This window comes from Pseudomonas lactis (assembly GCF_001439845.1).
Classification (GTDB): Bacteria; Pseudomonadota; Gammaproteobacteria; order Pseudomonadales; family Pseudomonadaceae; genus Aquipseudomonas; species Aquipseudomonas lactis.
Genome location: NZ_JYLO01000001.1, coordinates 57,672 through 115,342 on the forward strand (window position 1 = coordinate 57,672; position 57,671 = coordinate 115,342).

The following is a 57,671-nucleotide window of genomic DNA, read 5'->3' on the forward strand; positions in this document are numbered from 1 at the left end:
GGCCGAAGCCCAGGTGACAGTGGACTCCGCCCAACTCAACCTCGACCGCTCGGTGATCCGCAGCCCCGTGGACGGCTACGTCAACGACCGCGCACCGCGTACCCAGGAATTCGTCACCGCCGGGCGCCCGGTGCTGTCGGTGGTGGACAGCAATTCCTTCCACATCGACGGTTACTTCGAAGAGACCAAGCTCGACGGCATCCATGTCGGCATGGGCGTGGACATCCGTGTGATCGGCGACAATGCGCGCCTGCATGGCCACGTGCAAAGCATCGTCGCCGGTATCGAAGACCGCGACCGCAGCAGCGGCTCCAACCTGTTGCCCAACGTCAACCCGGCGTTCAGTTGGGTGCGCCTGGCCCAGCGGATCCCGGTGCGTATCGCCTTTGATGACGTGCCGGCGGACTTTCGCATGATCGCCGGGCGCACCGCGACGGTGTCGATCATCGACGACAAGGTCAAAGACGGGGACAAACCATGAAGCGGCTTCTGGCAACCGCTTCCCTGGGGTTGTTGCTGTCGGCCTGCCAAGTGGTGGGGCCCGATTACAAACTGCCGGAACAGGCCGCCGTCAACCGTGGCGACCTGCAAGGGCCGATCATGGGCGAGGGCAGCAACGTCGTCTCGGCACCGGTGCCGGCCGATTGGTGGAAGCTGTACAAAGACCCGCGCCTGGACGAACTGGTGCGCCAGGCCATGGCCTCCAACACCGACCTGCGCGTGGCCGCCGCCAACCTGCAGCGCTCGCGTTACCAGGTGCAGCAGGCTGAATCCGCTGGCGGCTGGAGTGCCGGCGTCAAGGCCGAGGCCCAGCGCTTGCAGGAGTCTGGCGAGGCCTTCTTGCTGCCGGACAAAGTCCCGGTCGGCAATATCGGTAGCGTCGGGATTACCACGTCTTATCAATTCGACCTGTTCGGCACCTTGCAGCGTGGCATCGAAAGCGCCCAGGCCAGCGCCGACGCGACCCAGGCCGCGGCGGATATCGCCCGCATCACCCTGGTGGCCGATGTGGTGCGCTCCTATACCCAGGTGTGTGCGGCCAACGAAGAACTGGCGATTGCCAACGAGTCCCTCGACCTGCAAGCCCAGAGCACCAAACTGACCCAGCGCCTGCGCGATGCCGGGCGGGGCGATGAGACTCAGGTGACTCGCTCGCAAACCCAATACAAATCCTTGCGCGCCGACATACCGCGCTATGAAGCCTCGCGTCAGGCGGCGCTGTTCCGGCTGTCGATGTTGCTGGCCAAACCGGTCGACCAACTGCCAGCCGGCACGGGCACCTGCGCTGAGCTGCCGCATATCGCTCAATTGCTGCCAGTAGGCGACGGCGCCACGCTGCTCAAGCGCCGCCCTGATGTGCGCCAGGCCGAACGCCAATTGGCCGCCGCCACGGCACGCATCGGCGTGGCGACCGGCGCGTTGTACCCGGATATCAGCATCGGCGCCACGGTCGGCACCGTCGGCTTGCTGGAAAACCTCGGCACGCCTGCTACCAACCGCTGGGGCTTTGGCCCAATGATCAGCTGGACTGTACCGACCAACGGTGCCCGCGCCCGCGTGCATGAAGCTGAAGCCGCGACCCAGGGCGCCTTGGCCCACTTCGACGGCGTGGTGCTCAACGCCATCCGCGAAACCCAGACCGGCCTGGCCCAATACACCGCCGTGTTGCAACGCCGCGACGCCCTGGCCGACGCCGAACAGTCGGCGCGAGAAGCCGCCGGCCAGACCCATCGCTTCTTCCAGGCCGGCCGCGAATCCTTCCTGGCCGACCTGCAAGCCACGCGCACCTACACCGATATGCGTGCGCAACTGGCGGCGGCCAACACCCAGGTTGCCATGAGCCAGATCGATCTGTTCCTGGCCCTGGGCGGCGGTTGGGAAAGCGGACGAACGCAAGGGGTAAAACCCGGCAAACCGTGAGGTGATTGCTATGCTTTGTCAGGTGAGGCGTCGTGACGCTTCACCCGACAAAGCTCGCGTTTGCTCATGGGGATTCCAAGAATGAAAAACCCTTATGCTCCCGCTTTCTGGTGCGTGCTCTTCGCACTGGTTTTGTTATCGGCCGCGTATTTTTACGGCGTCATGCTCGCCCATCAACTCGACAAGGCCATGGTGTTCCTCGACAGCGCCTGCCTGGTGATCGGCACCTTATCCATCGGCGTGGTGGCCTGGGCGTCGTATCAAAACCAGCGGGTGAAGAAAAAACTCCTCGAACAGGGCAAGACCCGCGTGGCGATCTGGGACACCAAGGTCGCCCTGCGCCGCGTCGAAACCGTGTTCGACCGCTATTTCTGGGGCAGTTACTGGCAGCCGGGGCGCACGTTCCAGGAAGTCATGGGCGACCTCACCGGCACGCCGCTGGAAAAAAGCCTCGAAGTCCTGAAAAAACAATGCGTGCTGCTGGACCGACAGGTTGCTGACGGTAGGCACTGGCTGGATAACGCGCGGGAATTGTCCGACGTGGCCACGCAAATGGCCCGCGAGCGCTACCAGCTGGACTTTTGCGACCCCAAGGCCGACACCCCCGGCAATGCCGTGATACACCGCGAGTTCGAGGTGCTGGTGTACACCTGGACCGCGCGCTTGAAGAGTTTTGATCACCAACTGGATGAAGTCGAACAAGAGTACTCCTGAACTCCTGCTGAACTGATCCCTCTGAAAGGCTGGGCCGTTTACGCCCGCCAGTGCTAATCTTCCCCCGTTTTCGGCGGGCTTGAGCCAATCCCCTCAGGGGTTCAAGGAAGACAGCCCACTTCTCACAGGATTTGATCAGGTCACTTCATGAATAAGCCAGCCGTTGTTTTCTTGGGTTTTGTTGTCGCCGTCGGCGCCGTCAGTGCGGGCGGTGCCTGGTACACCGGTAAACAACTGGAGCCGGTCCTGCAAACCGCTATCCAGAGCGCCAATAAAGAACTGCAGACCTCCATGGCCGGCGTCGATGGCAGCGTGACCCTGGAGCTGGTGTCCCTGGACCGTGGCGTGTTCAGCAGCACCGCGCATTATCGCCTCAAGGGCCAAGGCAGCGTGTTCGGCGAAGACAACCCGAACCCTGAATTGCTGTTCGTCGACCATATCGAACACGGCCCGCTGCCGTTCTCGCGCCTGGTGACCCTCAAGTGGTTGCCGGTCATGGCCACCAGTCACTACGAACTGGAAAAGAACCCCACCACCGAAAAATGGTTCGCCGCCAGCAAAGACGTGTCGCCGCTCAAAGGCGTGGCGAATATCGGCTATAGCCGTTCGGTCAGCGGCAACATCGAATTGCTGCCTCTGGAATTCAAGGATGCCACCTCGTCGGTGAGCTTCTCCGGCGCCAACCTCAACTTCGACAGCAGCGCCGAAGGCCAGAAGGTCAAGGCCGAAGGCTTCATGAACAGCCTCAAAGTTGCCGCAGTGGACGCCGAAGGCGCACCGTTCGAAGCGGAACTGGCCGGCCTGACCGTGGCCAGCAACCTGGAAAAAACCACCTTCGGTTTCTACACCGGCCAGAACACCGTGGAGCTGACCGACACCAAGGTCACCTTCGGCCCGCAGAAAGCCGTGTTGACCCTCAAAGGCTTCGAGCAGAAAGACTCCAGCGAGACCAAGGACAACAACCTGGCTGGCCGCGTCGACTACAAGATCGACGAGATCGGCTACCAGGGCAAAGCAGTCGGTTCGGCCGCCATGGCCGTGAGCATGAAGAACGTCGACATCCCGGCGATGCTGGTGCTGACCAAGCTCTACCAGGACAAAATGCAACCGGTGCAAGCCGCCGCCGCTGCCGGTCAACCGGTGCCGGAGCTGCAAATGACCGAAGCCGAGCAAGCCCTGGCCGAAGCCAACGTCAACCAGGTGCTGGCCGCCAAGCCGCAACTGGCCGTGGAAAACCTGTCGCTCAAAACCACCCGTGGCGAAAGCAAGTTCAACCTGGTGGTGGACCTGACCAAGCCAACGTCCATGGAACTGCCACCGGTTGAGCTGGGCAAGCAAATGGTCTCGCTGCTGGATGCCAACCTCACCCTGTCCAAGCCGATGATCAGCGACGTGGCGGCCCTGCAAGCCCAGGTGGGCGGCGTGACCGACCCGCAAGCCATCGAGCAGCAATCGCAGATGGCGGCCGAGATGGTCAGCAGCATGGCGGTCGGCACTCAACTGGCGACCCTGGTGGGTACCGATGTGGTCTCCAAGCTGCACTACGCCAATAACGAAGTGACCTTCAACGGCCAGAAGATGACCGTTGAGCAGTTCCTCAGCTTTGTGATGTCCAAAGCCGGTGCGGTCAGCGGCGCCCAATAAACCTGAAATGCAGTAAAAAATGTGGGAGCGGGCTTGTGTGGGAGCTGGCTTGCCTGCGATAGCATCGCCTCGGTCTGGCTGAATAACCGAGGTGCCTGCATCGCGGGCAAGCCCGGCTCCCACCCGAATCCGGCTCCCACGTTTGTTTTTTGTGAGGGGCAAAAAATATTAATCGTACAATTCTGAACAATTGTTCGAAATTGTGCTTCCCCCTACTTCGCTAAGAGATAGTTCCTACAGGAAAGCTAGGTCGGGTCCCGAGACGCCGACACCCTGATGCGTTTCGCTCAGGACCATCTATCGTTAGGGCTTTCCGTGTGTAAGGAAGCTCACGATATGCTGCGAAACCACCCCTACAGTGCCTCAGGCCGGTTGCGTCTGCTTATCGGGGCCGCCCTGTGCAGCCAATTGCTGGTTCCAGGCCTTGCGTTTGCCGACCCAGCCTACGACGCCCTGATCATCCAGGCCCGCAACGGCCACTTCACGCCGGCGCTGACCCAACTGCGCCAACTCTCCGCCGAACGCCAGACCCCAGGCCAGGTCAGTGACCACCTGGTGATTGCCGGCTGGGCCGGGCAAGACGCCGAAGTGCTCAAGGTGTACGAAGCGCAGGGCAAGCATCGCAACCTCACCACCCAGGCACTCGCCACCGTGGCGCGCACTTATCGCAATCAAAAGCAGTGGGCTCAGGCCGAAGCGGTCTATCGCCAGGCGTTGCTGCGTGAACCCAATAACATCGACCTGCAACTGGGCCAGGCCCTCACCCAGGCCGATGGCGGTAAAGCCAACGAAGCGGTGCAACGCCTGCGTACGCTGGTGGCGGCCCAACCCAATGACCCCAACCGCCGCATGGCCCTGGGCTATGCGCTGACACGTGCCGGTTTGAACTACGACGCGCTGTTCGAGTTCGACCAAGCCTTTATCCGCGCCGGTGACAAGCCCGAAGTGGCCCGCGAATACATCGTCGCCCTGCAAAAGGCGCGGCTGCCGGAGCCGGCACTGCGCCTCTCAGCCAAGCGCCCGGGGCTGGTGGACGCCGTCACCCAGCGCCGCCTCGAAGGCGACCTTGCCGCCGAGCGTGTGCGTATGGCCGAGTTCGCCACGCGCAGCGAAAAGGAACGCTACGTCATCGCTGACCGTGCCCTGCAGGACTACGACAAACTGATCAGCCGCTGGGCCCCCGACGCCACAGCCAAGGACGATGTCATCCGCTGGCGCATCGACCGTCTGGGCGCGCTCAAAGCGCGAGCACGGCATGCCGAGGTGATCCGCGATTACCAGACCCTCACTGGCGAAGGCGTGCAACTGCCCACCTACGCCTTGCGTTGGGTCGCCGGCTCTTACCTGGAACAGCGCCAGCCGGAAAAGGCCGAGCCGTTGTACCGCCAGGTACTCACCGCGCCCGACACCGACGCCAGCTATCGGGTCGATGACAGCACGGCGCTGTTCTATGCCTTGTTGGAAAGCGACAAGGTCGAAGAGGCCCGCCAGGTCGCCAACAACCTGGCCAAGGAGCAAAACCCCCGCGTTGAACTCAAGGGCTTGCCCATTGGTAACCCCAATGACAACTGGATGGACGCCCAACAATTATCCGCCCAGGCCGGTACCTATGGCGGTGACCTGCCCGGCAGCGAAGCCAGCCTGGAAGCGCTGGTGGCCAAGGCGCCCGGCAACGTGGGTCTGCGCCTGGCCCAGGCCGACATGTACCGGGCCCGCGACTGGCCGCGCCGCGCCGAAGGCACGCTCAAGGAAACCGAAACCCAGGCCCCCCGCGACATCGGCCTGGAAGTCTCCCAAGCCTATACCGCCATGGACTTGCAAGAGTGGCGGCAGATGGACACGCTCACCGACGACGTGCTCGCCCGCAACCCGGACAACCGTCAGGTGCAGCGCCTGAGCCGCCTGCGCGATGTGCACGACATGGCCGAGCTGCGTGTCGAGGCCTACACCGGCAAAAGCTACGGTGGCGGGAATAACAACGACGCCGGTGCCGTCTCCGGCAGCCGAGACTGGGGCATCGAAAGCGTGATCTACACGCCGCCCATCGACGAAGACTGGCGCCTGTTCGCCGGTGCCGGCTATGCCACCGCCGACTTCGAGGAAGGCACTGGCCAACATCGCTGGCAGCGCGTGGGCGTGGAGCGTCGTACCCGTGACATGACCATCGAAGCCGAAGTGTCCAACCACTCCTATGGCGACGGTTCCAAGCAAGGCGCCAGCGTGTCGATTGCCCGCGACATCAACGACCACTGGCAATACGGCGGCAGCCTTGGCTATTTGCTCAGCACCACACCGTTGCGGGCCCTGAATGACGGCGTCACAGCCAACGGCGGCAGCGGTTTTATCCGCTGGCGCGCCAACGAAAGCCGCGAATGGAAGCTGACCCTCAGCCCGTCCCATTTCAGCGATGGCAACGACCGCTTCGAAGCCTTGCTCACCGGCCGCGAAGGCCTCTACAGCTCGCCCCATGTGCAAGTGGACCTGGGCCTGGAAGTGGGCGCCAGCCGCAACAGCAAGGAAGACACCGTGTACTTCAACCCGAAGTCGGACTTCACAGTGTTGCCCATGATCAACGTCAATCACGTGCTCTATCACCGCTACGAAACCCAGTGGAGTCAGCAGTTCCAAATCGGCGCGGGTACCTACAGTCAGCGTGACTATTCCACCGGCGGTATCGGCTTGATTGGCTACGGCCAACGCTATCGCTGGAACGACGTACTGGAAATGGGCGCCAACCTCAGCCTGATCAGCCGACCTTATGACGGTGATCGCGAACGCGATCTGCGCCTGCTCGTCGACCTCACTTACCGTTTCTAAAAGAGCCTGACCATGAACGTCCTCAGCCGTTGCTTGTTGGTCCTGGGTGTAATGCTGGCCGCCGCCTGCGCCCAACAACCCGCGCCCTACACCCCACCCGCCGAACGGCCGATAGCGCCCAACGAAGCGCCGTGGCCGAAGAACCACTTTTTGGGCATTGCCTATCACGACGTGGAAGATCGCGACCCCGATCAAGCCGTGGTGGCGGTGCGCACAGAGCGATTGATCGAGCAGCTGGCCTGGCTGCGCGAAAACGGCTACCAGGCGGTCAGCGTCGACCAGATCCTGGCAGCCCGGCGCGGCGGCCCGGCATTGCCGCCCAAGGCGGTGATGCTCAGCTTCGATGACGGTTATTCCAGCTTCTACACCCGCGTGATGCCGATTCTGCGCGCCTACCACTGGCCTGCATTGCTGGCGCCGGTGGGGTCCTGGATCGACACGCCGTTGAATCAACCGGTGGATTTTGCCGGTACGCCACGACCACGGGGAGAATTCCTGACGTGGCAGCAGATTCGCGAAGTGTCCCAGTCGGGCCTGGTGGAAATTGCCGCCCACACCGATGCCAACCACAAGGGCATCCTGGCCAACCCCCAGGGCAACCTGGAACCGGCCGCCACCACGCGAAGCTTTGACCCCAAGACCAACGGCTACGAAAGCGAAGCGCAGTTCCAGGCGCGCATGCGGGCTGACGTCGCCGCGATTTCGAACAAAATTCGAACCGTCACCGGCAAGGCGCCGCGTGTGTGGGTGTGGCCGTACGGGGCCGCCGATGGCACCTCGTTGGCGGTGGTCGGCGAGCACGGCTATGAAATGGCGTTGACCCTGGAGGATGGACTCGACGACCTCGGCAACCTGATGAACAGCCCACGCTTTCTGGTGGCCTCCGACCCGGACGGCGAGCATTTTGCCAACAGCATGGTGGCTGTGCAGGCCAAGGCGCCGATGCGCGTGCTGCACGTAGACTTGGACAACGTGTACGACCCCGACCCGGCCCAACAGGCGCGCAACCTCGACGTGTTGGTTCAGCGCGTGGTGGACATGGGCGCCGGCACCGTCTTCCTGCAAGCCTTTGCCGACCCCAAGGGCGACGGCCTGGTGCATTCGCTGTACTTCCCTAACCGTCACCTGCCGATGCGGGCCGATCTGTTCAACCGGGTCGCCTGGCAGTTGCACACCCGTGCCCATGCCAGTGTGTACGCCTGGATGCCGGTGCTGAGTTTTGCCCTGGACCCCAAGCTGCCGCGTGTCACCCGCTGGGACCCGAAAACGGGACAGGTCGGCCCCGACCCGGATCAATACAAGCGCCTGTCGCCGTTTGATCCCAAGGTGCGGCAGATCATCGGTGAGATCTACCAAGACCTGGCGCGTGTAGGGCCGATCGACGGCATCCTTTACCACGATGACGCGGTGTTCAACGACTTCGAAGACGCCAGCCCCGCAGCGCTCAAGGCCTACGCCGCCCAAGGCTTGCCGAACACCATCGCCGCCCTGCGTGCCGACCCGGCCGTGATGCAGCGTTGGACCCGCTTCAAAAGCCGCTACCTGATCGACTTTACCCATGAGCTCACCGCCAAGGTCCGCGCCATCCGTGGCCCGCAGGTGCTGACGGCGCGCAATATTTTCGCCGAGCCCATGCTCAACCCTGGCAGCGAAACCTGGTTCGCGCAGAACCTCGATGACTTCCTCCAGGCCTACGACTGGACAGCGCCGATGGCCATGCCGTTGATGGAAGGCCAGGAAGTGAAAACCTCCAACGCCTGGCTGGAAAAACTCATCGCCACGGTCAAGACGCGCCCCGGCGCGATGGAAAAAACCATCTTCGAATTGCAAGCCAAAGACTGGCGCACCCAAGCCGCGCCGGATATCAGCGCTGAGCAATTGGCAGAGTGGATGGGTGTACTCAAACGCCAGGGCGTCACCAGTTTCGGCTACTACCCGGACAACTTCCTGGAAAACTCCCCGGACTTGAAGACCATACGTCCGGCCCTTTCCAACCAGTGGAACCCTTGATCATGGTTGACAGAATCCTGGCTATATTCGTGCTGGCACTGGTACTGGGCTTGCCCCTGGGCCTGATCTTCCTGGTGACCGGGCAGTTCCTGATGGACTTCGTGTTCTTCTACCCGTTGTTCATGTCGGCACTATGGATCGCCGGTGGCCTGTACTTCTGGCTGCATTGGGAACGCCACTGGCCGTGGAAAGAAGACACGCCGGCGCCGTCCCTGGCCGGCGAGCCGCTGATCTCGATCATCATCCCTTGCTACAACGAGGGCGATAACGTCGCTGACACCATTGGCGCGGCCCTCGGCCAGGTGTACCCGAACATCGAAGTGATCGCCGTCAACGACGGCTCCAGCGACAACACCGCCGCAGTACTCGATGCCCTGGCGCTGCAACACCCGCGCTTGCGCGTGCTGCATCTGGCACAGAACCAGGGCAAGGCTGTGGCCCTGCGCATGGGCGCCGTGGCTGCCCGCAGCGAATACCTGGTGTGCATCGACGGCGATGCCTTGCTCGACAAAAACGCGGCCGCCTACATGGTCGCGCCGATGCTCGACAACCCGCGCCTGGGTGCCGTCACCGGCAACCCACGCATTCGTACCCGCTCCACCCTGATCGGCCGGGTGCAGGTGGGCGAGTTCTCCTCGATCATCGGTTTGATCAAGCGTACCCAGCGGGTATTCGGTCGGATCTTCACGGTCTCCGGTGTGGTGGTGGCGTTTCGCAAGAAAGCCCTGGACCGCATCGACTACTGGAGCACCGACATGATCACCGAGGACATCGATGTCAGTTGGAAGCTGCAACTCGATCACTGGGCGATCTTCTACGAGCCGCGCGCGCTGTGCTGGATCCTCATGCCCGAAACCGTCGGCGGCCTGTGGAAGCAGCGCTTGCGCTGGGCCCAGGGCGGCGCCGAAGTGCTGTTCAAGAACATCCGCGGCATCTGGCAATGGCGCCACCGCTACCTGTGGCCGCTGCTGTTCGAATACTGCCTGTCCACCGGTTGGGCCTTTACCTTCCTGCTGTCGGTGATCTTCTGGGCCGTGGGTAAATTCGTCACGTTGCCGGCGGCGATTACCGTGGACTCGTTGGTGCCACCTGCGTTTACCGGCCTGGTACTGGCGATGGTGTGCCTGCTGCAGTTTGCGGTGAGCATCCTGATCGACCGGCGCTACGAAAAAGACCTGTGGAAAACCCTGTTCTGGACCGTGTGGTACCCGATGGTGTTCTGGCTGGTCAGCCTGCTCACCACCCTGGTCAGCTTTCCCAAGGTGTTGTTCAACCAGCATCAGAAACGCGCACGCTGGGTCAGCCCGGACCGCGGTATCAAACCTGCACAAGAGGAGGCGTGATCATGAAACTGGTCAGAACTCGCCAAAACACACTGATGTGGATCGTCGATGTGCTGCTGACCCTGCTGGCCTGGGGTGGGTTGATCTGGCTGCTGGCGCGAGGCATCAGCGCCATGCTTGAAACCCACGGCGGCCCACGCATCTAGGCGCCTATCTTTGCTGCGCTCAACACTTTGCAGGTCTACCTGTGGATCGCGCTGTTCAATGCGGTGATCCTGATCAGCTGGGCACGCTATCAGCAGCATCGCGGGCGCAAATTCGCCCAGCGCCGCGCCGAGGCGAATGCACTGAGCGACCAGCACCTGAGTGAAAGTTTCAACCTGGGCGATGGCGACCTCGAACAACTGCGCCGCCCTGGCGTGCTGGTGATCCACAACGACGAAGAAGGCGGCGTCGAAGAAGTGAAATCCCACGTCTCCCGCGACGTCGAACGCCCCGGCCTGACCCTGGTGCCCGACAAAGACAAGGGCATTGGCTAGCGTTAAGCGAACGCAATGCTCAAAGCAATGAAGATCCAATGTGGGAGCTGGCTTGCCTGCGAAAGCGGTAGTGCAGTAAGAGTTTTATTAACTGACACACCGCCTTCGCGGGCAAGCCCGCTCCCACAGGTAGTATTTCCACCCATCGCTGCAGTGGTTCACTCCTCTTGTTGGAATTCCGATAAATGGGATCCAATTCACAAAACCCCCGCGAACTTTTCCCCCTTCTCCGGTACTAACCTAACTCGACGAACACCTGATGGCTAAGTAATGGCAGTCAGAAAGTCATTCGTCGAATCGCCATCAAAACAGTTGCCGCTTGTCGGAATAATCACCGCAAGTGCCCGACTTAAACTCTTTTGGTGAAAAATTATTATTAATAATCAACAGGTTAGAAAACTAATCAGTCGAACGGCCCCACTTCGCCCGTTTCTAGGCGAGCTGGAAGTTCGATGTTAGTTTCGCGGCCCTTGATTTTCGATGGATCGAACATGTCTTCGTTATTGCCATGGACCCGGTTATTGCTCTGCACCTTCCTGCTCACCTGCGTGGGCCTGAACAGTGCATCCGCCGCCCCCACGCCTGGCGATCAGGATTTGATCCGCGACCGGCAGAACCGCTTGCTTGAAGAGCAACAGCGGCGCCTCCAGGAACTCCAGGACCTGCCCGGCAAAGCGGACAAGCCCCAAGCCCCGGCAACCCCGGCCGACACCCGTTGCTTCCCCATCAAAACCATCGAACTCAAAGGCGCCGACAGCCTGCCGGCGGCCGACCGCGAGCGCCTGCTAAAGCCCTATATCGGCCAATGCCTGGGCGTGTCCCAGCTCAACGAGCTGCTCAAGGTCATCACCGACTACTACTTGGGCAAAGGCCGCGTTACCAGCCGTGCCTACCTGCCACAGCAAGACCTCTCCACCGGCCATCTGCAAGTGCTGGTGGTGGAGGGCAAGCTCGAAGCCCTGCGCAGCGCCGATGGCAGCACAGTGACCGACCGCGAACTGGCCATGGCCTTTCCCGGCAAAGTCGGCGAAGCGCTGAACCTGCGTGAAATCGAGCAACTGGTAGACCAGCTCAACCGCCTGCCGTCCAAACAAGCGCAGATGGAACTCACCCCCGGCAAGCAAATCGGCGGCAGCGATGTGGTGGTCAAGAACACTGCGCAACAGCCCTGGCGCGCCAGCCTGTCGCGCAACAACGACGGGCAGAAAAGCACCGGCGAACAGCAATGGGGCGCTGGCCTGGAGTGGGACAGCCCACTGGGCCTGGGCGACCAACTGATGCTGCGCGGCGGCCACGACGCCATCAGCGACCACCAGAAAACCTCGAAAAACACCATGCTCTACTACAACGTGCCCTGGGGCTGGTGGAACTTCAGCTATACCTACAGCGAAAGTGACTACCGCACCTACGGCGTGACCGACGGCTTCAAATACAAGCAGGACGGCGACAACCAGAACCACCAACTGCGCGCCGAGCGGGTGATCCACCGCGATGACGTCAGCAAGACCTCGGTCAACGTCGGCCTGGCGCACCTGCGTACCAACAACTACATCCTCGACGTGCGCACCGCGCCCAGCAGCAACCGCCTCAGCGAACTGCAATTGGGCGTCAACCACGGTCGGCGCATCGGCAGTGCCTTCGTCAACCTGGACCTGGGCATGCAAAGCGGCATCGGCCTGCTCGACGCCCAGGCCCAAGACGAGCGTGACCCAGCAGGCCGTCGCCAGCCGAATGCGCGCTACCGCAAATACACCGCCACCGTCAGCTACCTGCAGCCTTTCAGCCTGTGGGGCGAGTCGTTCAGCTTCAGCAGTTTGGCCACCGGGCAACGCAGCGAAGACCCACTGTTTTCGCCGCAGCGCATGAGCCTTGGCGGCTCGGCCTCGGTGCGTGGCTTCAAGGACCAATTGCTGACCGGCGACAGCGGCGGCTACTGGCGCAACGAAGTGCGCTGGGCGCGCCCGGTGACCCTCGACTGGATGCGCCCGGCCTTCGCCGAGTACGGCGCCAGTGTCGGCTACGACCAAGGCGTGATCCGCAACGACCGCTACAACGACAACGTTCATGGCCGGGTGTCCAGCAACTCCCTGGAGCTGTTCGCCCGAGGCAAACACGTCAGCACCAGCGTGACCTTTGCTCATTCGTTAGAAAGACCCGGTGTAGTCACCGAGCGCGAAGCGCCGATCTACTTTCGCATGGATTTCTTCCTGTAATTCAACGCCCCGCTGCATGAGAGCCTGACAATGGATGTTCGCCAATTCGCCTTCCTGGCCCGCCAACCTTCTGCCGCCCTGAAGCGCCGGGACGCGTTCTTCGGCCTGCCCAAGCGCGGGCTGGCGTTGATCCTTGCCAACGCACTGTTCTGGCAGCCGCTGCTGGCCCAGGCCGAGGGCATTGTGGTCAGTGCGCCGGGCACCACCGTAGGCGCGGCGGGCAATGGCGTGCCGGTGGTAAACATCGCCACCCCCAATGGCGCGGGCTTGTCCCATAACCAGTTCAAGGACTACAACGTCGGCCCCAACGGCGTGATTCTCAACAATGGCAACGGCGCCATGGTCAACACCCAACTGGGCGGGATCATTGTCGGCAACCCCAACCTCAAGGGCGGCGCGGCGAACGTCATCCTCAACGAAGTCAACGGCGGCAGCCCCAGCCAGTTGCGCGGCTATACCGAAGTGGCGGGGCAGTCGGCCAAGGTCATCGTGGCCAACCCGTACGGCGTGACGTGCAGCGGTTGCGGCTTTATCAACACCCCCAACGTCACCCTCACCACCGGCAAACCGGTGCTCGACGCCAGCGGTCAATTGCAGCGCTATGAAGTGGATGGCGGCGCCGTGACCATCGACGGCCAGGGCTTGAACGCCAGCAACGTCGAACGCTTCGACATCATCACCCGCTCGGCCAAGATCAACGCACAAATCAACGCCCGCGAACTCAACGTGATCGCCGGGCGCAACGACGTCGATGCGCAAAGCCTGAAAACCACCGCCCGTGCCGATGACGGCAGCGCCAAGCCCGAGTTGGCAATCGACTCCTCAGCCCTGGGCGGCATGTATGCCGGCGCGATCAAACTGGTGGGCACCGAGGCCGGTGTGGGCGTGAAGCTCGACGGCACCCTGGCCGCCAGTGGCGGCGATATTCAGCTCGACGCCAACGGGCGCCTGAGCATGGCGCAAACGGTGGCCACCGGTAACGTCAAAGTCACCGCGCAAAACGTCGACCTCACCGACAAGGTCTACGCCAACGGCAACGTGCAGGTCACCAGCGCCCAGGCCCTGGTCAACCGCAAGAGCATCGCCGCCGGCCAGCGCATCGAGATCAACGCGGCCAGCGTGAACAACCCCGGCATCATCGAAGCCGGCGTCGCCGCCGATAACAGCCGCAACACCACGGGCGACCTGGTGGTAAACGCGCAAACCGTCACCACCAGCGGCAACCTGTTGGCCAGCCGCGCCCTGGCGATCACCGCCGCACAAGCGCTGACCAACCAGGGCGCGATCATCCAGGCCAAGACCGTCGAGGTCAGCAGCGCCAAACTCACTAACCAGGGCGCCACTGCGCGCCTGTTCGGTGAGCAGAGCCTGGCGATCAACTCGCCGGCCATCGTCAACCTCGGCGGCTTGATCCGCTTCGGCGAAGGCCAGGCCGCCACGCTCAACAGCGCATCGCTGGACAACCGCCAGGGCCGTATCGAAATGGCCGGTGGCAGCCTGGTGCTCACCAGTGCCGAGCTGAACAACAGCGGCGGGCAAGTCATCGCCAACGACCTGACCGTCAACGCCGGCACCCTGAACAACCAGAACGGTGTATTGGTGGCCAAAACCGCGACCGTCACTGCCAGCAACCTCGACAACATCCTCAAGGGCCTGATCCAGGCCGACGGCGGCGCGCTCAACCTCGCCGTTTCCAACACCTTCAACAACAATCAGGGTTTCGCCCAGGCCAGCACCGATCTGAACGTTACGGCCGGCACCCTCAGCAGCAACGCAGGCGGCGTACTGAGCGCCGACACCGGCAAGCTCACCCTCACCGCCGCGCAACAGCTCAACAACGCCCAGGGCCGCTTGCAGGCCGGGCAGGGCGATATCGAACTGCACGCCGCCCACCTGGATAACCAGAGCGGCACAATCGTCGGCAAGCAACTGCTGCTCGACGTGGCTGGCGGCGATATCGACAACCGCGCCGGGCGCGTGTTGGGCGACCACCTCGACGTGCGCGCTTCCGGCCTCGACAACCGCAACGCCGGCCTGCTGGCCGGTGGCGCCCAGGGCGTAAGCCTGCTGCTCAAAGGCCCGGGCCAGTTGCTCAACGCCCAGGGCCGCATCCAGAGCGAGGGCCTGCTGCAACTGCAAGGCGAGCGCTTGGACAACAGCGCCGGCATCCTGCTGGGCCAGACCGTCGACGTCACCGCGCAGACCTTCACCAACAGCAACAAAGGCGTGCTGGTCAGCGATGGCGGCGACGTGGTGCTCAAGGTCAGCGATCTGCTGACCAACGTCGGCGGCCAGATCGACGCGGACGAACGCAGCGTGCTGGTCAAGCAGCTCACCACCCTCAACAACGACGGCGGCACCCTGCGCGGCAAGCGCCTGGACATCGCCGCCCAGCACCTGAACAACGACAACGGCCAACTGCTGGCCGGCGCCGAAGGCCTGAGCTCCAGCGGCCAGGATGTGAGCAACCGCAAGGGCCTGATTCTCAGCGGCGGCGCCCTCACCGAACTGAACACCACCCGCCTGGATAACCAAGGCGGCACCGTGCAGGGCGACAGCCTGAGCGTCACCGCCAACAGCGTCGACAACGCCAGCGGCGGCCTGATGGCCAGCCTGGTCGGCAACCTGCAACTGACCGTAGAAGCCCTGGCCAACCGTGGCGGCAAGCTGTTCGGCAAAGAACAAGTGACCGTCAGCGGCGCCAGCCTCGACAACAGCGCGGGCGGCCAGATCAGCGGCAACCAGCTCAACCTGACCTCACGCGGTACCCTCAGCAACCAGGGCGGCCTGATCGAAGCCAACCAGGGCCTGACCCTCACTGGCGGCAACCTCGATAACAGCGCCAACGGGCAACTGCGTGCCTTGGGCGGCGCCAGCAGCAAACTCAACCTCAGCGGTGCGTTGAACAACCAGAACGGCACCCTCGAATTCGGCAGCCAGGCCTTCAGCCTTGACGCGGCCAGCTTCAACAACCAGAACGGCATGTTGCAACACGCCGGCACCGGCCTGTTCCACCTCAACACCGCCAGCCTCGAAGGCAGCCAGGGCAATATCCAGGGCATGGGCAGCGCCGACTGGGCCTTCGGCAACGTCGATGGCCTGGGCCGTGTGCAACTCAACGACGTGCTCACCTACAAGAGCGACCAGGGGCTGGCCCTCAAGGCCGGCGACCGCATGGCCAGCGCCAAGGGCTTGATCCTCAACGTGGCCAGCCTGGACAACGGCGGCGAACTGCTCAGCGACGGTGACATCAGCATCACCACCGGCGATATCACCAACAGCGGCCGCGTCTCGGCCCTGCAAACACTCACCGTCGTCGCCAACAACCTCAGCCAGAACGGCGGCCGCCTGGCAGCCACCAATGCGCGCCTGACCCTGGGCGGCACCCTGGACAACCTCGGCTTCCTCACCGCCCGCCAGCAACTGGACATCGCCGCCGCGCAAATCAACAACCGTGGCACCCTCGGTGCCCAGGGCGCAGTGAACCTCACCGCAGTCAACGGCATCACCAATGCCGCCAACACGCTGCTGTTCAGCGGCGGCGACATGACCTTGCGCAGCAATGGCTTCAGCAACAGCTATGGCGATGTCTACAGCAAAGGCAACCTGAGCTTCGCCGCCCGCGATGGCGGGCGTGCCGTGCTGTTCAGCAACCGCTCCGGCACCGTGGAAAGCGAAGGCTCGATCGGCATCAATGCGGGCTTTATCGAAAACGCCAAAGATGAATTCGAACTCGGGCAAACACTGACCACCGGCAGCTTGAGTTGGATCTGTGGCCAGCACTGCGGCGAAAGCGACAACTGGGAACGTGGCGAGATCACCATCTACGAGACGTACCTTGAGGCGGCCACCAAGGACTCGGTAGCGGCGCGCCTGGTGGCGGGCAAAAACATGCTGCTGCAAGGCGACACTGTGCAGAACCGCTACAGCCTGATGGCCGCCAATGGCGACCTGAGCATCACTGCCGGTGACCTGCTCAACCAGGGCGCCGCCACGCGCACGGGCCAGCGCAAGCTTGTCATCGGCACGCCAGGTCACGTCTCCGACGATTTGTTTGAACGCATGCAATATGTCGACGTGCCCGCGTTCAATGCGGCCACGGCGGCCGGGAATTTCGACAAGGCGCGCTTCGAAGAACTCAAAAGCCGCTCACCCAATAGCCTGCCGTTCGCCTACGCAAGTGACGTCACCACCTGGACCAACAACAGCGGCCCCGGCTACGACGCCACCCTGCAAGCGGGCGGCACGGTCAACCTCAACGTCGCCCGCACCCTGCAAAACGGCACGCTGCACAACAACACCCTGGCCCAGTTGACCGGCACCCTCGGCGACGATCAGACCGGCATCCCCGTCGGCGGCATCAACATCAACCTGAGCAAACACGCCAACGACCCGAGCGCCCAGGCGCCTGGCAGCGTATTGCCCGTGGTAGGCGTGGCCCCTGGTGGCGGCTTCGTGCCCGTGGACTACACCGGCACCGCGTTTGCCCCGGTCGACCCCACCACCTCGCCCACCTTCCAACTGCCCAAGGGCGAGTACGGCCTGTTCGTCAAAAACGCCGACCCTACCAGCCACTACCTGATCGAGACCAACCCCGAATTCACCTCGGTGTCGGGCTTCTTCAGCTCCGACTACATGCTCGGCAAACTCGGTTTCACCGCCGACAACGCCTGGCGCCGCCTCGGTGACGGCCAGTACGAAACCCGCCTGATCCGCGACGCCGTCCTCGCGCAAACCGGCCAGCGCTTCCTCGCCGGCGGCCTGTACAGCGACGCCGACCAGTTCCGCTACCTGATGGACAACGGCCTTGCCAGCAAAGACGCCCTGCGCCTGAGCCTGGGTGTGGCCCTCACCGACCAGCAAGTCGGCGCCCTGACCCACGACATCGTGTGGATGGAAAAACGCGTCATTGACGGCCAGACCGTCCTCGTGCCGGTGCTGTACCTGGCCCAGGCCGACTCGCGCAACGTGCGCGGCAACAGCCTCATCCAGGGCCGCGACCTCAACCTGGTCACCGGCGGCGACCTGATCAACGTCGGCACCCTGCGCGCCAGCAACAACCTCTCCGCCATCAGTAGCGGCAGCATTTATACCGGCGGCCTGGTCGAAGCCGGCAACAATCTCAGCCTGCTGGCCCAGGACAGCATCCGCAACGCCATGGCCGGCGAAATCCGCGGCAAGCAAGTCAGCCTCACGGCGCTCAAAGGCGATATCACCAACGAAACCACCGCCATCCAGGTGCGTGACGGCGCCGGTATGCGCACCCTCACCGACACCAGCGCCGGCACCATCGTCGCCCGCGAAAACCTCGCCATCGACGCTGGCCGCGACCTCACCAACCGAGGCGCGCTGGTAGCGGGCAACGACGCCAACCTCACCGCCGGCCGCGACCTCAACCTCATCGCCGCCAGCGACACCCGCGTCAAACACGAGACCCGCGACGGCGGCGAGAAATCCAGCATCACCACCGACGTCAAAAACCTCGCTGCCAGCGTCACGGCGGGCGGCAACCTCAACATGCAGGCCGGGCAAGACGTCAACATCATCGGCAGCAATGCCACGGCCGGCAAAGACCTCAACATCGCCGCCGGCCGCGACCTCAACGTCGCCTCGGTCAGCGACATGCACAACGTCGAGGGCAAGGAAAAGGACGGCAAAAAACGCATCAAGACCTCGGACGACCAGACCACTCAAGTGGCGAGCGTGCTGACGGCGGGTGGGGATTTTGTCAGCCAGGCAGGGCGTGATACCACGATTGTGGCGAGCAGGATCAGTGCGGGGAATGAGGCTTATCTGTATAGCGGGGATAAGTTGAGTTTGTTGGCGGCTGAGAACAGTACGCATACGTTGTATGACATGAAGGAGAAGGGAAGCTGGGGCGCTAAAAAGGCGCAGATGGATGAAGTGACCCGCACCACCCAGGTAGGGACCGAGATCAAGACAGGTGGCAACCTAGTCCTTAAAAGCGACGGCGACCAGCTGTATCAAGTTGCGAAGCTTAATAGCGGCAAGGACATCATCCTTGATAGCGGTGGTGCAATTGTCTTTGAAGGCGTCAAGGACCTGCACGATGAGAGCCACACTAAGAGCAAAAGCGACCTCTCGTGGTTCAGCGCTAAGGGCAAAGGTAATACAGACGAAACCTTGCGTCAGAGCGAGTTGGTTGCCCAAGGACAGCTTGTCATCAAGGCCGCCGAAGGCATTCGTATCGACGTCAAACAGGTCGATCAGCAGACTGTAAGCCAGACCGTTGATGCGATGGTCAAGGCTGATCCTAATTTGGCCTGGCTCAAGCAAGCTGAGGCACGTGGCGACATTGATTGGCGCCAGGTAAAGGAGATTCACGAGAGCTTCAAGTACGACAACTCAGGGTTGGGCGCCGGTGCCAAGATTGCGATTGCGATCATGATGGCGGCGATCATGGGGCCGGTAGGATTCGGGTTGCAGGGAGCCACCCTTGCGGTGAGCACCAGCCTGAGTACGACGGCAGTCACTAGCACCATCAACAACAAAGGCAATTTGGGTGCAGCGCTTAAGGAAACGGTCAGCGCCAATAGCCTGAAAAGCGCAGCAGTTGCCGGGTTCACGGCGGGGGCTCTTGAGTATGCCGACACCAATTGGTTCGCTGGTGCTGACGGTGCAGGTGCAGGTGCAGGCACAAGTACAAGCACAGTCCAAGGTGTTACCCCGAGTACGGGTTCAACCTTGGCGGTTACGAACTCCTCCAAAGATATTTTCACCTGGACGTCAGCAGGCGATATCGCGCTGCGTACCGGTGGCCGGGCGGTAATCTCTAGCGGAATATCGACGGCCATTCAAGGGGGAAGCTTCGGCGACAACTTCAATGCGGCCCTGTTGGGAGAGGCTGGCAACGTTGCAATGGCTACCGGTTTTAATTGGGTGGGTGACTACGTCACGTTCCCCAATGGCAGCCCTCAAAAGATTATTGCGCACGCTTTGATGGGGGGATTGCTGGCTGAAGCCACAGGTAGCGATTTCAAAACCGGGGCTGCCGCTGCCGGGCTGAATGAGGCACTCATCAATCAGTTGGTGTGGGCTGCTCAAGGCAATGACGACATCACGCTGATGCTTTCACAGCTGACAGGCTTGTTAGCAGCTGCGGCGGTCGATGGAGATTTGGAAAAAGGCTCTCAGATTGCTCAGAAGGCGACGACGTTCAACTATCTTTACCACGAAGAAGTCGAGGAAATGCTTCGGGAGGTAGATAGCAAGACTACGGAGCAAGAGAAGCGTGAGGTCAGGCAGCGCTATGCGGAACTTGATCAGCAGAGAAATGACGAGTTGGATGCGCTTTGCGCACGCGATCCGCAACGCTGCCGAGGTATTGCCACTTCCTTGGCGAACGATGATCAGAAACTCGTTGATCTGGTAGGTAGGTTGAGATCCCAAGGGCAGGGCGGTGCTGCTTCTGCGGTTGGTTTTGTGATAGGGAACAACCTAGACGCGTCCAGCCAAATTGCAGCAGATATCAGCTCTGCGGGCGGTGGGCCATTAGTTAAGCTCGGTGCGGAGGCAATTAAGGCCGGAGTTGGGATCACACTGCCTTCACGTTCAAGCTCTGGTAAGGGGAAAGGAAGCCAAGTCGGCGCGGGTTCCCTTGAAGAGGCGGCGGGTCCAAAGGCGACAGGCGAAGTAGTGCCTCCCGCGCCTATTGTGACTTCTGGTGCGACTAGGACAGGTGTTGTTCGTACAAATGCCGCAGATTGGAGAGCACTGCGTAATAATTGGGATGACCTTGGGTATGGTCAAATCTTAAGTACTGAAAATCGGGCCGCGATTGCTAAAGGACGGACTCCAAAAGTCGACGATGCATGGGTTAAGGTTTTTCCTGAAGATGCAGGGCTAAAGGGCGAGAGAATTCCTATGCACCATGTTCAGGGTTCGCCACTTACTGTGCCACTGCCTGATACACGGCATTTGGATGCGCATATGCCAGGAGGGTTTAGATATAATCCAGGCGGTCCAGGGTCGGCTCTCCTGGCATACCCTCCAAAAAAAGGAGCTGAATAATGCATTCCGTACCGCTAGAACATGAGAAGCAAAAGTTGATTTTCTACGTGGCTCAAGACTTAGATCAGTCTATTAGATCTAATGTGCAGCAGCTCGTGAATGAGCTCGCTGCGTCAAGAATATGGAGCATTGCCCCGCCAACCTTTATTGACGCGATAGACGAAGGGGGCGCGGAAGTGGTGGGTGGAATGTTGGAGATTTATTCAGCACTGCAACCGAATATACTGTCTGTTGATATGGATTCAAAAAATCTAGATGAAGTGGAAGAAATAGTCTGTGCCGTAAAAAAGTTATCGGAAAAGGAAAATATTTCCTTTGAGTTTCAGTTGGATACAACTTTTGTCGGCGCCATTGATGATGGTGTTGTTGATCGAGTCTTGTTGGAGGGACTGCTCGTGCCGTGGCGAAATCATATAAATGGAAAAAGTTGAGTCGGTGCCAGAGCGGAGATGAATAAAAAAGTGAGAAAAGGGAAAGGCTTATTTAGAATTAGAGTTGAAAAACGTATTAAATAAATATGTCCCATTTTTCACATTTTCACGGAGAGAAAACGTGAAAAAAATTAGCGTAATAATGGTAGTTGTATTTCTGATTGTGGGTTGCGCGCCGTCACGGTCTGCGTGGGTATCCAGTAAAGATGGATGGGTAGGTACCACCTTTTAATCTCACGAGAAAAGGGGACAGATTTATTTAAATTAGAGTTTAAAGGCGCATTAAATAAATCTGTCCCCTTTTGCAGTGATCCTCATGGTAAGCAGTACTTTAGCCTCGCGACTACTTTTGAAAAGAATTTTTCAGGTTATGTTGTTGTTCCAAAGGATGCTCTGAAATGAAATTAAGCATTAAGTTTCCCGAGAATTTGTTAACCCACAGCCTGCTCGAGCAAAGGCGGATTCCTTGCATTTGCAAAATTGCAACGGAGTTTGAAATTGAATTTTTGGACCCTTTGCCAGAAGCTGCAGGAACCGTTCTGGAGTGGGATCGTGCAGAACTTGAAAAAAGAGCGATAGGTGGGGTAGGTGGGCAATACTCTCACTATGCACACGGTCGGGTGACGTTAAAAAAAGTTGATATTGATATCTACCAAATATTGGATCTTGAAATGTTTTATAGGCTTTTTGGATGGTGCAGCATCTTGGAAGATGGCAACTATGCGCCGCCGGGGCAGTTTTGGGATGATGAATAAGTTGAAAAGGAAAGGGGGCAGATTTATTTAAATTAAAATTTGAAGGTGTACTAAATATATCGCCCTCCTTTTGTTAATAGATATACTTAATGAGCCAAATATCAGAAATATTTCTGTAAGGGTGGCACGGTGATTACCACATATAAACTCGAATTTCGACATAGGCCTAGTGTTTCAGAGTCTATCGAAGAGAGGCATAAAGATTTTTTGAGAGCTATAGGCGATTTGGGCGTTCCGTGGAATTTGAACGATGCCTTTGAAGTCCCCCCTATTGGAAGCGAGTTGGTGACCTCGGTGTCATTGGATAAGCTACTTCCAGTCGGCGTTAAAGGTCGAATTTCATATGCTCTGCGAGATCAGAAGTATCTCCAGGATGATGCGCAGTTTGATGATACGCTATTTATTGAATTCACAGCCTCCAAAGTCGACTATTCATATTTGTTGAAGATTGTTTTTCCTGTTTATATAAAGGCGTTTGGCTCCTATCGCTCAGCTTTACATGATTGGAATGTTACGAGGAGCGATTGGCCTTTAGTGTTGGAAGCTTGTGATGCTACAAAAAAAGACGTTAACGGTAGGGATGGCGTTTTCCGTATAAATGCGGCGAATTATTTCGATAAGGAATTGTGTTTTCGCGCCTTCGGAAAAGGGCCGCTTGAACTTGTTGATTTGTTGAATGGTTATGTAGAAGAAGTGTGTGAGTTTGAAGAGGGGGTTTTGATTGTAATTAGTTATACTCCGCTTTCTGCCGACGAACTACTCAGTGCGGGTGAGCGACTAAAGAGCTTAGTGGTTTGATTTTTTTGTCTGGTCAAATTGGTTGATATACTACAGTTTTGATTGGGCTTGGTTGAGTTGGTGTAAAGGTTCTGTTTTGGTGGTTCTTTAACAAAATGGTTTCTTGTAAGTCGGTCGGGCAGTTATGAGTTAACTGCCCAGATTCTGCTTTAGATCTTCGCGTTTAATTTTCGTCCAGTAATATCCAGCAGATCACACCCGTCCCTCAGCGGGATAGCCAGAAATAGCGCAAGAACATGCAACATAATAGCACAATTGCTGATCTTCTCCCTAAATGCCAGTTATTAAATAGAACTGTCCCCTTTTGTCTTGTGCCGCAGATCGTAAATTTGTTACAGATTTGATTAACGATATTGGGAATAACGCCACAAAGGTTATCCCTGGGACCTTCGCGGGGCAGGGAGCTAATGGTGCGCGAGGCAATGTCTATTTTAGAATTAAAGGCAATGATGTCGTGGTGACCAAGCCGAATGGTACGTTTGTGACGATTTTGAAAGATGGCGTCAACCAAAATCCATCAGTAAAAAGTGCGCTGGAAGGGAAGGTTAGATGATGAAAGATTCTTCGTTGAAAGCGTGGCTTATACTTGCCATTGGCAAAAGGCTTTTGTCGGTGGACGCACTCATTCATAATTTAGGCTCGGTGGCGCATGGCTTTCCACAAGAGATTAGTTTCCATTTTGAAGGAAACATTCCTGGCCGTTTATTTTGCGATAGTGATGGGGCTTCGATAGGACTATCCGTGGAGCCATTAACCGAATGCGATATGCAAGAGTATGGCGCGCAAGTAATTGCGTCGATGTCCGACGATGCATGCTTTAGTAATGTTATAAACAAAACGCTGTCCTCAGCTGTTCTGGTGAAATCCTCAGTGGAGGATAGGGTTGTGGGTGTTGGTTTTTCATTTGATTGTGAAGAACGTCTTTTTATTTTGAATTTGGGAGATGAGATTTTTGTTTACAGGTCTATCCCCTCGGATGTTGTTGAAAGTGAATTTCTTGTTTTTATAGCCGTGGAGGGGGAGGACTGAAAGGTCTGGCTAATAAATATGAAAAATTTAATAATTTATTATTTTGGTTTGTTTGTGTTAAGTGGCTGTGTAACCAAAGATCTGAGCGTTGAAAACCGCCAGCAAATCAAAACTGTCAGTGTGTTGCTTGCCTCATTCCCGGAGCAGCAGTTCAAGTACACCAGCATGGATCAAGCCTGGGGGGCCGGCTTAGGTGCCGGTGCCGGGGCGGCTGTGGGAATGGCATCGGATTCGTCCAAAGTCGCTACCAGTGCTATGGCTGGCGTGGGTGTGGTAGCGGGCGCGAAAGTGGCTGATGGTGGAGCTTCAAGTCCACGGCAGGCAATTTTGTTGAACTTGCAGCGTAACGAAATAGATCCAGGGCAGTTGTTCAAACAACTGTTGGAGGCACGGATCAGTGCTGAGCATTTATTCAAAGTTGAACCGGAGGGCGGCCGGGCCGATGCGCATATAGAATTCGTCGTGTCCGAATGGGGCTTTGCCTTGAAAAACTACAGTGCAGAGCTTTATCCAACAGTGGGCATTGTAGCGACCATGAAGCTCGGCGACGCAGTAGTTTGGAGGAATTTCGAAACTGTCACAGCGTTCAGTGATGGAAATGTCCAGGCGTATACACCTCAAGAGTACTCAACAAACCCTGAAGCTCTCCGTAGCGCTTTGCAGAATGCTTTCGAGTTAGTGATAGCTAAACTAATAGCTGATTTGAAACAATAGGCGCTATAAGGCGTAGGGAGAAAAGGGTACAGATTTATTTGAATGAGGCTTGAAAAGCATATTAAATAAATATGTCCCCTTTGTTCTGCTGTTTGTCACGGTACTCCAGTCAGCAATATATTAAACCAAATTCCAGGGTTTAATGGGTTTGCTACATTGCACGATGGTTGGATGATTAACTTGAAAGCTCACAAACAAGCTGATATGTCGTTTTTTGAAAATTTGGGCAGCATGCCGCCTGCTCTGCTTGTAAATTATGGAGCACTGTACGATAAGTACCGCCCAGCAATTGAGTCGCAGAAAAAGCGTGAAAATTAATAAATGGCTTTTGGTAGTATTATTGTCGGCCTTGGCTGGCTGCGCACCTTCCCATTCCAATTGGGAAAATGGAATGAATCTATGGGTAGGTACTCATTTCGATTCCCACCTTTACAAAGACTGCACTCGAGGATGTGGCGACTCATATTGGTCGCCTGTAAATAAAAATAAGACCTTTGATAAGGTTGTTGATGAAAACGGAGGCAGGCGGTATTACATAACTTGGATTAGAGATTGCCGATATTCGGTTTTTGTCGCTGCGGATCGGCTAATAAAGTCATGGAGATACGAAACTTCTAACGTAAAAGGATGTTATGTCTTTTAACTGTTGTTTTAAGGGAAAAGAAAAGAGAGAAAAGGGGGCGAGAGAAAAGGAAGAGAAAAGGGGGCGGATTTATTTAAATGGCTAAGTAAAAAATAAATCTGTTTCGAATGGAGCTGCGATCGAAGGGGACAGATCTATTTGCATGGAGCCGTTTCGGTGAAGAGTCGAATATAGGATATATTTTTTTTAGAGCAGAAAAGGGGGCAGATTTATTTAAATTAGAGTTGAAGAGCATATTAAATAAATCTGTCCCCTTTTGTTCCTTTTGTTCTTTTGTTCGCAACGGCCCGTGAGAACTCTTATCCAGGACGAATCAGGCCGGTATTGGTTGCAAGGGCAAGGTGGGGGAGAATTACCCCTTCAGGTTCTTACGATTTTGTCACATTGCCGGATGGGACTATCAAGGTAAGCCGCCCAAATGTGAATGAGCAATTTTCAACCCATCTGGGGTAGCGTGGGGGGGAAGTTAAATATGCCGGCTCTATACGCTTTGGTAATAATGACGGTCCAGAGCGAGGAAAAATAACAAGATGGGATAATAGTTCCGGTCATTATCAGCCACCTGCTACTCTAAAGGCTAACTCTGGGTTACCGGAAAACTCATTTAATCCAAGGAAATAGTTTGGTATGGATTCAAGATTGATATCACTCTGTAAAGAGTTGGCGAAAATGACTTCTGATCAGGCGGCAGCTTGGATATTGAGCCGGTACCCGCTTACTTCAGATAATTGGGGTGAAGCTTTATTACTCCTTCCTCATAGATCTTGGAAAAAACCAGAGCAGAAACGTTTAGCGGATTATTATTTTAAGAAAATTCCGTTCTCTAGCGCTAGAGGATATGAAACCTTCGCGTCAATTATGCCAGTTAAGTTAATGGTTGCATGCATTAACGATGCATTGCCCAAAGATCCTAGCAGGCTCGAGTTATTGTTTTATCATCTTGTCCCAGTGCTTAAGCGTTTTGCGAAGAATGATGCAGATCGAAAAATTATTGAGACTTTACTTTCGGCTTTTTCGATAAATTTTCCAAAAGATAATTGAGAACAAAAGGAGGCGGTTTGTTTGATCTTGCTAGAGAAGTGAAAAAAGGGAGCGGAAAAAAAGGGAGCAGATTTATTTGAATTAGGGTTGAAAAATCTATTAAAAAAATCTGTCCCCTTTTTCTGATTTCCGGATCAGCATCAGGGTGGAATACATCGTGCTGGAGGTGTGCCCAGAGAGATTTTTTCAGATAAAAAGTAGGGGGTGAAGGTGGATATTAAAACTTTTTTGAAGAGTAAGAAAGAAGAGCATTTGCTTGATGGCTTGGCTGCTGTAGATGATGTCAGTCTTAATGCAATAAAGGTAGGGCAGAAAAATGCTCCTGATGATTACTTGGAGTTTTTGCAGGAGTTCGGAAGTGGGGAAATTGAAACAGCCGGATTTATGCTTTATAACGGCCTCCTAGAGGCAAGTGATATTTTTGATGATGAGACTGCGGCGCAATTCGAAAGTGTTATGATTTTTGGTGATGATATGCAGGGGCGATGCGTCGGTTTTGATAAAAATGATAAATGGGCTGTAGTGAAAATAGACTCTGCAGATATGAGTGTTAAGAAGTTATGTGAAACATTTTCTTTGTTTGTTTATAGTTTGTTGAGGTGACTCTGGGAGAAAAGGGAAGGAAATGGGAAGGGAAAGTGATTAAGCCTAGATCAAGGTGGCAGGCGTTTTTGTTATTGTTGATTTATCTGTTTTTATTGTTTTTGTTGGTGGGGGGTTATCGCAAAGCTCATGGGGGCGCTGGTTAATTATTCAAAGATTGGTGTATGGGACTTTAGTTGGGCTGAAATCGTAGATATGTTACCCGGTGTTTTTGCCTATGCAATACCTACTGGGGTAGGCGTTTGGATACAGTCCTGGTTGAAAAATCGTAAAGAGAGTGGCCAAGGGAATTGAGCGCAAAGCGGGCGACACAAAGGCCGCCCGATTTTCACTCAGGACGGATCGGCATTAAGCCTGCGACTGATGACATCCAGCAAATCACACCCATCGCGCAGCGGAATGGCCAGCAAATGGGCGAAGTCTGAAAGTACTACGGCATCGCTGCTGAGTTGTTCGCGGAAGGCCAGGTTTTCCAGCAGTTGGGTGACGGCCCGAATGCGGTGCACGGCGGCGTCGTGAAGGACGTCGAGAGGTGCCTGGGTGTCGATGATCAGGGCTGGGACGGTGCAGTCGTGGCCGGTTAGGGGAATGTATCGATTCATCATTAAGCTCTCTGGATTATTGAGGGCTCGTTCTTCGGGTCGCCAAACCCGGTCGCTTTTTGAGTGACGGCCGGACTATAAGCCGCACCACCAAGCCCGCGCAAGGCATCAAAATGCCGCCGCTTCGGAGCGTGTACGCAGCTACTAACGTCTTGCCACCCATTGCCGACATACTGCTCACGAACAAACGCACTACGACTATGCAAATCTGAAAGCCTCACCCCAAACATTAAAGGACCAATGTGAAAAACCTCCTCCTCATTCTCCTCACCACCCTCATCCTCGGCGGCTGCGTCAGCCACCCCCTCACTCCCGAAAACCGCGCGCAGATCAAGACCGTCAAAGTCCTGCCCGTGAAGTGGGAAAAGAACATGGTGTACTTCGGCCGTGAACAGGCCTGGGGCGCGGCCCTGGGGGCCGGGGTTGGCGCGGGTGTTGGCATGGCCAGCGGGGCGTCCAAGCTGGGTACTGCGGCGTTGAGTGGCGCCGGGTTTGCCGGCGGCATGAAGCTCGGGCAGTTGGCCGAGATGCCGACGCCGGTGGCTATTCTGACGGTGATGGAGGCGGAAAAACTCGATGTTGGCGTGTTGCTCAAGCAGGGCTTTGTCGATGAGTTGGGCAAGACTTCGACGCTCAAGGTGGTCGGCGATGATGAGCCGGCTGATGCGCAGAGTCAGCTGACCGTGTCTGAGTGGGGTTTTCGCCTGACCCAGGGTTTCAGCAGTGTGATTTATCCGACCCTTAACGTGTTAGCGCAGATGGATCGCGGCGATGAGATGATCTGGCGCACCTTTGAAGCGGTCACGCCGTTTAATGGTCAGAACGTTTATGGCTATACACCGTTAACCTACCGCACGGACCCTGAAGCTTTGCGCCGGGCGCTGACCGGGATTACGCAGATTTCTGCGCAGTACCTGGTGAAGGAGCTCAAGTAGGGCTGTGCGAAGGCTGGGGGTTGTTGGTGGGCGGGCTTGGGCTAATGCCAGTCAGGGTTAAGCGCAGTTCCCCTGTGGGAGCGGGCTTGCCCGCGAAGGCGGTGTGTCAGTCGCTGCATCTGTTGCTGCATTACCGCTTTCGCAGGCAAGCCAGCTCCCACATTTGATCTTCGTTGCTTTGAGTATTGCGGTCGGCAGGAGGGTAAGCCCCCCACCTATGGCCGAAACAACTTGAGAACGGCTCTCAACCCCGTAAAATGCCGCAGCCGTTGCATCACCGTCTTTCAGGGAAGAATTCAGGTCAGTGCGTTTTCAGGCTGCCTTTCTCCTTGGAAAACCCAGCAACGCTGATTTCCTCACCCAAGGAGCACCCTGTGAAGACACTGTCCAAAATCCTGCTGTCGGGCCTTACCGCCGCGGCGCTGTTGACCGTGGCCGGTTGCGCCACCGAGAGCAACCGCGCGATGCCGGTGGAGCAAGTCGCCAGCGCCCACGTGGCCTATTCCGGCGTGCGTGTGCCGATTGCCGTGGGTAAGTTCGATAACCGCTCCAGCTACATGCGCGGCATCTTCTCCGATGGCGTTGACCGTCTCGGCGGCCAGGCCAAGACCATCCTGATCACCCACTTGCAGCAGACCAACCGCTTCAGCGTGCTGGACCGCGACAACATGGGCGAGATCTCCCAGGAAGCCAAAATCAAAGGCACCGTGCAGAAGCTCAAGGGCGCTGACTATGTGGTAACTGGCGATGTGACCGAATTCGGCCGCAAAGAAACCGGCGACCGCCAGTTGTTCGGCATTCTCGGCCGTGGCAAGACCCAAGTGGCCTACGCCAAAGTCGCGTTGAATATCGTCAACATCAATACCTCCGAAGTGGTGTATTCCACCCAGGGTGCCGGTGAGTACGCGCTGTCCAACCGTGAAGTGATCGGCTTCGGCGGCACCGCTAGCTATGACTCCACCCTCAATGGCAAGGTGCTGGACCTGGCCATGCGCGAAGCGATCAACCGCCTGGTCGACGGCATCAACGCCGGCGCCTGGAACCCGCGTAACTGATCAGCCACACCACAAGGAGCAGTACACGGATGAGCAAGGCAGTGAAGTTAGCGCTGACGCTGGCAGCAGTCGCAACGGTAACCGGGTGCCAGACGGCGCCCCAGCCCCTGTATCAATGGGAGAGCTACCAGCCGCAGGTTTACGAGTACTTCAAAGGCGAGCCCAAGGAAGCACAGGTGGAAGCACTGGAGCGCGACCTGCAGAAGATCAACGCCAGTGGCCGCAAGGCGCCGCCGGGTTACCACGCGCACCTGGGCATGCTGTACATGAACATGGGCAAGGATGACCAGATGGTGCAGGAGTTTCGCACCGAGAAGGCGCTGTTCCCTGAGTCTGCTGCGTACATGGACTTTCTGTTGAAAAACGCCAAAGCCGGAGTCGCCACCAAATGAGCCTGTTAAAACTCACCGGCGCCTTGCTGGCCCTGGCGTTGCTCGGCGGTTGCGCCGCGCCCAAGACGGTTGATTATTCGGCGTACAAACAGGCGCGGCCCAAGTCGATCCTGGTACTGCCGCCGATCAATGAATCGCCGGAAGTGCAGGCGTCTTACAGCCTGGTGTCGCAAGTCACCTACCCGCTGGCCGAAGCCGGCTACTACGTGTTGCCGATTGCCCTGGTGGACGAAACCTTCCGCCAGAACGGCCTGACCACCGCCAACGATATCCAGGCCGTACAACCGGCCAAGCTGCATGACATCTTTGGTGCGGACGCGGCGCTGTACATCACCATCAGCGAGTACGGCACCCAGTACATGCTGATCTCCAGCGACACCTCGGTGACGGCCTCGGCCAAACTGGTGGACCTGCGCACCGGCACCACCCTGTGGACCGGTTCTGCGCGGGCGTCGAGCGAGGAGGGCAACAACAACGGTGGCGGCCTGGTGGGCATGTTGATCACGGCGGCGGTCAAGCAGGTGATCAACAGCTCCACCGATGCGGCACACCCGATTGCCGGTATCACCAGTGCGCGGCTGCTGTCGGCAGGGCAACGCACCGGCATCTTGTACGGCCCGCGTAACCCCAAATACGGCACGGACTAAGAGAACACCGCCATTCAACTGTGGGAGCTGGCTTGCCTGCGATAGCGGTGTGTCAGGCAGCCTTTCCAGCACTGGCCCACCGCTATCGCAGGCAAGCCAGCTCCCACATTGATCGGGGTGAATTTCGAGGGTTTAACCCGAACCCAACCTATCTCGCGTCTGACCTTGTGAACGGCTCATTCATTCACGAGGCTCAGCCCCATGTCCCGCCCTCTGCTTTACCTGCGTCCCGCTGCTGAAGGCTTTACCGTTACCCTGCTGGTAGCGCTGGCCGGGTGTGGGCTGTCTTCCTCACCCGAGGTGGCCAAACCGACACCGCCCGTCGCCGAGCTGCACAGCGCGCCAGTTGAGGGCGCGATGGCCAAACGTATGGCCATGCCGGCACCGATGGCGGTGCGTGAAATGGCGATGATGAATGACCGCACCGAACCCCGCGAGCAATACGCCAACCTGCCCGACAACCCTGTGCACCGCGTCGCCGAAACCCCGGTCTCCACCTTCAGCGTGGATGTCGACACGGGCAGCTATGCCAACGTACGGCGCTTCCTCAACCAGGGCCGCCTGCCGCCCGAAGGCGCGGTGCGGTTGGAGGAAATGGTCAACTACTTCCCCTATCACTACGCCCTGCCCACCGACGGCTCGCCCTTTGGCGTCACCACCGAAGTGGCCGCAACGCCGTGGAACCCGCGCACCAAACTGCTGCGCATTGGCATCAAGGCCTCCGATAAAACCGTGGCCGAACTGGCGCCCGCCAACCTGGTGTTCCTGGTGGATGTGTCCGGCTCCATGGACCGCCGCGAAGGCTTGCCGCTGGTCAAAAGCACGCTGAAATTACTGGTCGATCAACTGCGCGATCAGGACCGTGTGTCACTGGTGGTCTACGCCGGTGAATCCCGCGTGGTGCTCAAGCCCACCTCGGGCAGTGAAAAAGCCAAGATCCGCAACGCTATCGAGCAACTCACCGCCGGCGGCTCCACCGCAGGCGCATCCGGCATCGAACTGGCCTACCAGATGGCCCGCGAAGGCTTTGTTGATCAAGGCATCAACCGCATCCTGCTGGCCACCGACGGCGACTTCAACGTGGGTATCAGCGACTTCGACAGCCTCAAGCAAATGGCCGTGGCCCAACGCAAAAGCGGCGTATCACTGACCACCCTCGGCTTTGGTGTGGACAACTACAACGAACACCTGATGGAACAACTGGCCGACGCGGGCGACGGCAACTACGCCTACATCGACAACCTGCGCGAAGCGCGCAAGGTGCTGGTAGAGCAACTCAGTTCCACCCTGGCCGTGGTGGCGCGAGATGTGAAACTGCAGGTGGAGTTCAACCCGGCCCAGGTCAGCGAATACCGCCTGCTGGGCTATGAAAACCGCGCCCTGAAGCGTGAAGATTTCAACAACGACAAAGTCGATGCCGGCGAGATTGGCGCAGGGCACACGGTGACCGCGCTGTATGAAATCGTACCCAAGGGCGAGAAGGGCTGGTTGGAGCCTCTGCGTTACGCCGCCGCGCCTGCGACCGAAGGCAAATCCGATGAGCTGGCGATGCTACGGGTGCGCTACAAACCCGCTGCGGGCGGTAACAGCCAGTTGATCGAACGCCCCATCGCCAACCAGGCCACCCCGGCCAGCGATGACCTGCGTTTCGCCGCTGCCGTGGCCGCCTTCGCCCAACAGCTCAAGGGCGATGGCCGCTACACTGGCACCATGAGTGTGCAAGACACCGCCAGATTGGCACGCTCGGCCCGGGGCGATGACCCCTTCGGGCTGCGCAACGAATTCGTGCAACTGGTGGAGCTGGCCCAAAGCCTCAAACCCTGACCTCGCTCACAACCGAGATCAAATGTGGGAGGTGGCTTGCTGCTAAAGCTTTTTGTAGGAGCGAGCTTGCTCGCGAAAAACTCACAGGCACCGCGTTTATCCAGGAAGCACGCGTTATCGTTGACGTTCTTCGCGAGCAAGCTCGCTCCTACAGTAATCCTGCTTCGGCTGACAAAAAGGAGTTCGCCCATTACATGGCCGTTCCAGACGACTCACCCAGCGACGAATCGCTGCTGGCCCGCTACCGAACCGGTGACGCGGGCGCCTTCGAAGCCTTGTACACGCGCCACCGCCAGGGCCTGTACCGCTTCCTCGTGTCCCTGTGCAACAAAGCCGAGCTGGCGGAAGAAATCTACCAGGACACCTGGCTCAGCCTCATCCGCAGCACCACCCAGCCACAAGGCCGGGCGAGTTTTCGCACCTGGTTGTTCCAGATCGCCCGCAACCGCCTGATCGACCATTGGCGCAAGCACGGCATCCACAACCCCCTGCATGACAGCTACGATGAACAGCTGCACGCACAGCCCGACCACAGCGCTGGCCCCGAACAACAGCTGAGCCTGAGCCGCGACCAGGCCCGCCTCGACGCCGCCCTGCAAGACCTGCCCGAAGACCAGCGCGAAGTCTTCCTGCTACGCCTGCACGGCGAGCTCGAAATACCGCAAATCGCCACCCTCACCGGCGCCCCGCTGGAAACCGTAAAAAGCCGCCTGCGTTACGCCCAGCAGAAACTGCGCCGCCTGCTGGCCGAGGAGATATTCGCATGAACGACTCCCGACACACCCCGGACGACGCGCTGCTCCAGCACTTTCGTCAACACAGCACGGGCGAACCGCCCGCGTCCCTCGACGCCTTCATCCTCAACGCCGCCCGCCGCGAAGCGCCCAAGCCCGTGCCCAACCTGTGGCAGCGCTGGCTGCGTGCATGCCAGCAACCGCGCTGGCAAATGGCATTTGCCAGCCTGGCCGGTGTGGCGTTGCTGGTGGGCGTGATCACGCGCACCCCCGAGTTGGACCCGGTACACAACACACGTCTCGCTGCCCCGGCCGCGTTCTCCGCGCCTGCGCCGATGAGCGCACCGCCCCGTGCCGAGTCCTACAGTGCCGAAATGAGCAGCGATGCCTTGCCCCAAGGCAAGCTGGCCAAGCGCGCTGCGCCGCAACCTCTTGAGCTTGGCTTGCAGGAATTAGCGCGCCTGCGCGCGGCAGGGGATGAGGCCGCGGCGACGGCCAAACTTGCCGAGTTGCAAAAGCGCTTCCCTGGGCAAAACCTGGAAGAACGCCTTAAAACCTTGCCGCCGCACTGACCCCGTGGCGATGGTATCGCGCGATACCATCGCCGCTTGGCGGCAACGGGTCATAAGCATATGAATTTATATTCAGTTGCAGGGGGAGTAATTGCTGCTAGTTTAATCAGCGAAAGACGTCATTGTTCCTGCTGGCCAACAGAGCGGGTCATGTTTTCATTGGATGAAAAGTTGCAAGCGGACTTCAAGGATTAAAGTCTTCTCAGCATTCGCTACATGGCCACTGGGAAATAGCTCTACCTGTTGGAAGTCCATTAAATTGGATTAATGAACGGTACCTGATATGACGGCGACGCTGAATTACTCACTTGCACAGGCAATACCTGAACTGCAACAACCCTTGGATATATTCGAGCTGAAAGAGTCCAATGTACGCTCTTATTGCCGGGACTTTACCGATACGTTCAAAACCGCCGAGGGATCAACGCTGACCAGTGAGCAAGGTCAGCTTTTCATCGACTTTTTCAGCGGTGCCGGTGCCTTGAACTACGGGCATAACAACCCGGTATTAAAGTCCGCGCTGCTCGACTACATTGCGCACAATGGCATCACTCATGGCCTGGACTTCAAGACCACCGCCAAGAAAGCCTTTCTCACTGCATTCGAAGCGCAGGTGCTCGCGCCGCGCAACCTGCGTTACAAAGTGCAGTTTCCTGGGCCCACCGGCACCAATGCGGTAGAGGCCGCGATCAAGCTGGCGCGCAAGTACACAGGGCGCCAGAACATCGTAGCCTTCACCAATGCCTTCCATGGAATGTCCCTGGGCAGCCTGGCCCTGACCAGCAACCCGCGTAAGCGGGCCGGGGCGGGCGTTACCCTCAGCAACGTCACCTTCATGCCCTACGATGGCTACTTCGGCGACGAGGTGGACACCTCGCTGTACTTGGCCACTATGTTGCGCAGCGGCAGTGGCATCGACAAACCAGCGGCCATCGTGCTGGAAACCGTGCAAGGCGAGGGCGGCGTCAACAGCGCCTCGGCTGCCTGGATGCAAGCCGTGCAGCGCATCGCCCAGGCCCATGACATTCTGCTGATCATCGATGACATCCAGGCGGGCTGCGGGCGCACGGGTGACTTCTTCAGCTTCGAAGCCCTGGGCGTCACCCCGGACATCGTGACCTTGTCCAAGTCCATCAGTGGTTATGGCTTGCCCATGTCGCTGGTATTGCTGGCGCCTCACCTGGACGTGTGGGAGCCGGGAGAGCACAACGGCACATTTCGCGGTAACAACCTGGCGTTCGTTACCGGCAAGGCGGTAATCGACCACTATTGGAGCGACGCAGGCTTTACCCGGGCGCTCAAGGCCAAGGCGGGCGTGCTGCATGAGGCCTTGCAGGGCTTGTCCGCAGGCTTCGCCGCCAAGGCGCCCAACCGCCTGAAGGGGCGCGGATTTTTCAGGGGTATCGAGTTCGAGGATGTAAGCCTTGCGCAGAAAGTCGCTGCGCGTGCCTATGCCCACGGGCTGATCATTGAAACCTCCGGCATCGATAACCAAGTGCTGAAGTTTCTTCCGGCCCTGACCATCACGGCTGCGCAGATCGCCCAAGGCGTGCAGATTCTGGAGCAGGCGTTTGCCGAGGTGACCACACCATGAGCGATGCAGTTTTTACTCGGCATGCGTCCCTCGATGACGCCGCCGCCATCGCGCCGTTGTTGGACAAATACCGCGAGTTTTATGGTGAGGCATCCGACCTGACCCGCTCGACGGCCTTTATTCAACAACGCTTCTATTTAGGCGAGTCAATTATTATCGTCGCGCTGGTAAACAATGAAATCATTGGGTTTACACAACTGTTCCCGAGTTTTTCCAGTGTCACGTTAGAGCGCCTGTGGATACTTAATGATTTATATGTTGAGGCGTCCAAACGCAGGGCGGGGGTTGGCCTGGCCTTATTGAATGCGGCCAAGATGTTCGCGGAAACAACCGGCGCCAAACAGTTGTTCATTGAGGGCGCGGACGATAACCCAAAGGCTCGAAACTTATACACGCGCTTCGGGTTTATCGAAAACACGGCGTATCACTATTACCATCTTCCACTGAAGCCAATCCAGGGATAGGAGCTTTTCCATGTCAGACACTGTTTTCGATATCGTAGGTATTGGTTTTGGTCCCTCCAACCTGGCGTTGGCTATCGGGCTGCAAGAGTCGGCTTCAGCGCTGACCTATCGGTTCCTCGACGCCAAGCCCACCCCCGACTGGCAGGATGAAATGCTGCTCAGCGGCTCGGACATCCAGAACAACCCCTTGCGCGACCTGGTCACGCCGCGCAACCCGCGCAGCCACTATGGGTTCGTCAATTACCTGAAAGAAACCGGGCGCCTGTTCGATTACCTCAATCTGCCGCTGACATACCCGTTGCGGCGTGAATATGCCGAGTACATCAAATGGGTGGCCGGGCATTTTCTCGCCAGTGTTGAATCCTCAGCGTTCGCCCACCGGGTCGAGCCGTTGCTATTCAAAGGCGAGCAGGTGTGGAAGGTGACCTATAACGACCAAAGGGTCATCTACGGGCGCAGTCTGGTGCTGGGCACCGGGCGCACGGCGAATATACCAGCGGTGTTCGAGGGCCTGACCGGCCCTCGGGTGTTCCATCTCAATCACTACCTGGAGCGTCTCAACCAGCTACCCCAGAGCGTGCAGCGCATCGGGGTGGTGGGGTCCAGCCAGAGCGCCGTGGAGATTGTGCTCGACCTGACCGCCAGGTTCCCGGACAAAGAGATTTACTCGCTGCACCGCAGCTTCAGCTTCCGCCTCAAAGACACCAGCCCATTCAGCGACAAGGTGTATTTTCCGGAATTTATCGACTACTACTTCAACCTGCCGCCCGAGGCCAAGGCGCGGGTGGACAAGCAACTGCGCGGCACCAACTACAGCTCGGCCGATGAAGACGTGATCAACGCGCTATACGTGCGCATCCATGAGGAAAAACTGCAGGGCAAACAGCGTATCCACATTCTCAACAACATCGCCATCGAGCAGGCGCAGATCAACGCATCAGGGCAGGTGGAGCTGGCGCTCAAAGAGGTCAACCAACTGACCCACTCGACCCTCGCGTTGGATGCGCTGGTGCTGGCTACCGGTTTCAAGGACATTGCCGCCAAGGAAAATGGTGAACTCTATCCACCGCTGTTGGCGCCTTATCACGCCCGGTTCCGAGCGGACACTCATGGCGCGCTGGTGGTGAACCGCGATTACAGCCTGACGGCGCTGGATGAATTGCCTGCCGTGTTCCTTAACGGCTTATGCGAAAGCTCCCATGGCCTGGGTGACGCCGGCTCATTCAGCCTGATTTCACTGCGGGTCGAACATATCCTCGCGTCCCTGGAGGCAAAGCTCGCGCAGGCCGAGGCTCCGTTGCACGCACTGGCCTGATCGGCTCTCGGCAGCGGCCTGCGCGGTCCGCTGCCTCATACAAGGAGTTCCCATGTTTACAGCAGCATTGATCTACATCCTGGCGGTGATAAGCCCGGGCCCCAACTTCATCATTGTCAGCCGCTTCGCCTCGCTGGGCTCGGTGTCGACCGGCATCGGCGCGACCCTGGGCATCTGCACGGTCGGGGTGTTTTTCTCGACGATTTCGTTGCTGGGCCTGGCGGCTTTGTTGCACCAGTACCCGGCGTTTTCCAAAGTCGCCACGTTATGCGGTTCGGCGTACCTGCTGTACATCGCGTACAGCATCATCAAAAGCGTGCTGGCCAAGAACACCGGCACGGCCGAAAGCACCGCACCGGGCGCGACCAGCTTCGCCAAGGCCTACCGCGTGGGGGTGATCACCAATATCAGCAACATGAAAACCATCGCTTTCATGATCAGTATCTATGCCGGCTTTCTCTCGGTTCCGCGCTCGGAGATCGACAAAGTGCTGGTGGTGATGCTGTGCTCGACCCTGGAAGTCATCTGGTATTCAGTGGTGGCGCTGCTGTTCGGCCAAGGTCCGATCAAGGCGCTGTTCCTCAAGTACACCCGGCAGATCGACGTCGGGCTGGCCGTATTTCTGGTGGCGTTCTCACTGAACAACGCCATTCCTGTGCTGATCGCCAGTCGATGAGGTTGGGTCATGGAATGGAACGCGTTGCTCAAGGATGTGGGGGTGCGCTTCAAGCATCGTAGTTGGTTGTTGATTGACCTGAAGCCGGAGGCGTTGGTGCTAAGCGATTCAACGGGGGAACTGACGAGGGATTATCCGGGGGTGACGTTGATTTTGGACTGCTGCCTTGAGGGCATTTTCCAAGTGATCGACAGCTTTGGGCCGGGTATCAATTACGCAGCATCACTGCAGGCTGTTCGGCGCAGGGCTTACTCCGTGCCGGTCGCGTTAGCCAGGGAGGTGGCTTTTCAAGATTTCAAATGGGCGTGCTGAAGGCCCATATAAATAGCCCCAGGTCGTTGGCCTGGGGCTTTCTTATAACCCGCCGTGAGCCCGGCACCAGGCCACCGTGTCCGTGAGGGTCTGCTCCAGCACACGAAAGCTCAGCCCCAGTTCCTCTTCACTTTTGCGGTGGTCAAAGCGGGTACGGTGTTCCTCGCGTATCAACAGCCGTAACGTCGCCATGCTCAGCAAAATGGGCTTGCCGGTCAGGTACGCGTAGGTCTCTTGCACAGCTGCCAACAGGTACAGCGCGGGCAGCGGCAGTTGGCGGGAGGGTACCTTGACCCCGGCAATACGCCCCAGCGCCGGAATCAGCTGGCGCATGGTCAAGTTGCGACCGGCCGCGAGATAACGCTCGCCCCGACGCCCGCGCTGGGCGGCAGCAATGTGCGCCCAGGCCACATCGCGGGCATCGACCAGCGAAAAGGTGCCAGGAATCAGCCCCGGCAACTTGCCGTTGATCACGTCCCTCACCAACTGCCCCGAAGACGTCGGCCCAAGGTCACCCGGCCCCCACATCCAACCGGGCAAGACCATGCAGGCGTGCATCTGCGGGTGGCTTTCAAGAAACCTCAACACCTCACGCTCAGCCAGGATCTTGCTGCGGTAGTAGTCATCCGCATCGGCTTCGTCCCGCAGGCACGTCTCGTCGATCGGCGTACCGGGGGCACCGTCGAGCACGGCAATCGACGAGGTATGCACAAACCGTCGCACACCGGCGTCATATGCCTGTTGCAGCAGGGCTCGCGTACCGACGACATTGATCTTATCCAGTTCCTCCCAATGGCTGCCGCCCTTGTAGTTATCGCGAAAAAACGCCGCGCAGTGAAACACCGTATCGCAGCCTTGCAACGCCGCCGCGAAGGCATCGACATCAGCCATGTCCCCCACCACCATCTCCACGCCCGGCACATCGCCGAACTGCTGCGCGCCCTTGGCCGCCGAGCGCACCAGCGCCTTCACCGCATAACCCCGTGCGACCAGCTCCCGTACCAGGTTATTGCCCAGCAAGCCGGTGGCCCCGGTCACAAAGGTGCTGCGCAAGCGATTGGGGTTCGTGTTCATACAGGCCATTCCATTTGTTGAGAAGGCCAGTAGATATACCGGTCAGCCCGCGCCGTAAAAACAGCGCCTGCGGCATAATGGCTTTGCACATCTGCACACCAGGGAAGCGCGGAGATATGGCATTGCAGGCAAATTGGGACGATCTTCGACTGCTGCTGGCAGTCTCACGGCGCGGCAGCTTTTTACAGGCAGGCCAGTTACTCGGTATCGCGGCCTCTACCGTCTCCCGCCGCCTCACCCAACTGGAAACCGCCCTGGGCGAGCCACTGGTGGAACGCGGCGTGGAAGGCTGCCGGCTCACCTCCCGAGGCCAAGCCCTGGTAGACGTCGCCCTGGCAGCCGAATCCGGCCTGCGACGCCAGGCCCCCGTCGACGGCACGCCAGCAGCCCTCAGCGGCACCGTGCTGGTGAGCGCCGGCGAAGGCTTTTCTGCCAGCGTGCTCGAAGCCGCCAGCCGCTTCACCGCGCAGCACCCAGGCTGCTCCGTAGAACTACAGGTCACCCCCGACTTCCACAAAATCGTACGAGGTGTGGCCGACATCGCCATACGCACCGCACACCTGGGTGAGCCTTCCCTGATCTACCGAGGGCTTGGCAAACTTGCCTACGGCGTGTTCGCCACCGCCGAATACCTGCAACGGTTTCCTGCGCTAACTCCCGCCACTGCCGCCAGTATTGCCTTGCTGCCACCGCTGGACCTGCTACCGCAAATGCGCGCCGCGAAAGCTGCGGGGCTGGACCATGCGCCGATTAGGGTGAGTTCGTTTGCGGTGCAGCTTGAATCGGTGAGGCGGGGGATGGGGGTGGCGGTGTTGCCGCGTATTTTGGCGACGGGGTTGAGTGAGGTTTTTCAGGAGATAGAACTGCCGGCGATGGAGGTTTATTTGGTAACGCGGCCGCAGGCGTTGAAGCAGGGGCATATTCGGGGGTTTTTGGGGGTGTTGGAGGGGGTGTTGCGCGGTGAAATTTCAAGCCTGGAAAAGCAGCATTCCGGGAATTCATCAAGGCCTTCGTAATATTCAACCCATCGGGATGTAGGCGCTTAGCCACTCGTAGCAACATTGAGTTGCGCGTGCAAGTGGCTCACAAAAAAGCCCTGGGTCTTAAGGCCTCGGGTGTTTCATTCATATCTGGCTCCACACTTCTGCGGCGATGGTGCTGGCGTCCTTTGACATTTCCAACACACCAATGCGTTCTTGCCATTCCTCGAATTTGACAGGTAGAAAGGACGCATTTGTAATGCGCAGCGCAGCTTCGGTGATATACCTCTAAGGCATTAACTGCATCTCCGACAAACCGTATTCCCCCAACGAATACAGCAACGTCCCATACCCCAGCTGGACGTAGCCAGCCCTGTCAGCACCGTAATCCCCGCCACCACCTTCCACTTGGCCGTTATTTGCCATGGCCTGCACATTCGGTGCGCTGAGGCCCTTTCGCACGGCGTAGTGGTTGTAGAGCAGTTCCCATATCGGACGGGGTTCGCCGCGATGATCGGCCGAGATGACGGTCTGTTTGAAGCTGCTGTTGGGGATGGGGGTAAACGGCACCTCCTGGCCAAGGTTGTACTTGGCCACATACTCGGCGCCCTGCAGCACGCGGTTGTTCTGGTAGCCGAACAGGTCGTTGCCCTGGCTCCAGGCCATTTGGCAGAAACTGCCGAGCAGGGCTATGTCGAGCATGGCGTGTGACTGATCACGTCCGCTTTCCTGGACTTGGCCAAGGCCATCGCCGTAGAGCTTCCACACCGCGTGTGCGATGGCGCCGTTACCGGTGCCGTGCTTGAAATAGTCGACGGCCTCGTTGTATAGATCGCGGCGGTCGGTCAGTACGCCGATGGCCAGCATCGAGTTCATGTTGGCTAGGTCCCAGCTAGCCCCATGATGATCAGGCCGGGCGCCGTCGTGGCTCACCAGGAAGTCATGGTTGATGGGGTAGAACACAGTGAGCATCATGCCTTGAAAACGCTGGAAATCTTCCGCCCGCCACTTTGGGTAGCTGCGCAGCAGTTCGGCCGCGTTGGCCAGTTGGTAGCCGTACAAGCCTGCCACCAAAGCTCTGCCGGGCTTGTCTTTGATCGCGGTGAGGGTCAAGGCCCACTGGTTCAAAATACTCACGGCCTTGTCGGCATACGCCGGGTTGTTGGAGATCTGCCAGCGCAGGGCCAGTGCATACGCGGCGGCTGCGTCGTTGAACAGAACACTGTCGTTATTCGGGCCGCCTGAAGTGCGGTACACCACCGGCACCGGGTTGGGCTGCCAGTCTAATGAGGCATGGGGGTTGGCGATCAGCTTCTGCCAGCCTGCCAGCCACGGCTGGTTATAGTTGGCCAGCTTCTCGCGTATCCGCGTGAAGTCCTCCCGGGTCTGGAGCAGGCCAGGATGCACGAACGCTTCGGTATGCAGGGTGGGGGAGGCTTGACTGCCGATACTCATCAATAGCGCATAGAGCAGCACGGCTCTTTTGGACAGGTACTTCAAACGGATCATCGTGTGTACGCCCTGATGGGGAGAACCTTGCGCGGTCTGAAAAGCCATTCGCACAGGACTGGAATCTGCCCCAGGGATAGTTCAGATGAAGCCTGCATACCCGGGGCTTGTTGTCAGAACGTGTAGTTGATTGCAAACAGGCCCAAGCCTGCGGTTTCGCGCCTTACCAGCGGGCTGTCGCTGGCCTGGTCAGCGTATTGAGTCAGCGTCAGGCTGGCCAGCGTTGACCAGTGCGCGTCGAAGGTGTGCTGCCAGTTCAAAGCAGCGGAGTAGGCATAGATCCCGGCGTCGGCGGCGTACTTGCTGTAGATCGAGCGTTGGCTCTGAGCCTGGGTGACGCCGAAGAACGTCTGGTTGTAGCGGCTATCGCCGGCATGGGCGTCGATGGCCAGGCTCAGGGTGTCGCGGTCTGTGTGCAACAAAATGCCTTCCAGGCCAAAGCGGTAACGGTTGCCTCGGTGCTCGCCGGCCATGCGCAGTTTGGCTTCGCCGTTGACCGACAGCCAGTCAAGCAGTTGTTGGCTGAGGGTAAAGTCGGCGACGGTTGCGCCGTTGATATCGCCCATACCTCTGAGCTCGTCGCCGCCCGGGCTGGTGATGCTGTCCTTCTCTTTGCGGCCCAGGTCGTAATTGATCGCTGCGCTGGCGCCGAAGCCACTGTCGGATTGAAATTGCAGGCCCACGCCGCGAGTGGTGTCGGCGAACAACGCTCCGTGCTGGATGCTGAGCATCGGCAGTACGAGCGGACGGTAGCGGTCAGCACCCATGTAGCGAGGCGTGACACCCATGCCAAGGCCCAGGGTAACGGTGGTTTCTTCGGCTGTCGGGCTGGCGTCGGTCGCCTGAGCCTGGGGCGCGAGCGCGCAGCACAGCAGCGTGACGGCGCCCCACAGAACGTTGTGGGTAGGGGAGGTGGTGAAGTTCATGGTCAAGCCCTATGTGCAAAAGAAGACAACAGTGCGCCCGCCGACGCGCGACACAACGCCTCCCTCTGATCGAGCTGTTCAGGCCCGTTGATAGGCTTGGACAGCGATGCAGTGGTCGGCATAAGATCGGCTCGCGAAAGCGGGCGTAGGGCAATACTGGCAGCGCACTTTCAATAAACCGTTCGTAAATTATCAAGGTTTCATCAAGAGGCTTCTTTGTGTCAGGAAAACGTATCCTCATCGTCGAAGACGACGCCGACAGCGCCAACATTCTCGAAGCCTACTTGCTCCGCGATGGCTATGAGGTGGCCCTGGCCGAAGACGGCCAGCGCGGTCTGGACCTGTACAAAAGCTGGCAGCCCGACCTGATCCTGCTCGACGTGATGCTTCCGCGCTTGAGCGGCACCGAGGTGTTATCCGCCGTGCGCCGTAGCAGTGACACGCCGGTCATCATGGTCACGGCCATGGGCGACGAACCGGAAAAGCTCGGTGCCTTGCGTTATGGCGCGGACGACTATGTGGTCAAGCCTTACAGCCCGCGCGAAGTGGTGGCGCGGGTGCACGCGGTGTTGCGGCGCACCACCGGCAACCAACCGGTCGAACACCTGCTGCGCCATGAAAACCTGCGGGTGGATCTTGTTGCGTTTACCGCGGCCATTGAGCAGGGCGAAGCACCACCGCAATGGCTGGACCTGACCCCAACGGAATTTAAGCTGCTGGTGACGTTGCTCAAGACGCCGTCCAAGGCCTTCACTCGTGATGAGTTGCTGGAAATCTGCCTACCGGAAAGCGAAGCCCTGGCCCGCGTCGTCGACACCCACGTGCACAACCTGCGCCGCAAGCTGGAAAACCACGGCATCACCGGCGTTCTGGTCACGGTGCGCTCCATTGGCTATCGATTCAGGTAACGCACATGCTTGAGCAACCGCGGGTCAACGACAAACCCATGTGGCGCTGGATCGGCCTGCGCATGAGCCTGCTGGCGATCGGCGCGGTGGTGGTGATCTCGGTGTGCATGTGGATCAACGTCACACTGTCGGACTGGTATTTTGTGCAGCATCTGCCGCCTGGGCCGCGTGAGGAGCTGCTGGCGTTGCGCGCCGAGCCAGAGCTCAATGAGGCACGCTTGCGTCAAGTGGTTGCCCAGTACTATCCGCTGGACTATTTCCAGCCGGCTATCGCCAATCGCGACTGGCTGATACTGATCGGCCTGGTGCTGGCCGCGATCCCTATCATCATTGGCTTCGGCCTGTGGTTTTCGCGGCCCTTGTCCAGCCAGTTCTCGGCAATTGCCCAGGGCGCCCGGCGAGTCGCCGGCGGTGATTTCCTGACTCGCCTGCCGGTGCACCGCGACGCGCCCGACGAGCTGCAACGGCTGGTCAGCGACTTCAACAGCATGACCACGCAACTGGAGCGCTATGAGCGCGATGTGCGTGAATCCAGCGCGGTCATTGCCCACGAACTGCGCACACCCTTGAACGCCGCCATGGGGCGCGTGCAGGGTATGCTCGATGAGGTATTCCCCAGCGATGCCATGCAGTTGGGCATGGTCAAGCGTCAGCTCGATCAACTCAGAAAGCTGGTGGATGACTTGCACCTGTTGTCGATGGCTCGTGCTGGCCGGCTGGTGCTGGAGCGCAGCGAGTTTTCTCTGGCAGCTCTGGTGGCGGAGCGGTTGGCGTGGTTCCAGCCGCAGTTGGATGAGGCTTGCGTGCTGACGCAGGTCAGTATTGCTGATGGGCTTCGTATGCATGCCGATCGTGATCGCCTGGGCCAGGTGATCAACATTCTGGTCGATAACTTGCTGCGTTATGCGGCCGGGGGAGGCGAGTTGAATGTAACGGCGCGCCGGGTTCACGGTTCGGTGGTGATTGAAGTCGGTGACCGAGGGCCAGGTATCGAAGCCCAGCATCTGGACAGCGTGTTCGACCGCTTCTGGCGTGCAGAGCGCTCCAGGGCACGTTACTCGGGGGGGAGCGGGCTAGGCTTGTCCATCGCCCGTGCGATCTGCCAGGCCCATGGCGGTACCATTACTGCCCGCAATCTGGCCGAAGGCGGTACGCTGATCAGGGCGGAGGTTCCTGTGTAGGCGTTTCTTCTTTGCTTGAGACCGGCGCTCAAGACGGTGAAATCGTAATGATCGTAGAGCTGGAAAACTGCTTGGGAAAAAGGGGATTTATTTTCACCTCTCCTATCCCGACGCGACTCAACACTCTCTCACCACCCACCAAACGCACAAAAAAGCCCCAGATCTCCCGACCTGAGGCTTTTTCATTTCATATCTGGTGCACCCGGCGGGATTCGAACCCACGACCCCTGCCTTCGGAGGGCAGTACTCTATCCAGCTGAGCTACGGATGCTTGTGCGGGCGACATCATACCCATGTCGACCTGATGCGTCCATTCCAGCGTTTTCCCCGCCCCCTGTCGTCCATTTCCGACAAAAAATGGCTAATCGCCACCCTCATTCACAACTCCCCGCGCCGCGCGTCCCTTTGTTTGCTTTGCTCTTGTGGCTTTAAACCGCTTCCACGCCGCAATTCCTCAGGTGAACGCATGCATTCCAAAGGAACCGTGATGCTCGATCTCCCGCTCAGACAAACCCTGCTGGCTCGCTCCGATTTGTTTCGAGGTATGCCGGAGCATCTCTTGCGCTACGTCGCCACCCATATGGTGGAGCGCACGCTGGATGATCGTGAGCTGTTGTATTTCAAGGACGACACCCTCGAATTCATTGCGTTGGTGGTGGAGGGTCGGATTTATTCGGTGGTGCATGGGCCGGATGGGCGCGAGCAGATTATCGGCAGTACCGGGGTCGGGCAGGTGGTGGGGGAGACGGCGTTGATCAAGGATCATGGGCGCGAGTCTTCTACCTTTGCCAGCGGGCCCACGCGGTTGTTGCAGTTGGGTAGCCGGCATTTTGCTGTGTTGTTTGAGGAGCCGGTGTTTCTGCGGCGCCTGTTGATGCTGATGATGCTGCGGTTGCTGCACGCCATCGAGTTGTTGGAGTTGGTGTGCCTGCATCGGCTGGAGTCTCGGTTGGCGCGGTTTTTGTTGGCCAACCTGGGTGAGATCGACCTGGCGTTGGCTTTGCCCAGTGTGTCGTTGCCCGCAAGCCAGGGGGTGTTGGCGTCGATGCTGAACACCAGCCGGCCCAAGCTGAATGTGCAGCTGCAAGTGTGGCGGCGTAGTGGGGTGATCAGCGGCGATCTGGAGCGCATGGTGATCAACGATGTCGAGCAGTTGCGGCGCAAGGCTTTTGCGCTGAATTAGTTGTGGTGGTGTTCCCCAGGTAACAGCGTACCCCCGTCGAGCCCTCGCAGACTGGCCCTTCATCAAGGATGCACAGGAGTGCTGGCGATGGGGATGACTGTTCAGTTCAAGGATCAATGGGCCGCCGATGACCGTTTGTTCGAAGCGAGTTGGCGCGCTGTGCACGGCGAGCTAAGGCGCCGGGCGTTGCGGCGGGCCAAGGGCAATCTGGATCAGGGCCAGGAGTGGTTGTCGGCCACGGCGATCAAGGCCCTGCTGTTTTTTCGGCGTTCGCCGGAGCGCATTCGCGACCCTGAGGGGTTTCTGTTTCTGGTGCTCGACCATGTGTTTCTCGACAGCGTGCGGCGCAGCAAGCGCGAGGGGCGGTTGTTCGATGATTCGGTGGACCTTGAACACGATCACCTGGCCGCGCTCGCCGTGCCCTGCGCCTCGGTGCTGGAGCGGGTGGAATGTTATGAGCGCCTGGAGCATATCGAGGCGCACGTCGCACGGTTACCGCTGTTGCAGCAGCGCTTGTTCGAGATGCGTTTTGTCGATGACCTGCCTTACCCGCAAATCGCCGCCGAGCTGCACGTGAAGCTGCCGCTGGTGCGCAAGCGTGTGCAACTGCTGCGCGATGCGTTGCGCTGAAGGTGATTCACACATGTTGGCGTGGGGCGTTCTAGTGATATGAGCGCAGCACGCCGCCGCTATCCACACCCAAACCTGGGTGAATGCCATCAAGGAGAGATGTATGACAGAGGTCAACAGCCAGATCACCGACGCGGTCACTCAAACCAACGTCAAGGTGGTGGCCGAGGCGCCGGCCCAGGCCATCGCGTCGCTGTACCAGGTGGCCAGCAGCGCGGCGGGCCTGTCGTTGCAGAATGCGGTCAACAGCCAGCAGGCGATGAATCAGATTTCCAACGCGGTGATCTCCAAGGCCGTGGCGCTGATCATGCAGATTGGCGAGAAGGGCTGAGCCCTCGGGAGATCGATTATGTCGTGGTTCAGCAGAAAGAAACCCGCCGCCTCCCAAGCAACGCCCGCCGCCGATCCACCTGCGCCGGCGCCCGCTGCACCGGCCTCGCGCTCGATCATGGCGCGCATGAACGAGCACCTGCTCAACCAGGTGAGCGCACCGTCATCCGACAGCACGGCGGCGCTCAATAGCCAGATTGTGCAGGCGGTGCAGTTCACCAATTCGCAGAACTTTGCCTATGCGCCGGCGCAGATCGCGGTGCCGGCCGACATGATGATCAGCCAGGCGGCCGGGCTGGTGGCGCAGGCGGCGGCGGGGTACTTCGACGGGGTCAGCAAGATCGCGTTGGCGGCACAGGCCGTGCTGCTCCAGCAAATGACCGAGAACATCGTCAAGGACAACCTGCCAGCCGCTGCCGAAGACGCCTTGGGCGCCCTGGCCACCGACCTGCTGGTGGGCGCCGCTGCCGCCGTGGCTGCCGCTGCCGGTGCGATGGAGGCCGAAGCCGCCAGCGTGGCGATCGACAAGATCGACCAGAGCATCGCCAAGTACGCCAGCACCCTGGCCAACCGGGCCGCGCCAGCGGCTTGAACCGAGCACAGCGCTCCAGCGTTCTGCTGGGGCGGTGCAACAGCAACTTGAAAGCAACTTTTCTTGAGTGAGGAGCGACATCATGCAGCCTGGAGATATTATTTTTTCTGTCAAACAAGATGACGACAGCGCAACGCGGGCGTTTATCAAAGCCGGTCAACTGGTCAAGGCCAAGGTGTTCTCGCAGGACACGACGTACCTGAATGTGGTTCACCCAGCGATTGCGGTGAGCGACACCCTGGTGATCGAAAGTGTCGGCAGCGGCCTGGCCCTGACCGACCTGAGCCTGGAAAAGCCGCCGCGTTCGGCGATGGTGTTTTCCTGTGTGGATACCGAACTGGGCGAGGCGGCGACGGTGGCTGCCAAGCAGTTCTATTTCGACAAGATCGGCGGTGATATCCGGGGCCGTTACAGCGTGTGGAACGCGATGATCTCAGCCTTTCGGCGCTGGACTTCCGATACCAGCCTGGTGACGCGGATCAACGAGTCTATCGACATTGGCAGCGGGTCGTTTTGTTCGCAATTCGCGGCCAACTGCTATGAAGTCGGCAACCTCTATAACGAGGCCAACCTGCTACCGCCTCCGCCTGCCATTTTCCCCAACCAGCCCAGCGCCATAACGCCTGCGGAGTTGGCGACCTTCTGTGATTCGTCGCCGCACTTTTACTTTGCAGGTTTCTGGCAGGACAACGTTGAGGTGCGGCTTTAGCGGGCGTGTCGCGGCCAAGGCATCTCCCAAGGAGGTCGATATGCAACCCTCGGTTCTGTCCACCGACGACCGCCAACGGCTCGAAGCGATGCTGCGCAACCCGCAGGTATTCGCCGGAACGCCCCAGGCCATCGTCGACGAAACCCTCAAGCGCGCCACCCAGGTGCTTGAGCAATCGAAGGCCAACGAACAAGCGCTCAAGACCGCTGCCCAGCAACGTGAAGCGGCCCTGCGCCAGGTGTTGGACGGCGCAGCTCCCGACCAGGACGCGCAACGCAAGGAAGTACAGGCACTGATCCAAGGGTTGATCGCCCAGATTGAAGCGGCGCTGGGCCCCACTGCAAAACCTTGACCCCGCGTTTCACAGCGCCTGTTTCGCAACGTTCATTGATGAACACGGAATGCACCGTGTACTAAATAAGGAAATTGATCATGCCATTAGTCAACGAGCAAATTACCGACGCGGTCACCCAGACCAACGTCAAAGTGGTGGCCGAATCGCCTGCGATGGCGATGAGCACTATCTATCAATCCATGGCGCAGGCCACGGCGATTCTGTTCCAGAACGCGGTGTCGGCCCAGCAGCAGCAAAACACCCTGGCCCAGGCGGCCACCAACCAGGGCGTGATGCAGATCTACAGCGTCGATACCACCGCAGGTGCGGCGGCCACCGAGAAAGTCGCCCAGGGCGGCGTGTCGGATAACCTCACCAGCCTGTTGACCGTGCTCAAGTCGTTTCAGCCTTAAGCACTGAGCAATAACGGATGTTGTTCTTTCTCAACCCAGGAGTTTCAACCATGAGTACAGTCAGCCCGCAAATCACCGATGCCGTCACCCAGACCAACGTCAAGGTGGTTGCCGAATCACCCGCGATGGCCATGAGCACTATTTACCAATCCATGGGCCAGGCCACGGCGATTCTGTTCCAGAACTCGGTCTCGGCCCAACAGCAACAAAACACCCTGGCTCAGGCGGCTACCAACCAGGGCGTGATGCAGATCTACAGTGTCGACACCACCGCTGGCGCCGCCGCCACCGAAAAAGTCGCCCAGGGCGGCGTGGCCGACAACTTGACCAGCCTGCTGGCCGTGCTCAAGTCGTTCCAACCTTAAGCTGCAAGGCCCCCAACAGCCCCGGCGCCCACAAGGCTCCGGGGCTGTTGTCGTGTGGGCACTTGATCCGAAAGATGAGCCGGATGCGCCATATTCGTTCTTTTTTTCGAACATCCTATTGCCCTGTACCCCCATTGATCCTAGGATTCGTTTGAGATTTCAAACGCTCTGTCTCTCGTGCGCTCTTTCATTTCTTCTGCGCGCTGGGGCTGATTTCCCTGACGGCAGCCCACAAGGCGCCTTTCAACAACTCTAATTCGCTCCGCGTGCGCGCGGTGCTGTTAAGGAAAGCCGACATGCAGCTTAAAGACACCCAGTTGTTCCGCCAGCAAGCCTTCATTGATGGCGCTTGGGTCGATGCGGACAATGGTCAAACCATCAAGGTCAACAACCCGGCCACGGGCGAGATTCTTGGCACCGTGCCGAAGATGGGCGCCGCGGAAACCCGCCGCGCCATCGAAGCCGCCGACAAGGCCCTGCCAGCCTGGCGCGCACTTACCGCCAAGGAGCGCGCCAACAAGCTGCGCCGTTGGTATGAGCTGCTGATCGAAAACCAGGACGACCTCGGCCGCCTGATGACCCTCGAACAAGGCAAGCCGCTGGCCGAAGCCAAGGGCGAAATCGTCTACGCCGCGTCCTTTATCGAGTGGTTCGCCGAAGAAGCCAAGCGCATCTACGGTGACGTGATCCCCGGCCACCAGCCCGACAAGCGCCTGATCGTGATCAAGCAGCCTATCGGCGTGACCGCAGCCATCACCCCGTGGAACTTCCCTGCGGCGATGATCACCCGCAAAGCCGGCCCGGCCCTGGCCGCCGGTTGCACCATGGTGATCAAGCCCGCCTCGCAAACTCCGTTCTCGGCCCTGGCCCTGGTTGAGCTGGCGCACCGCGCCGGTATCCCTAAAGGCGTGCTCAGCGTAGTCACCGGCAGCGCTGGCGACATCGGCGGCGAGCTGACCAGCAACCCCATCGTGCGTAAATTGTCCTTCACCGGCTCGACCGAAATTGGTCGCCAGCTGATGGCCGAATGCGCCAAGGACATCAAGAAAGTTTCCCTGGAGCTGGGCGGTAACGCACCGTTCATCGTGTTCGACGACGCCGACCTGGATAAGGCCGTCGAAGGCGCGATCATCTCCAAGTACCGCAACAACGGCCAGACCTGCGTCTGCGCCAACCGCCTGTACATCCAGGATTCGGTGTACGACGCCTTCGCTGAAAAGCTCAAGGTGGCGGTGACCAAACTGAAGATCGGCAACGGCCTGGAAGACGGCACCACCACCGGCCCGCTGATCGACGAAAAAGCCGTGGCCAAGGTGCAGGAACATATCGCTGATGCCCTGAGCAAAGGCGCCAAGCTGTTGGCCGGTGGCAAGGTGATGGAAGGCAACTTCTTCGAACCGACCATCCTGGTCGACGTGCCGAAAAACGCCGCCGTCGCCAAGGAAGAAACCTTCGGCCCGCTGGCGCCACTGTTCCGCTTCAAAGACGAAGCCGAAGTGATCGCCATGTCCAACGACACCGAGTTCGGCCTGGCCTCCTACTTCTACGCCCGCGACCTGGGCCGTGTGTTCCGCGTGGCCGAGGCCCTGGAATACGGTATGGTCGGCGTCAACACCGGGCTGATCTCCAACGAAGTGGCGCCGTTCGGCGGCATCAAGGCCTCGGGCCTGGGCCGTGAAGGCTCCAAGTACGGGATCGAGGACTACCTGGAAATCAAATACCTCTGCCTGGGCATCTAAGGCACGGGATTGCAGTAAACGCAGAGGGCACGAGAGCGCTGCCCCTTTGCGTGTTTCACATGGTTATTCGCAGTGGCCGGGAAAGCTGTGGCAGTCGATCATCGCATGCTGCCGTAGTTGCCTCCCCGCCACCTATCCTTGAGCCACGCCGCCCGATGAGCGGCGAATGAGGACTTTATGAGCAAGACCAACGCATCCCTGATGAAACGCCGCGAAGCCGCTGTACCGCGCGGTGTTGGCCAGATTCACCCGATCTTCGCCGACTCCGCGAAGAACGCCACCGTGACCGACGTTGAAGGTCGCGAGTTCATCGACTTCGCCGGTGGTATCGCCGTGCTGAACACCGGCCACGTGCACCCCAAAATCATCGCGGCCGTGACCGAGCAACTCAACAAGCTGACCCACACCTGCTTCCAGGTATTGGCCTACGAGCCCTACGTAGAAGTGTGCGAGAAAGTCGCCGCCAAGGTGCCAGGTGATTTCGCCAAGAAAACCCTGCTGGTCACCACCGGTTCCGAAGCGGTAGAAAACGCCGTGAAAATCGCCCGCGCCGCCACGGGCCGTGCCGGTGTAATCGCCTTCACCGGTGCTTACCACGGCCGTACCATGATGACCCTGGGCCTCACCGGTAAGGTGGTGCCTTACTCGGCCGGCATGGGCCTGATGCCAGGTGGCGTGTTCCGTGCGCTGTACCCTAACGAACTGCACGGTGTGAGCGTCGACGACTCCATCGCCAGCATCGAGCGCATTTTCAAGAACGATGCCGAGCCGCGTGATATCGCCGCCATCATCATCGAGCCGGTGCAGGGCGAAGGCGGTTTCTACGTCGCGCCAAAAGCCTTCATGAAGCGCCTGCGCGAACTGTGCGACAAGCACGGTATCCTGCTGATTGCCGACGAAGTGCAAACCGGTGCCGGGCGTACCGGTACCTTCTTCGCCATGGAACAGATGGGCGTTGCCGCCGACCTGACCACCTTCGCCAAATCCATCGCCGGCGGCTTCCCGCTGGCCGGTGTGTGCGGCAAGGCCGAGTACATGGACGCCATCGCCCCAGGCGGCCTGGGCGGCACCTATGCCGGTAGCCCGATTGCCTGCGCCGCGGCCCTGGCCGTGATGGAAGTGTTCGAAGAAGAGCACCTGCTGGACCGCTGCAAGGCCGTGGGCGAGCGCCTGGTGACTGGCCTCAAGGCCATTCAGGCCAAGTACCCGGTGATCGGCGAAGTACGTGCCTTGGGCGCGATGATCGCGGTCGAGCTGTTCGAAGACGGCGACACCCACAAGCCAAACGCTGCCGCCGTTGCTTCTGTGGTGGCCAAGGCGCGTGACAAGGGCCTGATCCTGCTGTCCTGCGGTACCTACGGCAACGTATTGCGCGTACTGGTGCCCCTGACCTCGCCGGACGAGCAGTTGGACAAGGGCCTGGCGATCATCGAAGAGTGCTTCTCCGAACTCTGACACGCCCCTGTAGGAGCGAGCTTGCTCGCGAAAAACCCCCAGGCACCGCGCTTCAAAGGCTGCCCGCGTTTTCGTTGACGACCTTCGCGAGCAAGCTCGCTCCTACAAAAAGAAAAAGCAAAAAAACCGCTTCGGCGGTTTTTTTGTGCCTGCTTCATTGTACGCACGCGCCTGCATTGTCTAAGGTGCAAGCATTGCCGATGGAGCGTGCTGGATGACTGCTGTTGATTTACCCGCTGTACCCCGAGTGTTAATCGCCGAAGCAGACCCTTGGTCGCGGGACCTGCTCAAGCAAGTGCTGTTGAATGTGCGCTGTGACGCACGGCTGGATGTGTGCGCCGACGGGCAGCACGCCGCCACGCTGTTGGGTGAAAAAACCTATGACCTGATCCTCGCGGATTGGGAGCTGCCGGGCGTGGATGGCCTGAGCCTGCTGCGCAGCGTGCGCCAGAAGCGTCGCTCGCTGCCGTTTATCTTGCTGAGCAGTCGCAACGACAGCGCCAGCGTACGCGAAGCCTTGCCCCTGGCGCCCACCGCCTACCTCACCCGCCCACTGAACATGGAAAGCCTGACCCAGCGCCTGCAAGATCTGCTGCTCAACGAAGGCGAAAGCGTGTACTGCGAGATCCCACCGCTGGCGCCGGGCATGACCTTGCCAGCCTTTCTGGAGCGGCGCCGCGAGGTCTGCGATGGGGCGCCGTTGCGCGTGGATGTGAAAGCCGCCGTGCAACACAGCCTCGGCCCCGAAGGCCTGGACCTCAAGCAGTTGGAGGACCAGGTGCACAGCGACCCGCAAATCACCGCCGTACTGATCGCCGCCGCCAACAGCGCCGGCTACCACGGCACGCCGGTGCAGACCCTGCCAGAAGCCCTGCACAAGTTGGTGCCCGGCCAGAGCATGAACCTCATCCTTGGCCTGGCGCTCAAGCACAACGTAGTGTTGGGTGACCCTGGGCTGGTGGCCTACGCCGAGCGGCACTGGCAATTGTCCCAAGACAGCGCCGACTACGCCCGGCGCCTGGCGCGCATGCTGGAGCTTGATCACGAGCGCTGCTACAGCGCGTGCATCCTGCACCGCTTGGGCGACCTGGCTTTGTTGCGCTGCCTGGAAGACTGGCGCCAGGGCGGCGGTGCCCTGGATGACGAAGCCATAGGGGAATCCCTCGACGCCTTTGGCGCCGCCTACGGTTCGGCGTTGCGCACGCGTTGGCGCTTGCCGCTGGAGTTGCGGCAGTTGATCGCGGGGATCTATTCACTTGAAGGCGGGGTGTATTCGCGCGAAGCCCTGGTGGTGAACCTGGCGGTGCAAATGGCGCGGCTGACCGAGCACGAAGGGCTCGAAGAACTGGCGGGCAGCAAGACCGCGCGGCTGCTCAAGGTAGGCTTGCCGGAACTGACCCGAGTGCGCAAAACCTGAAACACACACCGATCAATTGTGGGAGCTGGCTTGCCTGCGATAGCGGTGGGTCAGTTAAGCCGCCATCGCAGGCAAGCCAGCTCCCACAGTTGGTCGGTGTTAACCGGCTATAACGCGGTTCTTGCCTTGGCGCTTGGCCTCATACATCGCCGCATCTGCCCGAGCAAACAGGCCGTCGAGGGTGGAGTCATCTTCACGCAGGCCGGCCAGGCCCTGGCTGACGGTCACATTGAATTCATGCCCCTCGTAACTGAACACCAACGCCTGGATTTCCTTGCCCAACCGTTCGGCCACCTGCAGGGCCATCTCCGGTGGGCAACCCGGCAGCACAGCAGCAAATTCTTCGCCGCCAACGCGCCCGAACAGGTCGCCACGGCGCAATACCCCGCGACCGCTCTCCGCGATACGCCGCAGCACCTGGTCGCCCTCCAGGTGGCCGTAGGTGTCGTTGATGTCTTTGAAATCATCGATGTCCAGCAACAGGAACGCCAGCGGCGTGCCCTGCGCGCAGGCATTGTCGAAGGCTTGGTTGGCGAGTTCGAAGAAGTGTCGGCGGTTGCTGCTTTGGGTCAGTACATCGGTGGTGGCGAGGCGATGCAGTTCCAGCTCAAGTTGCTTCTTTTCGGTGATGTCTTCGGCGATGCCCACCACGATCAGCGCTTCACCGGGCACCACCTGCTGGTTGATGTAGCACTTGTCGCTCAACCAGCGGATCTGCCCGTCAGCGGTGATGATGCGGTACTCGCGGTCCTCCACGGCACCTTGTTCCAGCACGCGGGCCAGGCTGTGTTCGGCGTAGTCGAGGTCTTCGGGGTGGACGCTGTTGCGCCATTCACGGTGGTCGGCCAGCAGCAGGCCGGCAGAGCGGCCAAACAGGCGCTCGTAGGCCGGGCTCACATACAGCACGCGGCGTGTTTCCCAATCAATGGCCCAAAGCACGGCGTTCACGCTGACCAGCAGTGAGCTGAGCAGTTGCTCACGCTCACTCAGCCGCTCGACTTCACCTTGAGCATGCATAAGCGCCAACAGGGTCGCCGCCGCGGCCGGGCGCGGCGGCTCTGCGGTGGGCACATCGGGCAGGCTGGGCTTTTCGTGAACCATCGGTACAACTCTCTCTGGGCGCGCCGCAGGTGCAAAGGCGGTCACTACAAGGGGTCACCATGATGGCGAAGTGTTCTTTGAGAGAGGGGAATTGCGGTGAAGTTCCGTGAACAGCGTGGATTGACGGTGCCCGGAAAATGGCGCCAAAAAGCCAGTGCGTGGGAGGGCGAGCCCTCCCACGGCGCCCTTACGCCGCTGTAGGGCGCAACGAGTAAGTCTTCAACTGGTGGGCAAAATCGCGCAGGGATTGGATGCCGCTGGCCTCGGCTTCATGCACCCATTCCTTGATCGCGGCCAGCATATCGTGGCCGTTGGAACTGGTCTTGAGCCAGATCTGCTGCAGCGCCAGGCGCTTTTCGTAGATCACGGTCAGGGCATGGCTGTGTTCCAGCATGCTCTGGATGCGCAGGTGGTGGCGGTCTTCCAGCAAGCTGGTTTCCCGCGACAACAGGCGCTTGGCGCGATGGAACTGGTGGCGCACTGAATGATCGACCTTCTCCAGCTCCTGCTTGACCAGCGGGCCAATTACCAACTTGCGGTATTGGGCCATGATCTGGAAGCGGTTGTTGAGGATCGCCATGGCAGTGTCCATGTCCAGGCTGCCCTTGCCTTCCACGCGGTGGGCGATGGGCGCTACACGCTGCACCTTGGCCAGGCGCAGGAAGCTGAACACTTTGATCCAGGCCCAACCCAGGTCGAACTCCCACTTCTTCACCGACAGCTTGGCCGAGTTGGGGTAGGTGTGGTGGTTGTTGTGCAGCTCTTCGCCGCCGACGATGATGCCCCACGGCACCAGGTTGGTGGCGGCGTCACGGCATTCGAAGTTGCGATAGCCCACGGCATGCCCCAGGCCATTGATCACGCCGGCGGCCCAGAACGGGATCCACATCATCTGGATCGCCCAGATGGTGATACCGATGGTGCCGAACAGCAGCAGGTCGATCACGCCCATAAGCGCCACGCCCAGCAGCGGGTAGCGCGTGTAGAGATTGCGTTCGATCCAGTCGTCCGGGCAGTTCTTGCCGTAGATGCGCAGCGTCTCGGGGTTTTCCGCCTCGGCGCGGTACAGCTCGGCACCTTTGCGCAGCACGGTGGACAAGCCCTTGATCACCGGGCTGTGCGGGTCATCGACGGTTTCGCACTTGGCGTGGTGCTTGCGGTGGATGGCGGTCCACTCGCGGGTGTTCTGCGCCGTGGTCAGCCACAGCCAGAAGCGGAAGAAGTGTTTCAGGCCGGCATTGAGCTCGAGCGAGCGATGGGCCGAATAACGGTGCAGATAGACAGTGACCCCAATAATGGTCACGTGGGTCATCAACAGCGTGACTGCCACCAGTTGCCAGGCGGACAGATCAAGAAAACCGTTGTACCACATAGGCTGTATGGCCCTCAGATAAAGAAAAAAACAGCACCCGCATTATCACTTCCTTTGCAGATAAAACCAGTCACTGTTTCAGATAAGACTTACAAAGTGTTTCCTCCTCTATAATCCTGATCCTTTGTAGGGCGATTCTGGTTATTTAGTAAGGATTACTAAACATATGCTGTTTTCATACCGAGGTGCCCTACGTGCGGGGTTGGTATACCTGCTGGTTTCTATCGTTTGGCTCCAGCTCAGCAATTACCTATTAATCAACTTTATCGATGAACCCATGGAGCTGGGGCACTGGCTGCAGGCGCGTGGATACGTGGGGGTCAGCCTCAGCGCGTTGCTCATTTACTGGATAGGCCGGCGTTTTGCCCGCGCCCACGCGTTGCAACAACCCCTGAAAGAGAATCGCGAGCGCCTGCGCCAGGCCGCTGCGGTGTTCGATTGCACCCGCGAAGGGGTGCTGGTCACCGATACTCAGGGGCTGATCGTGCACGTCAACCGCGCGTTCATGGAGATCACCGGCTATCAGCGCGACGACGTCATGGGCCAACGGCCAAGCCTGTTCAAGTCCGGGCGCCACTCGGCGCATTTCTACCAGCAAATGTTCCAGGCCCTGGAAAGCACCGGCGAATGGAGCGGCGAAATCTGGAACCGGCGTAAAAGCGGCGAGGTTTACCCCCAGTGGCAAACCATCCGCGTGATTCACGACGACCAGGGCAAGGTCAGCCACTACGTCGCGGTGTTTTCGGACATCAGCGCCATGAAGAACTCTGAGCACGAATTGGCGCACCTGGCCCATCACGACCCGCTCACCGACCTGCCCAACCGCCTGTTGTTTACCGATCGCGCCGAGCAGGCCCTGGCCTCTGCGCAGGTGCATAAGCGTGGCTGCGCCCTGCTGTTGATGGACCTGGACCACTTCAAGATCATCAACGACAGCCTGGGCCATAACGTCGGCGATCAATTGCTCAAGCTGGTGGCCGAACGTCTGAGCGGCCTGTTTGGGCCGGGGGTGACCTTGGCGCGCCTGGGGGGCGACGAATTTGCCGTGCTGGCAGAAAGCTGCCCGCAGGTGGTGCAAGCGGCGGCCTTGGCGCAGCGCATGCTAAACGCCATGAAGGATCCGTTCATTTTTGACGGCAACCAGCT

At 59.2% G+C, this 57,671-nt stretch carries 51 protein-coding genes, 1 tRNA gene and 1 pseudogene (2 of these 53 cut by a window edge); 46 read left to right on the forward strand and 7 right to left on the reverse strand.

Going from position 1 to position 57,671, the window contains the following annotated elements; all coding sequences use genetic code 11:
- The 19 genes and pseudogenes from TX24_RS00170 to TX24_RS00245 form a co-directional block, all read left to right on the forward strand.
- Positions 1–481 carry the 3' portion of an efflux RND transporter periplasmic adaptor subunit gene (locus TX24_RS00170; protein WP_003187470.1) on the forward strand. It extends 410 nt beyond the left edge of the window, so 481 of the gene's 891 nt are visible here — the last part of the coding sequence; its start codon lies beyond the left edge, outside the window; the stop codon is at positions 479–481.
- Positions 478–1,920 (forward strand): efflux transporter outer membrane subunit, encoded by a 1,443-nt coding sequence (locus TX24_RS00175; RefSeq protein WP_003187472.1) that lies wholly within the window; start codon positions 478–480, stop codon positions 1,918–1,920. Before TX24_RS00170 ends, TX24_RS00175 begins: the two co-directional genes overlap by 4 nt.
- An 81-nt stretch (positions 1,921–2,001) precedes the next feature.
- Entirely contained in the window at positions 2,002–2,634 is a 633-nt protein-coding gene (locus TX24_RS00180) for a hypothetical protein (protein ID WP_019819550.1), read from the forward strand.
- Between the two features lie 147 nt (positions 2,635–2,781).
- A complete protein-coding gene (locus TX24_RS00185; protein WP_003187474.1) occupies positions 2,782–4,278 on the forward strand; it encodes a YdgA family protein in 1,497 nt (498 codons plus the stop codon).
- Positions 4,279–4,614: 336 nt separating this feature from the next.
- On the forward strand, positions 4,615–7,095 hold the full coding sequence (pgaA, locus tag TX24_RS00190) for a poly-beta-1,6 N-acetyl-D-glucosamine export porin PgaA (protein ID WP_057709498.1): 2,481 nt from the start codon (positions 4,615–4,617) through the stop codon (positions 7,093–7,095).
- Between the two features lie 12 nt (positions 7,096–7,107).
- A complete protein-coding gene (gene pgaB, locus TX24_RS00195; protein ID WP_057709499.1) occupies positions 7,108–9,105 on the forward strand; it encodes a poly-beta-1,6-N-acetyl-D-glucosamine N-deacetylase PgaB in 1,998 nt (665 codons plus the stop codon).
- 2 nt (positions 9,106–9,107) lie between these two features.
- Positions 9,108–10,448, forward strand: a complete 1,341-nt coding sequence (pgaC, locus tag TX24_RS00200) for a poly-beta-1,6-N-acetyl-D-glucosamine synthase (protein ID WP_003187479.1) — start codon at positions 9,108–9,110, stop codon at positions 10,446–10,448.
- Positions 10,449–10,450: 2 nt separating this feature from the next.
- Positions 10,451–10,927, forward strand: a pseudogene (gene pgaD / locus TX24_RS00205) (poly-beta-1,6-N-acetyl-D-glucosamine biosynthesis protein PgaD).
- A 491-nt stretch (positions 10,928–11,418) separates the two neighbouring features.
- Positions 11,419–13,140, forward strand: coding sequence for a ShlB/FhaC/HecB family hemolysin secretion/activation protein (locus tag TX24_RS00210; protein ID WP_057709500.1), 1,722 nt, complete (start codon positions 11,419–11,421; stop codon positions 13,138–13,140).
- 30 nt (positions 13,141–13,170) lie between these two features.
- Positions 13,171–21,171, forward strand: a complete 8,001-nt coding sequence (locus TX24_RS00215) for a two-partner secretion domain-containing protein (protein ID WP_082628726.1) — start codon at positions 13,171–13,173, stop codon at positions 21,169–21,171.
- Positions 21,171–21,602, forward strand: a complete 432-nt coding sequence (locus tag TX24_RS00220; protein ID WP_003187491.1) for a hypothetical protein — start codon at positions 21,171–21,173, stop codon at positions 21,600–21,602. Before TX24_RS00215 ends, TX24_RS00220 begins: the two co-directional genes overlap by 1 nt.
- A gap of 398 nt (positions 21,603–22,000) precedes the next feature.
- On the forward strand, positions 22,001–22,357 hold the full coding sequence (locus TX24_RS00225) for a hypothetical protein (RefSeq protein WP_034134579.1): 357 nt from the start codon (positions 22,001–22,003) through the stop codon (positions 22,355–22,357).
- Between the two features lie 129 nt (positions 22,358–22,486).
- On the forward strand, positions 22,487–23,155 hold the full coding sequence (locus tag TX24_RS00230) for a hypothetical protein (RefSeq protein ID WP_233453529.1): 669 nt from the start codon (positions 22,487–22,489) through the stop codon (positions 23,153–23,155).
- Positions 23,156–23,459: 304 nt separating this feature from the next.
- Positions 23,460–23,708: a hypothetical protein gene (locus TX24_RS31735; RefSeq protein WP_137205040.1), complete on the forward strand. Its 249-nt coding sequence runs from the start codon at positions 23,460–23,462 to the stop codon at positions 23,706–23,708.
- Complete coding sequence (locus tag TX24_RS00235; protein ID WP_057709501.1) at positions 23,705–24,184, forward strand: hypothetical protein; 480 nt, start codon at positions 23,705–23,707, stop codon at positions 24,182–24,184. The genes TX24_RS31735 and TX24_RS00235 overlap by 4 nt, the downstream gene beginning before the upstream one ends.
- An 18-nt stretch (positions 24,185–24,202) precedes the next feature.
- Positions 24,203–24,898 carry a hypothetical protein gene (locus TX24_RS00240; RefSeq protein WP_057709502.1) on the forward strand — a complete coding sequence of 232 codons (696 nt, stop codon included), beginning with the start codon at positions 24,203–24,205 and terminating at the stop codon, positions 24,896–24,898.
- A 171-nt stretch (positions 24,899–25,069) separates the two neighbouring features.
- Positions 25,070–25,216: a hypothetical protein gene (locus tag TX24_RS31740; protein WP_157255537.1), complete on the forward strand. Its 147-nt coding sequence runs from the start codon at positions 25,070–25,072 to the stop codon at positions 25,214–25,216.
- 994 nt (positions 25,217–26,210) lie between these two features.
- Positions 26,211–26,582 (forward strand): hypothetical protein, encoded by a 372-nt coding sequence (locus TX24_RS30160; protein ID WP_232289401.1) that lies wholly within the window; start codon positions 26,211–26,213, stop codon positions 26,580–26,582.
- Between the two features lie 210 nt (positions 26,583–26,792).
- Positions 26,793–27,185, forward strand: a complete 393-nt coding sequence (locus TX24_RS00245) for an SMI1/KNR4 family protein (RefSeq protein WP_106117644.1) — start codon at positions 26,793–26,795, stop codon at positions 27,183–27,185.
- A 332-nt stretch (positions 27,186–27,517) separates the two neighbouring features.
- Here the strand turns inward: TX24_RS00245 and TX24_RS00250 are convergent, their stop codons facing one another.
- Entirely contained in the window at positions 27,518–27,775 is a 258-nt protein-coding gene (locus TX24_RS00250; RefSeq protein WP_005783616.1) for a hypothetical protein, read from the reverse strand.
- Between the two features lie 254 nt (positions 27,776–28,029).
- Between TX24_RS00250 and TX24_RS00255 the strand changes: the two genes are divergently transcribed.
- From TX24_RS00255 to TX24_RS00310, 12 genes are all read left to right on the forward strand, one after another.
- Positions 28,030–28,722 carry a hypothetical protein gene (locus TX24_RS00255; protein ID WP_057709503.1) on the forward strand — a complete coding sequence of 231 codons (693 nt, stop codon included), beginning with the start codon at positions 28,030–28,032 and terminating at the stop codon, positions 28,720–28,722.
- Between the two features lie 374 nt (positions 28,723–29,096).
- The gene (locus TX24_RS00260) at positions 29,097–29,777 is read left to right on the forward strand and encodes a CsgG/HfaB family protein (protein WP_005783620.1); all 681 of its coding nucleotides are present in this window, start codon (positions 29,097–29,099) and stop codon (positions 29,775–29,777) included.
- Between the two features lie 29 nt (positions 29,778–29,806).
- Positions 29,807–30,169 (forward strand): DUF4810 domain-containing protein, encoded by a 363-nt coding sequence (locus tag TX24_RS00265; RefSeq protein ID WP_032901737.1) that lies wholly within the window; start codon positions 29,807–29,809, stop codon positions 30,167–30,169.
- Complete coding sequence (locus TX24_RS00270) at positions 30,166–30,816, forward strand: DUF799 domain-containing protein (RefSeq protein ID WP_005783625.1); 651 nt, start codon at positions 30,166–30,168, stop codon at positions 30,814–30,816. Before TX24_RS00265 ends, TX24_RS00270 begins: the two co-directional genes overlap by 4 nt.
- A gap of 201 nt (positions 30,817–31,017) precedes the next feature.
- On the forward strand, positions 31,018–32,640 hold the full coding sequence (locus tag TX24_RS00275; RefSeq protein ID WP_057709504.1) for a vWA domain-containing protein: 1,623 nt from the start codon (positions 31,018–31,020) through the stop codon (positions 32,638–32,640).
- A gap of 194 nt (positions 32,641–32,834) precedes the next feature.
- Positions 32,835–33,407: an RNA polymerase sigma factor gene (locus TX24_RS00280; RefSeq protein WP_057709505.1), complete on the forward strand. Its 573-nt coding sequence runs from the start codon at positions 32,835–32,837 to the stop codon at positions 33,405–33,407.
- Positions 33,404–33,946: a hypothetical protein gene (locus TX24_RS00285; RefSeq protein WP_057709506.1), complete on the forward strand. Its 543-nt coding sequence runs from the start codon at positions 33,404–33,406 to the stop codon at positions 33,944–33,946. Before TX24_RS00280 ends, TX24_RS00285 begins: the two co-directional genes overlap by 4 nt.
- 340 nt (positions 33,947–34,286) lie before the next feature.
- Positions 34,287–35,540 (forward strand): diaminobutyrate--2-oxoglutarate transaminase, encoded by a 1,254-nt coding sequence (gene ectB / locus TX24_RS00290; protein ID WP_169900632.1) that lies wholly within the window; start codon positions 34,287–34,289, stop codon positions 35,538–35,540.
- Entirely contained in the window at positions 35,537–36,004 is a 468-nt protein-coding gene (locus TX24_RS00295; protein ID WP_057709507.1) for a GNAT family N-acetyltransferase, read from the forward strand. The genes ectB and TX24_RS00295 overlap by 4 nt, the downstream gene beginning before the upstream one ends.
- A gap of 10 nt (positions 36,005–36,014) precedes the next feature.
- Entirely contained in the window at positions 36,015–37,319 is a 1,305-nt protein-coding gene (locus tag TX24_RS00300; protein ID WP_034134589.1) for a SidA/IucD/PvdA family monooxygenase, read from the forward strand.
- 52 nt (positions 37,320–37,371) lie between these two features.
- Complete coding sequence (locus TX24_RS00305; protein ID WP_034134590.1) at positions 37,372–37,995, forward strand: LysE family translocator; 624 nt, start codon at positions 37,372–37,374, stop codon at positions 37,993–37,995.
- 9 nt (positions 37,996–38,004) lie between these two features.
- Positions 38,005–38,307, forward strand: coding sequence for a hypothetical protein (locus TX24_RS00310; protein WP_034134591.1), 303 nt, complete (start codon positions 38,005–38,007; stop codon positions 38,305–38,307).
- 42 nt (positions 38,308–38,349) lie between these two features.
- Here the strand turns inward: TX24_RS00310 and TX24_RS00315 are convergent, their stop codons facing one another.
- Positions 38,350–39,381, reverse strand: a complete 1,032-nt coding sequence (locus tag TX24_RS00315) for an SDR family oxidoreductase (protein ID WP_057709508.1) — start codon at positions 39,379–39,381, stop codon at positions 38,350–38,352.
- Between the two features lie 116 nt (positions 39,382–39,497).
- On the opposite strand from TX24_RS00315, the gene TX24_RS00320 reads away from it, so the two are divergent.
- Positions 39,498–40,397: a LysR family transcriptional regulator gene (locus TX24_RS00320; protein WP_057709509.1), complete on the forward strand. Its 900-nt coding sequence runs from the start codon at positions 39,498–39,500 to the stop codon at positions 40,395–40,397.
- A 252-nt stretch (positions 40,398–40,649) separates the two neighbouring features.
- Here the strand turns inward: TX24_RS00320 and TX24_RS00325 are convergent, their stop codons facing one another.
- Positions 40,650–41,870 (reverse strand): alginate lyase family protein, encoded by a 1,221-nt coding sequence (locus tag TX24_RS00325; RefSeq protein WP_057709510.1) that lies wholly within the window; start codon positions 41,868–41,870, stop codon positions 40,650–40,652.
- A gap of 113 nt (positions 41,871–41,983) precedes the next feature.
- Complete coding sequence (locus tag TX24_RS00330) at positions 41,984–42,796, reverse strand: MipA/OmpV family protein (RefSeq protein ID WP_057709511.1); 813 nt, start codon at positions 42,794–42,796, stop codon at positions 41,984–41,986.
- Positions 42,797–43,014: 218 nt separating this feature from the next.
- Between TX24_RS00330 and TX24_RS00335 the strand changes: the two genes are divergently transcribed.
- Together TX24_RS00335 and TX24_RS00340 are read left to right on the forward strand one after the other, a co-directional pair.
- On the forward strand, positions 43,015–43,704 hold the full coding sequence (locus tag TX24_RS00335; protein WP_003187519.1) for a response regulator: 690 nt from the start codon (positions 43,015–43,017) through the stop codon (positions 43,702–43,704).
- A gap of 5 nt (positions 43,705–43,709) precedes the next feature.
- On the forward strand, positions 43,710–44,885 hold the full coding sequence (locus TX24_RS00340; protein ID WP_038448426.1) for a sensor histidine kinase: 1,176 nt from the start codon (positions 43,710–43,712) through the stop codon (positions 44,883–44,885).
- A 194-nt stretch (positions 44,886–45,079) separates the two neighbouring features.
- Here the strand turns inward: TX24_RS00340 and TX24_RS00345 are convergent.
- Positions 45,080–45,156, reverse strand: a tRNA-Arg gene (locus TX24_RS00345).
- 216 nt (positions 45,157–45,372) lie between these two features.
- On the opposite strand from TX24_RS00345, the gene TX24_RS00350 reads away from it, so the two are divergent.
- The 11 genes from TX24_RS00350 to TX24_RS00400 all read left to right on the forward strand — a co-directional run bounded on the left by TX24_RS00350 (position 45,373) and on the right by TX24_RS00400 (position 54,052).
- Complete coding sequence (locus tag TX24_RS00350; RefSeq protein WP_167348413.1) at positions 45,373–46,068, forward strand: Crp/Fnr family transcriptional regulator; 696 nt, start codon at positions 45,373–45,375, stop codon at positions 46,066–46,068.
- A gap of 87 nt (positions 46,069–46,155) precedes the next feature.
- A complete protein-coding gene (locus TX24_RS00355) occupies positions 46,156–46,698 on the forward strand; it encodes an RNA polymerase sigma factor (protein WP_169878718.1) in 543 nt (180 codons plus the stop codon).
- Between the two features lie 103 nt (positions 46,699–46,801).
- The gene (locus TX24_RS00360) at positions 46,802–47,029 is read left to right on the forward strand and encodes a RebB family R body protein (protein WP_003187543.1); all 228 of its coding nucleotides are present in this window, start codon (positions 46,802–46,804) and stop codon (positions 47,027–47,029) included.
- Between the two features lie 18 nt (positions 47,030–47,047).
- On the forward strand, positions 47,048–47,620 hold the full coding sequence (locus TX24_RS00365) for a hypothetical protein (RefSeq protein ID WP_057709513.1): 573 nt from the start codon (positions 47,048–47,050) through the stop codon (positions 47,618–47,620).
- A gap of 82 nt (positions 47,621–47,702) precedes the next feature.
- On the forward strand, positions 47,703–48,329 hold the full coding sequence (locus tag TX24_RS00370; protein ID WP_014716414.1) for a hypothetical protein: 627 nt from the start codon (positions 47,703–47,705) through the stop codon (positions 48,327–48,329).
- 40 nt (positions 48,330–48,369) lie between these two features.
- Positions 48,370–48,681: a hypothetical protein gene (locus TX24_RS00375; protein ID WP_057709514.1), complete on the forward strand. Its 312-nt coding sequence runs from the start codon at positions 48,370–48,372 to the stop codon at positions 48,679–48,681.
- Positions 48,682–48,761: 80 nt separating this feature from the next.
- On the forward strand, positions 48,762–49,076 hold the full coding sequence (locus TX24_RS00380) for a RebB family R body protein (RefSeq protein WP_003187550.1): 315 nt from the start codon (positions 48,762–48,764) through the stop codon (positions 49,074–49,076).
- A gap of 50 nt (positions 49,077–49,126) precedes the next feature.
- Entirely contained in the window at positions 49,127–49,441 is a 315-nt protein-coding gene (locus TX24_RS00385; protein ID WP_003187551.1) for a RebB family R body protein, read from the forward strand.
- A gap of 296 nt (positions 49,442–49,737) precedes the next feature.
- On the forward strand, positions 49,738–51,180 hold the full coding sequence (gene gabD, locus TX24_RS00390; protein ID WP_032894202.1) for an NADP-dependent succinate-semialdehyde dehydrogenase: 1,443 nt from the start codon (positions 49,738–49,740) through the stop codon (positions 51,178–51,180).
- 177 nt (positions 51,181–51,357) lie between these two features.
- A complete protein-coding gene (gabT, locus tag TX24_RS00395; RefSeq protein WP_014716416.1) occupies positions 51,358–52,635 on the forward strand; it encodes a 4-aminobutyrate--2-oxoglutarate transaminase in 1,278 nt (425 codons plus the stop codon).
- A gap of 214 nt (positions 52,636–52,849) precedes the next feature.
- Positions 52,850–54,052 carry an HDOD domain-containing protein gene (locus tag TX24_RS00400; RefSeq protein WP_057709515.1) on the forward strand — a complete coding sequence of 401 codons (1,203 nt, stop codon included), beginning with the start codon at positions 52,850–52,852 and terminating at the stop codon, positions 54,050–54,052.
- A gap of 99 nt (positions 54,053–54,151) precedes the next feature.
- Here TX24_RS00400 and TX24_RS00405 read toward each other — a convergent pair whose 3' ends face one another.
- A complete protein-coding gene (locus TX24_RS00405; RefSeq protein ID WP_034134599.1) occupies positions 54,152–55,153 on the reverse strand; it encodes a GGDEF domain-containing protein in 1,002 nt (333 codons plus the stop codon).
- A 187-nt stretch (positions 55,154–55,340) separates the two neighbouring features.
- Complete coding sequence (desA, locus tag TX24_RS00410; RefSeq protein ID WP_003187559.1) at positions 55,341–56,525, reverse strand: delta-9 fatty acid desaturase DesA; 1,185 nt, start codon at positions 56,523–56,525, stop codon at positions 55,341–55,343.
- Positions 56,526–56,691: 166 nt separating this feature from the next.
- Here desA and dibA point away from each other — a divergent pair, with 166 nt between their 5' ends.
- Positions 56,692–57,671, forward strand: partial view of a phosphodiesterase DibA gene (dibA, locus tag TX24_RS00415; RefSeq protein WP_034134600.1) — the 5' portion only. 937 nt of this gene lie beyond the right edge of the window; the window shows 980 of its 1,917 coding nt (coding positions 1–980); the start codon lies at positions 56,692–56,694; its stop codon lies off the right edge, out of view.

Bases quoted from the DNA above. Each gene is read 5' to 3' on its own strand.
- TX24_RS00175 (WP_003187472.1), top strand. From the start codon at position 478: ATGAAGCGGCTTCTGGCAACCGCTTCCCTGGGGTTGTTGCTGTCGGCC.
- TX24_RS00180 (WP_019819550.1), top strand. From the start codon at position 2,002: ATGAAAAACCCTTATGCTCCCGCTTTCTGGTGCGTGCTCTTCGCACTG.
- TX24_RS00185 (WP_003187474.1), top strand. From the start codon at position 2,782: ATGAATAAGCCAGCCGTTGTTTTCTTGGGTTTTGTTGTCGCCGTCGGC.
- pgaA (WP_057709498.1), top strand. From the start codon at position 4,615: ATGCTGCGAAACCACCCCTACAGTGCCTCAGGCCGGTTGCGTCTGCTT.
- pgaB (WP_057709499.1), top strand. From the start codon at position 7,108: ATGAACGTCCTCAGCCGTTGCTTGTTGGTCCTGGGTGTAATGCTGGCC.
- pgaC (WP_003187479.1), top strand. From the start codon at position 9,108: ATGGTTGACAGAATCCTGGCTATATTCGTGCTGGCACTGGTACTGGGC.
- TX24_RS00210 (WP_057709500.1), top strand. From the start codon at position 11,419: ATGTCTTCGTTATTGCCATGGACCCGGTTATTGCTCTGCACCTTCCTG.
- TX24_RS00215 (WP_082628726.1), top strand. From the start codon at position 13,171: ATGGATGTTCGCCAATTCGCCTTCCTGGCCCGCCAACCTTCTGCCGCC.
- TX24_RS00220 (WP_003187491.1), top strand. From the start codon at position 21,171: ATGCATTCCGTACCGCTAGAACATGAGAAGCAAAAGTTGATTTTCTAC.
- TX24_RS00225 (WP_034134579.1), top strand. From the start codon at position 22,001: ATGAAATTAAGCATTAAGTTTCCCGAGAATTTGTTAACCCACAGCCTG.
- TX24_RS00235 (WP_057709501.1), top strand. From the start codon at position 23,705: ATGATGAAAGATTCTTCGTTGAAAGCGTGGCTTATACTTGCCATTGGC.
- TX24_RS00240 (WP_057709502.1), top strand. From the start codon at position 24,203: ATGAAAAATTTAATAATTTATTATTTTGGTTTGTTTGTGTTAAGTGGC.
- TX24_RS31740 (WP_157255537.1), top strand. From the start codon at position 25,070: ATGATTAACTTGAAAGCTCACAAACAAGCTGATATGTCGTTTTTTGAA.
- TX24_RS30160 (WP_232289401.1), top strand. From the start codon at position 26,211: ATGACTTCTGATCAGGCGGCAGCTTGGATATTGAGCCGGTACCCGCTT.
- TX24_RS00265 (WP_032901737.1), top strand. From the start codon at position 29,807: ATGAGCAAGGCAGTGAAGTTAGCGCTGACGCTGGCAGCAGTCGCAACG.
- TX24_RS00270 (WP_005783625.1), top strand. From the start codon at position 30,166: ATGAGCCTGTTAAAACTCACCGGCGCCTTGCTGGCCCTGGCGTTGCTC.
- TX24_RS00275 (WP_057709504.1), top strand. From the start codon at position 31,018: ATGTCCCGCCCTCTGCTTTACCTGCGTCCCGCTGCTGAAGGCTTTACC.
- TX24_RS00280 (WP_057709505.1), top strand. From the start codon at position 32,835: ATGGCCGTTCCAGACGACTCACCCAGCGACGAATCGCTGCTGGCCCGC.
- TX24_RS00285 (WP_057709506.1), top strand. From the start codon at position 33,404: ATGAACGACTCCCGACACACCCCGGACGACGCGCTGCTCCAGCACTTT.
- TX24_RS00295 (WP_057709507.1), top strand. From the start codon at position 35,537: ATGAGCGATGCAGTTTTTACTCGGCATGCGTCCCTCGATGACGCCGCC.
- TX24_RS00300 (WP_034134589.1), top strand. From the start codon at position 36,015: ATGTCAGACACTGTTTTCGATATCGTAGGTATTGGTTTTGGTCCCTCC.
- TX24_RS00305 (WP_034134590.1), top strand. From the start codon at position 37,372: ATGTTTACAGCAGCATTGATCTACATCCTGGCGGTGATAAGCCCGGGC.
- TX24_RS00310 (WP_034134591.1), top strand. From the start codon at position 38,005: ATGGAATGGAACGCGTTGCTCAAGGATGTGGGGGTGCGCTTCAAGCAT.
- TX24_RS00315 (WP_057709508.1), bottom strand. From the start codon at position 39,381: ATGAACACGAACCCCAATCGCTTGCGCAGCACCTTTGTGACCGGGGCC.
- TX24_RS00320 (WP_057709509.1), top strand. From the start codon at position 39,498: ATGGCATTGCAGGCAAATTGGGACGATCTTCGACTGCTGCTGGCAGTC.
- TX24_RS00325 (WP_057709510.1), bottom strand. From the start codon at position 41,870: ATGATCCGTTTGAAGTACCTGTCCAAAAGAGCCGTGCTGCTCTATGCG.
- TX24_RS00330 (WP_057709511.1), bottom strand. From the start codon at position 42,796: ATGAACTTCACCACCTCCCCTACCCACAACGTTCTGTGGGGCGCCGTC.
- TX24_RS00340 (WP_038448426.1), top strand. From the start codon at position 43,710: ATGCTTGAGCAACCGCGGGTCAACGACAAACCCATGTGGCGCTGGATC.
- TX24_RS00350 (WP_167348413.1), top strand. From the start codon at position 45,373: ATGCTCGATCTCCCGCTCAGACAAACCCTGCTGGCTCGCTCCGATTTG.
- TX24_RS00355 (WP_169878718.1), top strand. From the start codon at position 46,156: ATGGGGATGACTGTTCAGTTCAAGGATCAATGGGCCGCCGATGACCGT.
- TX24_RS00360 (WP_003187543.1), top strand. From the start codon at position 46,802: ATGACAGAGGTCAACAGCCAGATCACCGACGCGGTCACTCAAACCAAC.
- TX24_RS00365 (WP_057709513.1), top strand. From the start codon at position 47,048: ATGTCGTGGTTCAGCAGAAAGAAACCCGCCGCCTCCCAAGCAACGCCC.
- TX24_RS00370 (WP_014716414.1), top strand. From the start codon at position 47,703: ATGCAGCCTGGAGATATTATTTTTTCTGTCAAACAAGATGACGACAGC.
- TX24_RS00375 (WP_057709514.1), top strand. From the start codon at position 48,370: ATGCAACCCTCGGTTCTGTCCACCGACGACCGCCAACGGCTCGAAGCG.
- TX24_RS00380 (WP_003187550.1), top strand. From the start codon at position 48,762: ATGCCATTAGTCAACGAGCAAATTACCGACGCGGTCACCCAGACCAAC.
- TX24_RS00385 (WP_003187551.1), top strand. From the start codon at position 49,127: ATGAGTACAGTCAGCCCGCAAATCACCGATGCCGTCACCCAGACCAAC.
- gabD (WP_032894202.1), top strand. From the start codon at position 49,738: ATGCAGCTTAAAGACACCCAGTTGTTCCGCCAGCAAGCCTTCATTGAT.
- gabT (WP_014716416.1), top strand. From the start codon at position 51,358: ATGAGCAAGACCAACGCATCCCTGATGAAACGCCGCGAAGCCGCTGTA.
- TX24_RS00400 (WP_057709515.1), top strand. From the start codon at position 52,850: ATGACTGCTGTTGATTTACCCGCTGTACCCCGAGTGTTAATCGCCGAA.
- TX24_RS00405 (WP_034134599.1), bottom strand. From the start codon at position 55,153: ATGGTTCACGAAAAGCCCAGCCTGCCCGATGTGCCCACCGCAGAGCCG.
- desA (WP_003187559.1), bottom strand. From the start codon at position 56,525: ATGTGGTACAACGGTTTTCTTGATCTGTCCGCCTGGCAACTGGTGGCA.